Consider the following 57,671-nt stretch of genomic DNA (forward strand, 5'->3'; position numbering starts at 1 on the left):
ATGGGTGATCCACTACAACATGCCTAAAAATCTTGAAGGATATTATCAAGAAATAGGTCGTGCTGGACGTGATGGCTTACCTGCTCACACCTTACTTTTTTATAGTTATGCAGACACCCTACAGCTAAGACAGTTTATAGACGGAGCAAAAAATGCCGACTACCAAATGGCAAAGCTCGATCGTATGCAACAGTATGCAGAAGCGCTGAGTTGTAGACGTAAAGTGCTTATCAACTACTTTGGCGAGTTTCTCTCTGAGGATTGCGGAAACTGTGACATTTGTAACAGTCCGCCGGCATATTTTGACGGTACTGTACTTGCTCAAAAAGTACTTTCGGGCGTTGCTCGTATGCAACAAAAAGAAGCGATGGGTACCGTGATTGACGTTTTAAGAGGTTCGCAAAACGCTCAAGTATATGACAAAGGCTATCAAGAAATAAAAACTTACGGAGCCGCAAAAGATGTTCCCTGGAGAGACCTTCAGCAATATATTGTGCAGCTTATCAATCAGGGATTGTTAGAAATACGCTTTCGCGAAAGCGGAAGATTATTACTCACCCCACTTGCTAAAGAAGTTTTATACGACGGAAAAAACATACAACTGGCTAAACTCACCAAGGTTAAAACCGAACCTGTTACGAAAGAACGCAAACCTAAAAAACCAAAAGGAACGCTCTTTGAAAAGCTGCGCGAACTACGCTCAGAACTTGCTAGAGATGCAAATGTGGCTGCATATATTGTATTTTCTGATACTTCCCTTAAGGATATGGAAGATCAAGAACCTGTAACTCAAAAGCAGTTTTTAGACATTCAAGGTGTAGGACAAGCAAAGATGGAAAAATATGGCGCAGATTTTATAAAGGTCATTAAAGAGCATGTCCAAAAACCAAAACCTAAAAGCGGTAGCAAAACGTATCTAGAGACTAAAAAACTCATCCAGCAAGGCCTTTCTCTAGAAGAAATTGCAGAGACCCGTAAACTCACTATAGGCTCTGTGTACAATCACTTGATGAAGTTACATGATGAAGGTATGGAGGTAGATTTTTACCAATTTATACAGCCCGTAGAAGTAAAGCAAGTACACGACGCCATTTTAAAGGTAGAAGACGCAGATAAGCTCAAATCTTTCTACGAATACTTTAAGGAAGAGATGCCATATTGGAAAATAAGACTTGCCTTATATTTAAAAGGTAAGTAGTTTTCTTTTTTGCCTATTTTTAAGGCTATGAAGGAATTTACGCTTTCGCGAAAAATAGGCTTTATCATCGGCCCTTTGCTATATATTTTATTACTCGCAGCACCCGTTGAGCTCATAAATCCAGCGATAGACAAGGTGATTGCTGTCGCTTTGTGGATGATTATCTGGTGGGTTACAGAAGCTGTTTCCATCTCTGTTACGGCACTTATTCCGCTTGCTCTATTTCCCTTACTCGGTATTGGAGACATAAAGGAAGTCGCCAGTAACTATGCAAATCCTATTGTGTATCTATTTTTTGGAGGATTTGTAATCGCGCTAGCGCTAGAAAAAGTTAACCTGCACAAACGGATAGCCCTCTCTATTCTTAAAATTACGGGCACAAAGGCAAACGGAATCATACTAGGCTTTATGATTGCCACTGGTTTAATGAGCATGTGGATTTCAAACACAGCAAGTACGGTCGTGATGCTCCCAATCGCCGTGTCTGTCATTCAACTTCTTATAGATGACGAAGATGGTTTTACAAAAAACGACCGCAACTTTGCTCTAAGCATTATGCTAGGTATCGCTTTTGGCGCAAATATAGGAGGAATGGCAACCTTAATAGGTACACCGCCTAACTCTGTAATGCTTGCATTCCTTAATGAGAGTTATAATATAGACATAGGCTTTTTCCAGTGGATGAAAATGGGAGTTCCATTCTCCATCATACTGATGATCATCACATATTTTATGATTACAAGAGTCTTCTACAAGAATAACCTAGGCACCATTGGAAAGTCTGGAAATATCATACAGACCGAGTTAGATAAGCTTGGTCCAGTTTCAAAAGGAGAGAAAGTGGTCTTAGCCATATTTCTCATTACAGCAATCTCGTGGATGCTACGCTCCTATCTCAACCAACTACTACCAGAAATCACACTTACAGATACAACCATCTCTGTGATTGCGGCGCTGCTGATGTTTATAGTACCTATCGATTATAAAAAAGGTTCTTTTCCGCTCAATTGGGAAGATACTTCTCGATTACCTTGGGGAATTTTAATCCTCTTTGGCGGCGGTCTCGCACTTGCCTCTGGACTGGCACAATCTGGATTTATAGATATGATAGGTTCCTACATATCACAGCAGGAAGACTGGAGTATGTGGGTGGTGACTGCCGTGCTTATTTTCTTAATGCTCTTTATGACAGAATTAATGAGCAACGTTGCACTTGTCACTATCCTTGTTCCATTAGTAGTAGGTATTGCCATAGGAATGGATGTGCCTATGCTACAAATGGTCATCCCCGTAACACTTGCTTCTAGTTGTGCATTTATGCTGCCTATGGCAACACCGCCTAACGCGATAGTCTTTGCAAGTGGTCACGTGCGTGTAAATCAGATGGCGCGCGTGGGTGTGTTTTTAAATTTAATTTCGGTGGGATTATTATTTGCGCTGGCTTACTATGTGGTTCCGGTATTGTTTTGATATTACGCTTTCGCGAAAGCACACTCATATCATAGCTCTGTAGGTTGAATACCACTTACACTAATGCCCAGATCTGTGAGTGTTTTGGTTTTCTTTTCATTACCCGTGATCATTGTGATAGAATTCACTTCTAGATGTTTTAAGATTTTTGCTGCAACGCTAAAATCACGATTATCCTTATGAAAACCTACAGCCTCGTACGCATCTGCTTGAGGCATACCTTGTTTTTTGAGCGGTAAAGTATTGAGGAGTGCATAATGACCATTTCCTTTTCCTTCTTGCTCTAGCCAGATTACAATACCCTTTCCTGCTCGTTCTATAAGTTGCTGTGATATTTCCATTTGCTCACGGCAATCACACTCTATACTATTAAAATGGTGAGCAAAAATGCACGAGGAATGTACCCTGCAAAGCACATCTTCTGCTCCGCTCACATCTCCCATCACTAGCGCGTGACACTCCTTGATACCGTCATAAAAAAGAATCTCTTTATAAGTTCCATATTTAGTTTTGATGGTTCCTTCTGCTAGTTGTACAATCATTGTGTTGTGATATTAATTAGTTTGCTTTTTTACCATTTTGACAAACAACTCTTTATCTGCACGAGCAGCTACTGAGTTATAGGAAGTTTCCATTTTTTGAATATCAAAATGTTTTGAGAACAAGTTTTCATATTCCGCTACACTTCCTCCGTATGGTGGTCCTTTTTCGGTGAGTGGGAAGTTAAAAAGTAAGCCTACAAGTTTGCCTTTAGGTTTAAACAATGTACGCATATGTGCGACGTAAGCAGGTCTCAAATCTGGTTGTAATGCGCAGAAAAATGTTTGTTCTATGATTACATCAAACTGCCCGTCAAACTTGAAAAAATCTTCTTGTATAAGTTGCGAGCTAGGAAAATCTGGTACTCTCTGTTTCAAATTTTCTAATGCAAGTTGAGAAAAGTCTACTACATACACATTTTTAAATCCCTCCTCCCAGCAGTACTGCGCTTCATGACTATAACCGCCACCAGGAATTAAAATTTTAAGGTCCTTATTTTCTAATTGATCGAGGTAGGCTTTAATAGGTGGAGAGACCTCTTTTAAGTCCCAACCTGTACTTCCCTCTGCATAACAATTATTCCAATAGGTTGACGTGAGTTCCATGAATGTAGGTTAGTTTTAAAACAACATCTAGTGCATAGCAATTTAAGTAAATTACGTGTAGCGAGTGATAAATGTAGCATGTGTTACTTGTAGTTACGCTTTCGCGAAAACGTAAAAAATCACATTACTCAGCTTCAGGATTCATAGGGATAGTAAAATAAAAAGTGCTCCCTTCATTAATTTTTGAAGTTACCCAAATATTTCCTTTATGTATCCCGACAATCTTTTTACAATGCGCAAGTCCTATTCCGGTGCCTTTATATTGATCTGTTGTATGTAATCGCTGAAAGATAGAAAAAATACGCTCCTGATGATCTTTACGAATACCTATCCCATTGTCTTTAAAAGAGAATTGCCACATCTTCTCATTAGGGTTCTCTAGGTTCGCAGTCTCGCTCACGTCAATATGTAATGTGGGTGATGTATCCTCTGCACAAAACTTTAAAGCGTTTGTGATTAAGTTTTGAAACAACAAGCGCAGCTCAATTTCAGAACCCATAAGGGTAGGAAGATTGGAATATGTAATGGTTGCATTTTTTCTTTTTATGAGTGCATAAATATCTTTCTCTAAGTCTTGTACCAACTTGTTACAATCTACCTCCGTAAAACTTCTAGTCTTACCTATGCGTGAGTATTCTAGCAACACATTTATAAGCTTAGCCATCCTCTCACTTGCCTCTTCTATAAATTCAAGACTCTGATTGCCTAAATCGTCAAACTGTGCACTATAATCACTCCTTATAAGCCCAATGAAGCTTGATATGGTATTGAGAGGTTCTTGTAGATCATGGCTTGCGATATAGGCAAACTGCTCGAGGTCTTCATTTTTCTGACTGAGTTCTTCTGCCTGGGCTAGTATTTTTGCATTTTGCAATACAAGCTGTTTTGCAAGTTTGCTTTTACTTTGGTAATTCTTATAAATTATAAATCCTGCCACCAGAAATAAGAAGGCGATGATTCCTAAAAGCCAGTTGATGTTCTCTCTAAGAGATAGCTCTACAGACTGCTCGTCAAGCACTTTTTTCTGGACACTGAGATTTAAGTTTTGATTATCTATACTATCTTGATTGCGCTCTATTTCTTCTGCATTTTGAACTAAAATACGCTGTCTTCTTTCAAGTTCTTCTAGTTGAGATTCATTTTCTATTTCCAGTTCTTTTGCAATTTCTTGCTTTTCCTCTATGGTCTGTTTTTGAATCTCGTCCTCATCGAGCAAATCTTGAATGGAGTTATTTTTTAGTTTTACAATCTCTTGAATCGTATCTATAATCTCGTTTTTACTATTAATCTCTCTTTGGTGAGCTATAATTAAAGAGTCCTTTCTCTTTGCAATTTGCTTAGCTAGATTAAGTGAGTCTTGTGCTTCTATAAAAAGTGATTGCCACTTTTGTGAAGTTTTAATGGCATAAAATTTTAAGGAAGGAGCAATAACAAAATCATTAATGCGCAGTAGTTCCTCATTGATTTGATGTCTAAATGTATTTCCAACTCTAACAATATTTATCATCGAGGCATTAAATGCATATCCCTCAGACATTACTAATATGCCCTTTCCTTCTGAAGACTGAAGAATATATGGCATTTGGAAATTATATTTTTTGTTAACGTATAATATATCTACATCTGCTATATCTTTTACAGAAAGAAAATTGATGATTTCAACCGGTTTAGATTGTATTTGTCGTTTTTGAGCTATTGACTTAAAGTCGATAATGGTTCTATCAGGACCCAAAACTCCTATCTTAAAAGTATCTCCAGATTGAGGTGACCAGTTTACTTGTTGAGCAATATTAAAAACATAAATAGCTCGTTGCACTCTAGCGACTTGTTCAACATTAGTCTGCGCTTGAATTTGAGCAGAAGACCCAAAGATTATTAAAGCGACCACAATCTTAAGTGCCGATAATAGTTTGAAATCTTTCATGAATAACCCATCCTTATTATAAGCTTAGAGATAAACTTACAAAGTAGTTTCTACCTTGTACTCCAAACTGGCCTACTCGTCTACTATAGGTAAAATTACCGTTGCTCGTATTTGATGAATGCGTGTGCTTATCTGGATACACATTAAAAATATTATTACCCCCTATAGCCGCACTCACTCGTGAGTGAAACTGATAATGAATAGAGAAATCTGTAAGAACCTTTGCCGAAAACTTTTGATCTCGGGACTCTATATTTCCTGTAAAGTCATTTACAACCCAGTTATCGCTATTTCCATCATCTGGGTGAAAATATTCCACAGGTCCAAACAATGTATTATTGAAGTGAATTTTAAACTTATCAATATCATAAAAACTTCTCCAGCTCAATTTATATGCAGGCTGTCCTTTCTCTAGTCTACCTATTTCTTCTCTACTAATGATGACTTCTTCTGCTTCCTCAAAAGCAATGGGTACCCTTATATCTCTACCTACAGTCGTACTATTGATATTAAAACCTAAAGAACTTTCTAGATTACCATCACCTACGTTATTCTTATAAACTAATGCTAGATCTACACCTTGGGTATTCGTATCTATTGCATTTGTAAAGAACTGAGCTGCTCCAACCCCAAATGGTGCTAAAATGTCTTCATAACCATCAGATATGAGTCCTGAGAGTACTATTCTGTCTTTTATTGCTATGTAGTAATAGTCAAGTGCAAGCGAAAAATTTGAACTAATCTTACTACTTAAACCTATGCTATAGTGATTTGATAATTCTGGACTTAGTCTATCTACATTAAATGCTTGAGCAGTGAGTGCGCTTTCATTATTAAATGTACCTACCTGCAAAATATTACCATCAATAAACTGTGTGCTTATATTTTGAAAAAACACTTGGTGTAGGGATGGCGCCCTAAACCCTGTAGCAATACCACCTCTCATACTTGTATTGTTAGTTAGCTTATAACGAGAAGCCACTTTCCAAATCACTTGACTCCCAAAGTCATTATAAAGCTCATTTCTGGCGGCGAGTTGTATGAGCCACTTATCATTAACATTTGCCTCAATATCTACGTAAAACGAGCTGTTTGTTCTAAATTTATTTAGTTCATTTTCTGGTTGAATTCCAGGAAAAACTTGTGCTCCTGCTATTCTTGGTTCCTCAAGCCCTTCACTATTGGTAAAGACACTACCGCCATTTATATATGACGCTTCTTCTCCTGCACCTATCTGATAATTTTCTACTCTTAACTCTGCTCCGAAAGAGAAATTAAGACCTGACCTCCAATCAAAAGACTTTGAAAGATCTAAGTTTGATGTATTCTGACTATACAAAAATCCTCCGGCGTAAAAAGTAGTAGGTGACGCAATTCCTAATGACGCATTGTTAGAATTGTTAATAGTATAATCAAGAGAATTCATCCCTATAGTATGACTAAAATCAATATCCCAATTATGCTTACTTCCTCTCAAACCTAATGTAACGGCATCATCTTGAATATCTGTTAAGATTTCTGGAGAAAATCCATTAGGAAATAAATCTGTAATGACACGGTCTTCATCTATAGGAAACCTATAAAAGCCAGCAGATTTTCCTTCTCTATAATTTCGTCCACCGTGAAGATATACCTGAGCACTGTCTGATACTTTTATTACTCCATTAAAATGAATGGCTAGATTCTGAGTTTCGGAATTGCCTATTTGCATTACTTGCCTATCTGAATAACCCGTTTGATCAAAGAAATTATTCTGAGCTATAAGTGCATTATCCTCTTCTTCATTATCTACATAAACACGTCCCGTATAGTTACCCGCTCTATTGGTAGCCTCTCTTTTTCTATATTCACCTGTAATATTTAAAAATCCTTCCTTGCCTAACTTCATACCAAAATTTGCTCCGGCAAATTGTGTGAGACCATCTCCTTCTTTATTAACTTTTAATAAATTATTTAAAGAAACAGCATTCGTTTGGTTTTTGAGGATGATGTTGATAACCCCTGCAATAGCATCAGATCCATATTGAGAAGTCGCTCCATCTCTTAGTATCTCAATACGTTCTATAGCACTTATGGGGATAGCATTAAAATCTGTACCCACGGCACCTCGACCTATGGTACCATTCACATTGAGCAAAGAACTATTATGTCTTCTTTTTCCATTGATAAGTACAAGAACTTGATCTGTACCTAGCCCTCGTAGTGTAGCTGGATCAATATGATCTGTACCATCTGAAATGGTTTGTCTGGTCGAATAAAATGAGGGTGAGAGGTAATGTAATATTTGGCTCAACTCTATTTGAGAAGAGTTTGTGATTTGTTGTGGCGATATGATATCTACAGAAGCTGTGTTCTGAAATGAGGAAACAGGATCAGACCTTGTACCTAGAGAGATAGGCTCATCTACAGAGAAGCCTGTCTCTAATTTAAAATTTACTTTTTGTGTTTCACCAGCTTTTACTACAACTGTTTTATAAAGTACATTATACATTACAAAACTTGCAGATAATACATACTCTCCTTCATCAACTTGAAAAGAAAATGCTCCATTAATATCTGTCTGGGTGCTCTTATTATAACCTTCTATACTAATAGTAGTACCTGGTAATATCCCAAAATTATCTGTAACCACTCCTTCTATCGTAGCTCTAGATTGAGCGAAACTAAGAGAAGATACTATGCACGCAATAAATAATGTAATCTTTGATAAAAAAGACATTAACTAGGGGTAATTTATGATCTTAACTCTACAGCTAAGGTATTATTGATTATTTCTGTAAGTACTGTATTAGAAAGCATCTTCTCTCTAACTCCTTTAATGCAATCATAGGAATTCAATCTATCTTGATTCTCCTGTGACGGCATAGTTCCCAAAAGCATGATTATTTGACTATTCCTAGCTTTTCTCTGGTGGTATGTATCTAAAAACTCCCACCCATTCATAACAGGCATATTAAGATCCAAAAAGATAATATCAGGATTAAATTCTGTGTCTAATATCTTTAACGCCTCTTCTCCATTTACAGCTACCAAAATTTCAGAAAAACGCGAGGACCTCTCTAAAATTATTTTATTGAAGAAAGTTATTGGTTTGCTATCATCTACTATTAAGGCTTTATAAGTCAAACTAGTGGATTATTTTGAGTACTCGTAGACAATACGTTGTTGTAAACCTTCAACACATTATCAAGTATATCAAATGATAGTGGCTTATTTATAAAGTCAATAACCTTATAGTTTTGAATTGTCTTGTTTACATGTTCTGGATTTGAAGAACTAGAAAGAATGATTACTTTAATATCTTTTCTAAAATCTGGGCACATCTTTTCATATTCGTCTAAGAATTCCCAGCCATTCATTGCAGGCATATTTATGTCTAAAAAAATAAGATCTGGCTTTGTGGCTTCTCCTAATTCTACTTTAGACAGAAAAGTAAGGCCTTCTTGTCCGCTTTGAACAGTTTTGATATGTTCAAAGGAGTTGTGCTTAATAACGACGTGTTGATTGAAAAAATTTACGGCTTTATCGTCGTCTATAAGGAGGACTTTCATCATGCTATTGCTAGGGGATATTTGAATCCCTCACAAATAACAAAAAGTTCGGGACTCATTGTAGCCAATTAGCAAAAAAGAATAAATATTCGACAAAAGCTCGAATTAAAACGACAAATCACTTATTAAAACACAAATGTTTGAATAAAGTATTAATAAAAGTTAATAACACAAGATTGTATAAGGGTCTTTCTTATAAAAGTGCCTTCTCATTTTTTTCATCTATCCAGTCTTGACCCTTTCGTCGTCTCATGAAATTATCATAATGCCTCATGTAAAAAACGTTATACAATGCCTTTCTAAGGTTAGAAAATTTTCGCGGAAGCGATCTCAAACTCATACTAAATCCAGGTGTTTCATACTTCATATAATGCCAGTATCCTTCTGGCATATATAAGGTCTCGCCGTGATTGAGATGGCATATAAACCCTTTTGCGTTTTTTAACTTAGGAAATTTAGTATAGTCTGGATCATCAAAGTTAATATCCTCCCTCGTAATTAAAGAATAAGGTACCTTGTAAAGGTTAGGTGTTTCACTAGGAGGGAACAATACACATTGCTTTCTTCCTTCAAAATGAAAATGCAAAATATTTGCCCAGTCTATATCATGGTGCATAAACACCTTACTTCCTTCGCCTCCAAAAAAGAGCATAGGTATCTGCTTGAGTAACCTCAAACCTATTTTAGGAAATTTAAAATCATTTTTAAGAGAAGGTACCTCCTTCATGAGGTTATACAAAAAGATGCGATAATTAGTAGGTCCTTTTTTAAGTAGATCTATGTAATCACTCATACTCATAGTAGCATGAGCTTGATTAAAACCTTCATCATGCTTTACTGGCCTATCATCATAAAGAGGTACTTCTTTGTCTCCCGCTACTTCTTTGATGTAAGATAGACGCCACTTGTCATAAGCATCCCAGTCATCTACAAGATGCTCAATAACGACAGGTTTTTGGGGCTTTACGTAATCTCTTACGAACTCCTTCTTAGTTATAGAATCTACTCTGGGAATGGCTTGTAACTGCATGTGTAATAGAATTAATTAACCTCGATATTTAAATACCTAAAAGCACTAACTCCCTGATGGGAGTTAGTGCTAAGAATGTAACTATAGTATATACCTACGATGTTTACAAAATAACAGTTTTCTTTATTTCAAAGATTTCCCTGCAAGCTTTGCTTCTTCGTTTCTGTCAATTTTGTGTCCTGGCCTTGACCATTTAGGTTTCTCTCCTAACGACTCATACTTTGAGTCTACCGCCTCTACAGATGCTGGCTGAGCTTTCTTTACAAATGGTTTTTGAGGTGTAAGACCTAGTAGGTCAAACATCTTCATATCTTCATTTACATCCGGATTAGGTGTAGTAAGTAATTTATCTCCTGCAAAAATAGAATTTGCTCCTGCAAAGAAGCACATAGCTTGCCCTTCTCTACTCATCTCAGTTCTACCTGCAGATAGTCTCACTTGTGTTTGTGGCAATACAATTCTCGTAGTTGCTACCATACGTATCATCTCCCAGATTGAGATAGGATCTATATCTTCCATTGGAGTTCCAGGTACAGCTACAAGTGCATTTATAGGCGTAGATTCTGGCTGCGGATCAAGTTTTGCAAGCGCTACAAGCATTCCGGCTCTATCCTCTACAGCTTCTCCCATACCTATAATTCCACCAGAACATACCGTAACATTTGTTTTGCGTACGTTTGAGATAGTATCAAGACGATCCTCAAAAGCTCTTGTAGAGATTACATCTTTATAGTAATCTTCTGAGGTATCTAAGTTATGATTGTATGCATATAATCCTGCTTCTGCAAGACGTTCTGCTTGATTCTCGGTTACCATACCTAGCGTACAGCACACTTCCATATCAAGCTTATTAATCGTGCGCACCATTTCTAGCACGTTGTCAAATTCTGGTCCATCTTTTACATTACGCCACGCTGCACCCATGCATACACGAGAACTTCCAGACGATTTTGCTCTTAACGCCTGTGCTTTCACTTGCTGTACAGACATTAAATCATTTCCCTCTATGTCTGTGTGATATCTTGCTGCTTGCGGGCAATACCCACAATCTTCTGGACATCCACCAGTTTTTATAGAAAGTAATGTAGAAACTTGTACTGTATTAGGATCGTGATGCTCGCGATGTGTTGTTGCAGCTTCATATAAAAGCGACATCATCGGTTTATTATAAATAGCGAGTATTTCCTCTTTGGTCCAGTTGTGTCTTATTTCTGTCATAACGTAAAAATATGAAATAGTCTTAAGCAAGTAAACGGCTATCGCTTGATTTTTTTGAGATTTTAATAACCCTTGCTTGTGTAATATAAGATATGGTGGTTCTAATTACGCTTTCGCGAAAAAGTGCACACCATTCGCCTAAGCTTTCTCAACAATAATACTTACCGCGTTTCCTCCGAAACCAACAGCATTCACAAGTATCTTTTTTAGTTCGCTATCCTTAGATTTATCTTTAAGATAAGGCACTCCTATAAAACGTTGTTCTTGTAGCATTTTTATAGCAAGCTCTAGGCTTAACAAGCCACTTGCACCAAAAGTGTGTCCTATTTTCCATTTATTAGTAGTAAGCATTGGTACGTCTTCTCCAAAAACTTTCTTTATAGCTGCCATCTCAGAGGTATCTCCTTTAATAGTCCCAGGAGCATGCATTACAATAGCATCTATTTCTGATAGATCAATACCATCAAGTGCCATAGCTATAGACTTCTGAAAACACTCACCTTCACTTGAAATAGAAACTGCATGTTCTAGCTTTTCTGTAGCATATCCTACACTTGTAATATATGCAAGTGCATTTTTCTTTTTACCAAGTTCTAGACAGGCCATTGCTGCGCCTTCACCTAGTACCATTGTATTATTTTTCTTAAAAAGATTGAGCGCCATACTAGGGTATGCACTCGTCCCCTCTTCTGTAGGTGTAAGTTTCATTGCTCTTATTTGAGCAATTGTAAATGGCGTAAGTGCTGCCTCAGAACCTCCTACTAGAAACTTTTTGGCCATTCCTGATTGTAACCATGCTACTCCATTTAGTAATGAGTGTAACGCTGTACTACAAGTAATAGAATGAGAGATATCTGGACCGTTAGATTTTAAATCATTTGCTAGCCATGAAGATATATTACCTAGTGTGGTAGACGGAGATGCTTGGGTAGGTACAATATTACGTTCTTTATACGTCTCAAAAAACTTTTCAAAAAGCTGTGTTGCTCCTCTTGATGAACCTACATTAATTCCAAAATCACCATCTTTCCATCCTGCTTGCGTTACTGCAATTCTTCCTGCATATATAGCATAAAGAACAGATGGATCTATACGTAAATAGTTTTTATCTTCTCGTCGTATAGCTTGGATGGCTTTTTGCCCTTCTGAAGTTAACCTTGCCGTAAACGCTTCTAAATCTTCTTCCCAAGTAATTTTTGTAGTTGTTTCTTGGTATGCGTTCCACTGCTCTTCAGCATTTGAACCTAATGGAGAGATAGAACCTAGACCGGTAATGGCTATGGGAGTTTTCAAAGTATAATTGAATTTTGGTTTGCGTCTACAAAAGTACAATTTCGCGTAAGCGTACCCCATCTATTTCTAAGTTTTCTTGAAAAGTTCTGTAACTTTTGCAGCCAAAACGGTACCTATCTAAAAATCAATCACAATGGATAATCAAAACGAACTTATAGAACGCCCTAGCTGGTGGAAACGCAATTGGAAGTGGGCAGTACCTGTAGGAGGATGCCTTACCGTAATCATTATCGCTGTCGTTTTGATAGTAGGTGGCGCCTTTGCTTTTGCAAATAAAATTAAAACAGCCTCTGGAAGTGAGGAAGCGCTCATTCAAGTTCAATCCAATCAAGAAGTGATTGCTGTGCTAGGCGAACCTATAGAAAGTGATGGTTTTGGGAGTTTTAATATCTCTTTTAATAATGGAGAAAAAAGAACTAATGCCACAACACCCATTAAAGGCCCTAACGGGACTGGCGTGATACATCTTATCACGAGCGGTGAAGATGATAAGAAAGTGTACGAAGTTTATAATGTAACTATAGACGGCAGCGACCAGGTAATTGAGCTAGATCCAAAAGCGATAGAGTAGTCTTTAAAAATGATCTAAAGCCTCTTGTATTGCTGTATAAACCTGAGTAAGCTCACTATCTGCTATCACATACGGAGGTAGTACATAAACCGTATTTCCTAGCGGTCTAAGTGCCACGCCACGTTTCATAAAAAATTGGTATAGCTCATCTCGTAAATTCCCATAGCGTTCCATTTCTATGTTGAGATCTATGGCTATGATTACACCTTTTGTGCGTACATCTCGCACTTTAGGGTGTGTTGCTACTTGCTGTGCAAATATTTGATGCGCCTTTTCTATACGCTTTCTACTGTCTGTAATTTCTGAGCTTTGCAATACTTCGATCCCTGCAATTGCAGCGGCGCAGCCTACAGGGTGCGCACTAAATGTATGTGCATGAAAAAAACCTTTGTGCACCTCGTCGCTCAAAAAGCTATCAAAAACTGCCTGCGTACAACTTGTAATACTTAGCGGAAACATCCCTGCAGTAAGTGCTTTACTCAGGCACATTATATCTGGCTTGTTACCCAACTGGTCACAAGCAAAAATGGTTCCCGTTTTCCCAAAACCAGTCATGATTTCATCTGCAATGGTGAGCACATTTGCCTCACGACATTGTTTGACTAACGCATCAAGACCATTTACAGAGTGAAATTTCATTCCAGCAGCTCCTTGGACTAGTGGCTCAAAAATAAAAGCGGCGCACTTATTTGATGTGAGTATCACATCTAGCTTAGCCATCACTTCCTCAAGATTATCTTCTTGAGGCGTAGGAATTCTAACAACTTTAAGTAAAAAATCTTCAAAAGGTCCGTTATACGAACTCAATCCCGAGGCGCTCATCGCCCCAAAGGTATCTCCATGGAAACCGTCTTCAAAAGCGATAAGCGTATCTCTCTTATCTCCTTTATTGTGATACAACTGGATGGCCATTTTTATAGCTGCCTCAACTGCTGTAGAGCCGTTGTCATTAAAGAAAATCTTCTCTTGATTTTCTGGCAGTATCTCCATTAGTTTTTCGGCAAGGGTGATTGCTGGAGGATGTGTAAAGCCACTGAACATTACAAAATCCAGCGCCTGCATCTGCTTATGCATTGCCGTTGTAATATGCTCATTGCCGTGACCATACATGGCTGTATACCATGAGGCAATCCCATCTATATATTCCTTACCCTGCTCATCATACATTACCGCTCCTTTTGCTCTCGTAATTACAACAGGATCCTGCGCAGTCTTATGTTGCGTGAGCGGATGCCAGAGATGTTTTTTATCTTTTTCTTGAGTAGTCACAGTAATAATTTTTGCGTAAAGTTAGCTAAGGAGTTGATTATCTAAAATCCCTAGTTAATAAAGATTTATAGGGCTTGTAAGCTTTCGCGAAAACGTTCTGCATATTCTGCTATTACATTTTCATCAAAATAAGGTTCTTCATCAATGCGACCTATAATGGTAACACCAGTCATATTCTCAATGATTGCCTCCGTTGTAGGATGTTCTTCTCCAGAAAAAATAATCCCCGCCACAGCTAGTCCTCTTGCTTTGAGCAGCTCGATAGTCAATAAGGTGTGATTTATACTTCCTAGATAATGACGAGACACAACAATCACCTTATCTGTAGGCACTATTAAATCGGCTATGGTTTCTGTTTCATTTATAGGCACGAGTATACCACCAGCTCCTTCTATTACTAGAGGTCTAGTCGATTCAGGACGTTTTATAGAGGCGGCAGTAACTGTAATGCCATCAATCTCTGCAGCAGCGTGCGGACTCATAGGTGTCTTGAGCGAATAACTATTATCGTGATATTGCGATATTTCATTATTAACTAAATGCTTTACTTTATGTGTATCACTATTATCAAGATCTCCAGCCTGTATTGGCTTCCAGTAATCTGCCTCTAGTGACTGTGTCACTATTGCTGCAGCTACCGTCTTTCCAACATCTGTAGAGATTCCTGTTATAAAATATGTCTTATTTGATTTCATTAAATTTTGTTTTACAGTTATCACAGCGATACTCGTATTTTGTGTAAAATGGAAGCGCGCCAAAAACAAAACCTAGGAGAAAAGCTCCCAGAGATCTAATATCTGAAACGGTTGTAAAAAGTGCAACTTCCTCACTATTGCAATTGGGACAATGTACAGGCGAACCATCTTCGGTAACAGAATACTCTGAGATTTCACTTAAGATTTCTTTCGCTCTTGATTCTTGATCTGCAGGCACTCGTAGTTTTACACCACCAATGGCATTACTCACTAGCGGATCTGTATCTATTGTATAATTATCTGCTAGAAAAGCCTGAATACCTTCTGCAAGTAATCGACCTTTAAAAATTTGAGCTCCACTTGAGTATTGAAACTGAGCAATGGTTACAAATGTGTTTGACATAGCACAAATATAATCTTCACATTACATATTAGTAAGCTATAACTGTGCTTTTAAAATAGCCAGCAATGCTGTTATTTCATCTTTCGTATTATATGTGTGTAGACATATCCGCAAGCGCTCTTGACCTTCTGGAACTGTGGGAGATAAAATAGGTTTCACTTCAAAATTTTCTTGTTCAAGCTTTCGCGAAAGCGTTCTAACCTTTTCATTACCCATCACCACAGCACAGTGTATGGCTGAATTACTTTCTATGAATAAGCTATCAAGTTCGTGCTTTTGAATCAAACTGTTGAAATAAATTATAAGCTCTTGTAAATTTCCCACTGCTGGTAACTGTGCATCACTCCGCACATCTAATTGCTCGTAAGCGGCCATTATTGTAGCAATGGCATGCGGTGGAAGTCCCGTGGTGTAAATAAATGATCTCGCAAAATTAATAAGGTAGGTGCACAATGGCTCGCTGCATAAAATAGCTGCCCCATGTGCTCCCATGCCTTTACCAAAAGTAATAATACGAGCAAAAGTCTCGTTTTCTAACGCCAACTCCTGCACTAAACCAAGTCCCTTTGTACCTATAACACCCGTTGCATGAGCTTCATCTACTATTAGGTAGATGTTATGTTTTTTACAAAGCTGAGTAATAGCCATGAGATCTGGCGTATCACCATCCATCGAAAAAACTGACTCCGTAACGAGGTATATCGCCGTTGTAGTTTCTTGATCATCTAGGTGATGCATCGCTTTAAGACGAGTGACTACAGTTTCTATATCTGCAATATCATTGTGTTTAAACTTATAACCTCTAGCAAGGCTCATCTGGATACCATCACGTATGCTAGCGTGTATAAACTCGTCGTAAAGAATGAGATCACCGCGCTGTGGCACGCTTTGAAAAAAACCAATATTTGCATCATAACCGCTATTAAATATAAGAGCAGTCTCACTATTATGAACACCAGCAATTAAGGTCTCTGCCTGACTATAAAGGGTATGATTACCAGATAACAGTCGACTGCCGGTGGCACCATTTGCAATAATTTGATGTTCGTCTAAGATCTCTTGTGTTCGCTCTGCAATATTTCTAGCAATAGGAAGGCTACTAGAAAAACCCAAATAATCGTTAGATGAAAAATCCACCAGACCTAACGAAGTATTAAGTGTTCGCAAAGAATCACTGTCTCTGCGTATGCTAAGTTTTTTCTGTAGTTTTTCTGGTAACATATGGTAAAGATACTTCACGTGTTTGACATATATAACCCACGGAAGTGATCTTAGTTTCTTACTTTTAAATTCTAAATATTCTACTATGAGATTTTTATGTTTCGCCCTTTTACTCACTAGCCTTTGTTATGGACAAACTAATGTGTACGAGATATCTTTTGATAACGCACACCACCATGAAGCGCAGATAGCTATCACTTTTCCTGAACTCAAGAAAAAGACCGTAGTGGTGCGCATGAGTAGATCCTCACCAGGACGCTACGCAATACATGAGTTTGCAAAAAACGTTTTTAATTTTAAGGCTACAAACAGTAAGGGAGAAGCGCTAGAAGCAACACGTCCAGATGCATACTCTTGGAAGATTAAAGATCATGATGGAGAGGTAAACGTGTCATACACACTATTTGCAAATAGAGCAGATGGTACCTACTCACAAGTAGATGAGTCGCACGCACATCTCAATATGCCAGCAACGTTCATGTTTATGGAAGGAGAAGACCACCGTCCAATTGAGATAAATTTTAAACTAAGGAAAGATTTGAATTGGAAGGTAGCGAGCCAACTCAAAAAAATAGACGATGCACGTTACAGCGCACCAAACTTGCAGTACTTTTTAGACAGCCCTACAGAGGTAAGCGATTACAAGCTTAGGGAATTTAAAGTAGATGGTCAGAACATACGTTTTGCATTACATAGTGATGACACCTCAGAAGATTTTGACACCTATTGGGACAAGGTAAAAGCTATTGTACTGGCGCAAAAAGAGGTTTTTGGAACGTTGCCTACCTATGATTTTGGCGAGTACACTTTTCTTGCTTGTTATGCTCCTCACGTATCTGGAGATGGGATGGAACATCGCAACAGCACGATTCTTACAGACAGAGAGTCACTAGCAGCTGGAGGAATGGATGGAAATATAGGTACTGTATCTCACGAGTTTTTCCACTCTTGGAATGTAGAGCGCATACGCCCTGCAGATTTAGAGCCTTTTGACTTTACAGCGGCCAATATGAGTGGCTCACTTTGGTTTGCCGAAGGTTTTACAAGCTATTACACAAATCTTATACTTGCCCGCGCCGGTGTTATCACTAGTGAAGACTATGTAAAAAGTCTCAACGGGACGTTTAACTATGTATGGAACTCACCTGCACGTGACTATTTTAACCCGATTGAGATGAGCTACCAGGCGCCCTTTGTAGATGCCGCGACCTCTGTAGATCCCGTAAATAGAAACAATACCTTTATCTCATATTACTCGTATGGAAGTGTACTCGGGCTTGCGCTTGACCTCTCACTACGCCAGCAAGGACTTAATCTTGACGACTATTTCAAAGTGGTGTGGAATCAGTTTGGAAAAAAGGAAATCTCTTATTCCATACAAGATCTTGAGAATGTACTAGCTGAGTATGCGGGTGACGCTTTCGCGAAAACGTTCTTCTCTCAATATATTTATGATAGTCAAATGCCAGATTATCAAAACCTATTAACAAATGCGGGACTCACAATCACACAAGACGAAACAAAGCCGTACCTAGGAATACGAGTAAACGCCACCGAAACTGGTTTAAGAATTGCACGAGCTACCTCAAAAGGAACACCAGCCTATACAGCAGGCCTTAACGAAGGGGATCTTATTACTGCATTAGATGGCACGGAGTTAAGAACTAGTGAAGCTTATGAAGCCTATTTGAATTCGCTGTCCGTAGGACAGACTGTAGTTGCCAACTATGAGCGATTTGGTAGAAAGCTTACAACTAAACTAACTGTAAGAGCAGATCCTACCTACGCAATAGCAATGGATCCAAAGCCAAGCAAAAAACCTAGCAAGCTCAGAAAATACTGGCTTCAAGAAAAATAAAAAGGTAGCTTTTACAACTTATATCCCCAGTACTAAAACTAGTGTCGGGGATTTTTTATGTGTGATTTTTAAATAAAATTATTGTTTTTCAATAATTTTTATATATTTGTTATTGTAAAACGATAATAAAATGAAAAATTTAGCAATTCTCAGAAAACTGATTTCCATTTACTACTACCTAATGGTAATACTATTTGCGATAGGACTTATTACCATTCCATTGCTTCTATATCTAGGAAAGAAAACTGAGGTTTCTTTTTTTGGCGATCAAATAAACATACACTCGCTTTCCTCCACAAAAACTGCTATCGTTCTCTTTCTTATAGGCTCGCTATACTTGCTATACTTTCTATCCATTAGGTTGATTAAAAATACAGTGGATACCTTAGCTACTGGTGTATATTTTACACAAAAGGTTATCTCTAATTTTAAAAAAGCAGGCAACTACTTTATAGCGATTGGAATTGGAGCAACTATTGTCAAGATTATCGTAGACCTTCTTGTCCTGAGTGAATTAAAAATAAACATCGATGGAGGGATGCTTGTGTTTATTCTTTTTGGGCTTTTCTTTATGTTTTTGAGTGAAGCATTTGCAAAAGCACGGACTATCAATGAAGAAAACAATTTAACTATATAAACACATCAGATGAAAAAAATTAAAATACTTTACGTAGCTACCATTATTATGGCGGTTATGTATATAATAGGTTACTTAACCACATTTGTTGTACTAAGTAGAGCTTCGGCCAATAATGTTTATACAGGGAAAGATCTAGTATTTGGAAGCTATAATATGTACATAAGTGACGCGCAATCTCTACTAATTTTTATTGGCTTAATTGTCAGTATACTTAGTCTAAAAAGCATAATTAAAGAGGGCTACTTTTCAATAAACGCCAAAAAATTAATGAGTATAGCAGGATACATCTTTTTCTTCTCAGGCGTCTTGATGACCGTTTTAGATATTATAAGAGTTCAAAGTGGAGGCGACCCAAACATAATGATGGGAATTATTTTGATGGATTTTATGTTTGCATTACTTGGCTTTATAGTTCTAATTATTGCAGATATGGCACAAACTGGATATCAACTCAAATCTGAAAATGATCTAACTATATAACCTATGCCTATAACTATTAACTTAGACAAAGTACTGGCAGATCGTGAGATGAGGAGTAAGGAGCTTGCAGAGATTGTAGGTATTACAGAAGCAAACCTCTCTATCCTTAAATCTGGTAAGGCAAAGGCAGTGCGTTTCTCTACGCTTGAGGCGATCTGTAAGGCCTTGGATTGTCAACCTGGAGATATACTAGAATATACCACAAAAGACACATAATACATTTTAAAACTTTTTCTAAAACAAAAAAAGCCCAAATTCTAAGAAGAATTTGGGCTTTTAAACTTATTTCACTGCGCTTTAATCTGCTAGCACAATCACTTTATTGTTGTTCATCTCTACAGTGCCACTTGCAATTACAAGTGACCATTTACCGTCTGATGTTTTGGTAAATTTACCTTCCTGACCTGCAGCAATTGTAGGATTTCCTTCAAATTTTACAGTTCCTGCTCCTAGTAAAGAAACAGTTGCTGCGTGATTATCTAACATTTGGTATTCACCATTTACACCTGGTACAGTAACCGATGATACTTCACCGCTTACTAGAGATGCCTCTGGAGTTACAATTTCTAAATGCATAGTTTATAATTTATAGTACGCTTTCGCGAAAGCGTAATTAAAAATCTCTTAAGCCTCTTGAAGCATTTTTTCTCCTGCTTCGATTGCTTCTTCGATAGTTCCTTTAAGGTTAAATGCTGCTTCTGGAAGATGATCTAACTCTCCGTCCATAATCATATTAAATCCTTTAATAGTTTCTTTAATATCTACTAGACATCCTGGGATACCTGTAAACTGCTCTGCTACGTGGAATGGCTGAGAAAGGAAACGTTGTACACGACGTGCACGTCCTACTGCCATTTTATCTTCTTCAGATAATTCTTCCATACCTAAGATGGCGATAATATCTTGAAGCTCCTTATAACGTTGTAACAACTCTTTTACGCGTTGTGCAGTGTTATAGTGTTCGCTTCCTAATATCTCAGCAGTAAGTATACGTGATGTAGAGTCTAGAGGATCTACCGCTGGGTAAATACCAAGCTCTGCAATCTTACGTGAAAGTACTGTTGTTGCATCAAGGTGAGCAAATGTTGTTGCTGGTGCTGGATCTGTTAAATCATCTGCAGGTACATAAACCGCCTGTACAGATGTAATTGACCCTCTTTTTGTTGAAGTAATACGCTCTTGCATCGCTCCCATCTCTGTTGCAAGAGTAGGCTGGTAACCTACGGCAGATGGCATACGTCCAAGTAGTGCAGAAACCTCAGAACCTGCTTGTGTAAAACGGAAGATGTTATCTACGAAGAAAAGTACGTCTTTTCCTTGTCCTTCTCCTGCTCCATCACGGAAGTACTCAGCTATAGTAAGTCCTGAAAGTGCAACACGTGCACGTGCTCCAGGCGGCTCATTCATTTGACCGAAAACGAAAGTAGCTTTAGAGTCTCTCATCCCTATTTTATCTACTTTAGAAAGATCCCATCCTCCTTCTTCCATAGAGTGCATAAAGTCATCTCCGTATTTGATAATACCAGACTCAAGCATCTCTCTCAAAAGATCATTTCCTTCACGTGTGCGCTCTCCTACTCCTGCGAATACAGAAAGACCACCGTGACCTTTTGCAATATTGTTAATCAACTCTTGAATAAGTACAGTTTTACCTACTCCTGCTCCACCGAATAAACCAATCTTACCTCCTTTTGCGTAAGGTTCAATAAGGTCAATTACTTTAATACCTGTAAAAAGTACTTCTGTAGATGTTGATAAATCTTCAAATTTTGGTGCGCTACGGTGTATTGATAAACCAGCATCACCTGCCTTAGGCAAGTTATCCATTCCATCAATAGCATCACCTATAACATTAAAAAGGCGTCCATAAATATCTGGACCCACAGGCATTTGAATAGGCGCTCCAGTCGCAACTGCATCTACCCCACGGCTTAATCCATCTGTAGAGTCCATAGAGATTGTACGTACTGTATTTTCCCCAATGTGTGACTGTACTTCAAGAACAAGTAGTGCTCCGTTTGAATTTGTAACTTCTAGTGAATCGTAGATTTTTGGTAACTCAGATCCGCTCTCGAAAGCGACGTCTACTACCGGGCCTATAATCTGTGCAACTTTACCTGTAACTTTTGACATTAGTATCTATTTAATGTTTAGCGAAATAAAAGCGAAAAAATTATCGTTTTTCGTGGTGCAAAGATACTGTTTAATATTTTATACAAAAATGCAAAATGTAAGTTTTTATAAGCCTTTTCATGATATTCATAATTCAGCGATTAAAGAATATACACGGCGGCTGTAATAATTTGATTTTCTTTAAAATAGATGCAAAAGAAAAGGACTTATCCAGCTTCTAGCGAATAAGTCCTTTTGTAAAAAAATAAATAATCTAGTTAGCCAGCATTCTAAAATGCCCTAAGCAAAACAGTAGATTATTAAAATATTACTCCACCGTAACCGATTTTGCCAAATTACGTGGTTGATCTACATTTTTACCAAGCATCAATGCTATGTGGTAAGATAATAACTGTAACGGTATAGTAGCCAAAATTGGAGTAAGTGGTTCTAGCGTTTCTGGAATCTCAATTACATGATCCGCAAGCCTCTTAACCTCCGTGTCACCTTCTGTAACAATACCGATAATCTTACCGCTACGTGCTTTAATTTCTTCTATATTACTTACTACCTTTTCGTAATGTCCTTTTTTCATTGCAATAACAAAAACTGGCATCATTTCATCTATAAGTGCAATAGGTCCGTGCTTCATTTCTGCCGCCGGATAACCCTCTGCGTGGATGTAAGATATCTCCTTAAGCTTAAGAGCTCCTTCAAGTGCTACTGGAAAATTATAACCACGCCCTAAATAAAGAGCGTTAGGTGCATCCTTATATTGCGCTGCAACAATCTCTGCTTGATCATTACATTTTAATGCTTTCTCAACTTTTTCAGGGATACGCTCTAATTCTTGTAGATAACTTCTAAACTCAGAATCGGCCATTTTACCTGTTGCTTGAGCAAGTCTTAAGGCGATTAAAGTAAGTATTGTTATCTGAGTAGTAAAAGCCTTTGTAGATGCAACACCAATCTCTGGACCTGCATGTGTATATGCTCCTGCATCTGTTATTCTAGAAATAGAAGAACCTACAACATTACAAACACCAAAAACAAACGCTCCTTGCTCTTTAGCAAGTTTAATTGCCGCCATTGTATCTGCAGTTTCTCCACTTTGAGAAATTGCTATGATAACATCATCCTTAAAGACTACTGGGTTACGATATCTAAACTCTGAAGCATACTCCACCTCTACTGGTACACGAGCAAACTCTTCAAAAATATACTCAGCTACAAGTCCTGCGTGCCATGACGTACCACAAGCTATAATAATAATACGTCGAGCATTTTTAAACTTCTCTATATTATCATCAATACCTGCCATTTTGATAATACCCTCCTTAACAAGCATACGCCCACGAAAAGTATCCTTAATTGCCTGAGGCTGCTCGTAAATCTCCTTAAGCATAAAGTGATTATAACCACCTTTTTCTATTTGCTCAAGATTAAGCTTTAACTCCTCTATATACGGATCAACTAAAGAATCATCTTTAATTTTACGTACTTTTAATTTCTTATGATTGCGTATTACCGCCATCTCACCATCTTTAAGATAGATGGTCTTATTTGTGTACTCAATAAATGGCGTAGCATCTGAAGCAATGAAGAATTCATCTTCTCCCACTCCAATAGCAAGAGGACTACCTAAACGGGCAACCACAATTTCGTCAGGTTTTGTTTTATCAAAAACCGCAATTGCATAAGCGCCTATGGTTTGGTTAAGTGCAATTTGCACCGCCTTCCCTAGCTTAACTCCTTCATTTTTCTTTACATCTTCAATTAAGTTTACCAATACTTCTGTATCAGTATCTGATTGAAAAGTGTAACCACGTTTTATAAGCTCTTGACGCAAAGCGTCATAGTTTTCTATAATTCCATTATGAATGATTACCAACTCTCCAGAATTGGACAAATGCGGATGGCTATTCACATCATTAGGAACGCCATGTGTTGCCCACCTTGTGTGCCCAATACCTATACCACCAGTCGTAGAAATTTCTGACTCTAGCTTAGTACGCAAATCAGCAACTTTACCTTTTGTTTTAGAGAACTTTAAATCAGTACCATCATATAATGCAATTCCCGCACTATCATAACCCCTGTATTCTAGTCTCTCTAAACCCTGAACAACTACTGGATAGGCATCTCTATGCCCTATATAACCAACTATTCCACACATACTTTAAATTATTACAATCCTAAAGCTAAACCACAAGGGCTGTTAGGATCAATTTCTTCTGTTATTGTATAATACAATCTTAATCTTAATTTCTTCTCTTCATCAGAACTCGCAGTTCCATGTAGTATAGTTCCCTCTGGTGAGATTACTCCAGAAAACGGAACTCTCTGCCCATCTTGAATACCTCCCGTCCCACCTATCAAGGCAGTATTATCAATAGTGACATTCTGAGAGACAGATAAAGCTAATCTCACATTTGTAGAATCATTTTTAATGATATTATTTATGTGCTGGGTAAGACGTATTCTATAGCTAACTCCGTTACTTGAAAGATCACCGTCAACTTCTCTGGAAAGTCTTCCCAAGTGGTTTGTTCTCGTATTAACAGCTCCACCTTCGCCAGTTGTATTATCAATAAGTGCATCTAGCAAGGTAGCATTATTATCATAATCATATATAAATACTCTCTCTGGCTCTAATTCTCCATTACTACCAGCACTTAATTCATCTTGTTGAACGTAAAATTGCAAGTTTGCTTCATTTACAATTATATTACAAGCTCTTAGAGCCTCTAGCTGATCTGCAACACCATTATCGTCCTCATCTGCACCAAATAAATCAATTAAAGCAATACTACCATCACCTCCTTTTAGATATAAATTTTCTTCACCATCAATTACATTTTGAGAATCATTAAAACTAGTAGATCCTATAGGGCTCTGACTAAAATCGTTGTCGTAAGCGATTGCGCGAACACCAGAAGACCTTAAAGAAATATTCCCAGTTCCTGTTGAGACTGTTTCTCCAGAGTCATCTGTTGTAGAATCTTCATTAGTAAAAGAATAATATATAGTGACGTTCAAGTTTGCTACATCAAATAAAATAGCACTCCCCTTATCATCTATAGCTTCTGCTTTAAGATATAACCCTCTAAAATAATCATTGAATGTATTTTGATTTAACAAAGTACCTTGACCTTCTTGGTCAATAATTGCCTGTTTCCAATAATCCAAAACAGCGGCATCGGCAGCATTGCCATTTGTGTACGAAAGTCTAATTCTAGGACTTAATCTATCCACATCATTAGTTCCATCTGGATTACCAGCATCGTCAAGATTTGGCGTAGTTAATATGATTTCGCTAGCATCTAGCACAAAACCCTCTTCTTGCATACCACCAGTACCCTCATCGCGAACCTCAAATAACAAGTCTCCTTCTACTCCTTGAAATTCAGAAATTTCATTAGAATAATATATTGCTGAGCTTTCAAAGTCTTCTGCAGGGTCTAGACTATTTAAAAAGAAATTTGATCTGTAAACAGATAATTTCATTTGACCTGGAGTGTTACCAAAAATAGAGTCTAAAGTATACGTTGAATTTCCATCTGTATCTGTTTCTTCTAATGAAGAATAATACGGAAGTGAAAAAACTACAGAATCAATTTCAGTTTCATCACCAAAATCAGGATTATTACTCGATAAAGAAACTTGAGTTAGTAATGAGCTAGTAGTTGATCCATAAGTTGGGTCTTTATAAAAACCAACAACTCCAACGGACGTACCGCTAGTTTGAACCCCATTAAAGCCTGAAGCATCGGCATAATTACGACTGTAAGCCGCTATTTTTAAATCTTGAGCAAGCTCTGTATCAAAATTGACCTCTCCCACAATACTAGTTCCAATAGAACCAAACTCGTCCTCACAGGAAATAATCAACAGCGCAAGTGCCAAAACCATGGCTGCTTGCTTAAGCATTTTATTCAATCTCATAATTAGTCTATTCTTCTAAAACTTGAGTAGTGTAAAAATCTTCGTAAGCCTGAGGAAATTCCTCTTTCTTCTTATACGGCAAAACAGGAATTTTAGTCGTATTAAGGATTTTCATTAAGTTTTCATTTAATTCTTGAGAACCTACGATTGCAGCATCACTATTCTTGATAGTAACCTTCATTAGATTTTCATAAGTAGGATCTTCTAGTTCTTTGATAGTCTCTGGATCAATTCCATCAAAAGCAACTTTATTAAGAAGCTCTTCATTGAGAGCCCCTTCAAATCCTTGATTATATATAGAAGTTACTATTTTACTTTGTGCAAATAATGGTTCACTTGCATAGTAATGCTTAAGGTATAATGGCAGTAAAGATGCTAGCCATCCCTGAACATGAATAATATCTGGCGCCCAGTTCAGTTTTTTTACCGTCTCCACAACACCTTTTGCAAAGAATATAGCACGCTCGTCGTTATCAGGAAAAAGATTTCCATCTTCATCTGTAAACGTAGCTTTACGCTTAAAATACTCTTCGTTATCTATAAAATATACCTGAATACGCTCCTTAGGTATAGAAGCAACCTTGATAATAAGTGGCATATCAAAATCATTGATAACCAAGTTCATTCCAGATAATCTAATTACTTCGTGTAGTTGATGTCTACGCTCATTAATATTACCGTAACGCGGCATAAATATGCGTATTTGCCCACCCTTGGAATTAACCATTTGAGGAGCTTCAAACGACATAGAGGCAATCTCGGTCTCTGGGAGGTATGGAATCACTTCAGATGACACGTACAATATCCTCTTATCTTTCATATATGTAAAAATTAGGTTGTTAATCTATTCAAAAAACACGCAAAAGTACAAATTTTTACGCACTTAGTCTTAATATTAGTAAGTTTGCATCCCGTTAAAATTATAATAAAGTGCAAGCAATAACAGCTCATAAACAGATTTCTAAAATCGTTCATCAAGCAAAAAGCAATGGCAAATCCGTAGGTTTTGTCCCTACAATGGGCGCCCTACATCATGGACATGCATCACTTATTGATTATGCATTCAAAGATTGTGCCCTAATCATAGTAAGCATTTTTGTTAATCCTACACAATTCAATAACGCCTCAGACTTAGACAAGTATCCTCGCACTCTCGATAAAGATCTAGACTTTCTAGCCCATTATGGAGATAAGGTAATAGTATACGCACCAACGGCTACAGAAGTCTATGGGAATGAAGTTTCATCTACCCCTTATAACTTTGGAACCATAGAGAAGGTTATGGAGGGAGAGCACAGACCAGGACATTTTGATGGTGTAGGCACTGTTTTAAATCTTCTTTTTAGACAAGTAAATCCGGATAAAGCGTATTTTGGAGAGAAAGATTATCAACAGCTTGCCATTGTGCGTAAGCTTGTAGAAAAAGAAAAGCTACCTATAGAAATTATAGGCTGCCCTATACATAGACAAGAAGACGGCCTTGCCATGAGCAGTCGCAACGCACGACTTACTGAGAATCAACTTGCTATCGCGCCTTTTATTTATGAAGTGCTGCGGTATGTGAAGAGTAATTTTGACAGACACTCTGCGATACAATTGAGAAGGTATGTTTCAGCGGCTTTTGAGAAAAAGGAAGGTCTCGAGCTTGAATACTTTGAGATTGCAAATATTAAAAATTTAAGTACGCTTTCGCGAAAGCGTAAAAACCAACAATACCGAGCTTTTCTTGCCGTTTATGCTGGTGAGATTAGACTTATAGATAATATAGCCCTAAATTAAACTTATTATTACCTTTGCCCTATGCTAGTAAATGTTGTAAAATCAAAAATACACCGCGTTAAAGTAACGGGTGCCGAGTTACATTATATAGGAAGTATTACCATTGATGAAGACTTGATGGACGCTTCAAATATAATTGAAGGAGAACGCGTACAAATTGTAAATGTTACAAACGGAGAACGTCTTGAGACGTATGCAATCCCTGGACCAAGAAAGAGTGGAGAAATCACCTTAAACGGCGCGGCTGCTCGTAAAGTTGCAAAAGGTGACACGCTTATCTTAATTGTATACGCCTTTATGGAAGTAGAAGAAGCAAAAAAGTTTAAACCTACTTTATGCTTTCCTAATGAAGAAACAAACTTGCTCAACTAACGTTGATAAGTAATAAACATAAAAGTCTCGCACTTAAAATTATACTCCCACTTGTGGGAGTTTTTTTGGTTTGGTACCAACTCAGTAAAATGACTGCGATAGAGCGCAGCGATATGTGGGAAGCAATAAAAATGGTTAATCCATTATGGATTCTTATCTCGCTGCTATTTGGTTTGTTAAGTCATTTTTCAAGAGCCTACCGTTGGAAGTTTCTCTTAGAACCGCTAGGATACAAGCCTAAGTTTACTACCAGTTTTATGGCTATTATGATTGGCTATTTTGCAAATACCTTCATCATTAGATCTGGCGAAGTTTTACGAGGCGTAAGCCTTTCTAAAACAGACAACATTCCTTTTGAAAAAGCCTTCGGAACTATTGTAGCAGAGCGTATTGCAGATCTTATCGTACTGCTTCTCATTATGACTACAGCCGTAGTTTTACAATCTACAGCGCTCATAGCTTACTTTAAAGACAATGCGAACCCCACTGGATTCATTATACTAATTGCTGTAGGTCTTACTGCTGGAATTTTTGGTTTGCGATTACTTAAAAAGTCGTCACATCCTTTTATTCAGAAAATCAGAAACTTTGGACTCGGACTTCTTGATGGAGTAAAAAGTATTTTAAACATGCAGCATAACATTGCATTTATACTACATACTGTTTTTATATGGGGAATGTATGTAGGCATGTTTTGGATCATGAAATTTACGGTGCCTGGAACCGCTGAAGCGCCATTAGGAGTTATTCTTGCTTCCTTTGTAATAGGTGCATTTGCAATGAGTGCTACAAATGCAGGAATGGGATTATACCCCATAGCTATGGCGGCAATATTCACTTTTTTTGGATTTGAGGATGGTGCAACATTTGGCTGGCTCCTCTGGGGAACTCAAACTATTTTTAATGTAATTATAGGAGGCATTTGCGCACTTATCTTGCTACTCATTAAAAGACGGTGATTTTTTATATTTTAGGACTATCCTAATAACTAAAAAGTTATTCCCACATGAAAACAAACCTACTTACCCTAATACTCTGTATTTACAGTGTACTAGCTTCTTCTCAAATTGATTATGAAGAGATTCAATCAGAAATTCTAGGCACAGCCAGACAGCTTAAAATACAGTTACCTCGCAATTATGACGAGAATATAGAAAAATCATATCCTGTAATTGTAGTTATGGATGGTGACTACCTATTTGAACCCGTGGCTGGTAATGTAGATTATTATAGCTACTGGGAAGAAATGCCACAAGTAATTGTAGTAGGCATTAATCAAGTAGACAGTAGAGATGATGACACCTTTTATGATGATGTAAGCAACCTCCCATCTGATACTGGAGCTTCATTCTTTGAATTTTTAGGCTTAGAAGTAATGCCTTATCTCGATGAAAATTACAGAACTAGTACGTTTAGAATCGCAGTAGGTCATGATATGACAGCAAATTTTATGAATTACTATTTAATGAAAGATCCCGCACTTTTTCAAGGATACATTTCTTTAAGTCCAGATCTAGCACCACAAATGGAAGAGCGCCTTGTTGCTAGATTAGGGCAGGCACAGCAAAAAATATTCTATTACCTCGCAACAGCAAGTGACGACATAAGTGTACTACGCGACCCTATTATCCAACTAGACGTTCAGATTAAACAAGTACAAAATGAGAATGTTCAATATACTTTTGACAATTTTGACGGAGCAACGCACTACTCACTCGTGGGTCGCGCTATACCAAAGGCACTAGAAAACATGTTTTCTATTTATCGCCCTATTAGTAAAAAAGAGTACAAAGAGAAGATACTACCTAGCGAGTCTCCTTTTAATTATCTCATAGATAAGTATGCAACGGTAAAAACGCTTTTTGGCCTAGATGACCCTATACGTGTTAATGATTACGTTGCAACAGCCACAGCTTTAGAAAAAAAAGCCGACTGGGAAGGTCTGGCTAGTTTAGGACAGCTAGCTCGTAAGCAATACCCAGAGACTATGCTAGGTAATTACTACCTAGCTCTATCTCTAGAAAAGGCTGGGGAACCTAAGAAAGCGATGCGCACTTATCAAAATGCATTTCTTTTAGAAGAAGTATCATTTCTTACTAAAGATTTAATGCTTGATCGAGCAAATAAAATTAAAGAGGATTTTGGGTATTAATTACCCTACGGATTTATGTATTGTAGAAGAAAAACTCAAGAAATCATTTACTTACTAAAATAGCTTTCCATACCTCAATCCACACTGTAATGTGCAAAGCATAAAAATCTCAATTATGAGATGCAAAACACCTATACTCTTGGTATAGGTTTTACCTAAACCACCGCTTTTGGTGCAAATAATAGGGATTACACTAAAAATGTACCCAAAGTATCATATCCTGAGACATTGAGAAATACGGCTTATATATTATTACTATCAATTCTTTTCTTAAGCCATTTTTTTGCACACAGTCAAGAAATAGATAAAGCACTAACAATCTCTTCATTTTCTTACGTAAGAGACATAGATCATATAATCACAAAATCTACAGTAGACTCAAAAGAATTTGAGCCAGTTAATGAAAAAGATCTCAACTGGGGAAGTGAGAACGGATGGTACTGGTTTAAAATATCTGTTAATGTTAGTTCGGGTAACGAGGGGTTATATCATTTTAAAATACCCTCAATCCATGTTAAAAGTTTTTCGTTATTTATGGCCAATTATAATAACATAATTCACCTAGGCACTTCTGGAAATGACATACCAATTCACAAGAAACCAGAGCTAGAAAGGCTAACAAGCGTTCCTACCTATATGAGAGAAGGTATTAATACTTTTTATATCCAAACCTTCTTTTGGCATGAAGCCTACTTCCCACTTACCATTATTAACGACAACACTTATCTACGCAGCAACATCAATTCAGTTGGATTCTCTGGAGCATACTTTGGTTTTGCATCATTAGTTATTATCCTTAACATATTTATGTTCTTTACTTTTAAGGAACGGGTTTATATCTACTATGTACTTTTTCTGTTTGTTACCTCTGCATCTATTTTTTACGATGATGGATTCTTTTCCTACTTCTTTCCTGATCTTATCACACACTATGATTTCATTGAGATGCTTTTACATTGGTTATGCGGTTTAATGGCCACCCTTTTTAGTTTTACTTTTTTGAGAATAGGCACCATACTTCCACGCATAAAAATCTGGTTCTATCTCGCATTAATTATCTCGGCAGGACTTTACATAAGCAGTCTCATATTTGAAAATTTTTACTTGTTTAGTATTGCCGGTTACGTGCTTTCTTCTCTACTTATAGGATGCTGGGTGCTCTGCTGGTACGTTGCTACAAAATATACCTATGCCTATATAATAGTAGTTGCATATCTCATTCTACTTTTTTCATCTATTGCTCATTTTGCTCTTCCTGTAACCGGGTTCCAGTTTATTAACATCACTTCAAATGAAGTAAAATTAGGAGGGATTACAGAAATGCTTGTCCTAAGCGCAGCACTTTTATATCGATTCAAATATTTGAAAAAAGAGAATCATGACATCAGAAAAAAGCTAGAGCATTATGTAAAAGAACTACAGGCTACAGCAGACACAAAAGAAAGAACTTTACAAGAAAGTGTCGCTCAACTAAGCACAACACACAATTTATCAAAGCGCGAGACCGAAGTACTTCTTGAACTATCTAAGGGCTACACAAATAAACAGATAGGTGAAGAACTTCATATATCAATTGCCACTGTAAAGTTCCATACTAGTAATATTTATGCGAAACTTGACGTCTCAAATCGATCAGAAGTGATTGAAAAAATAAGTTAAAGGAAAAACGCTTTCGCGAAAGCGTAAAAAACACCTCTACTTCATACTCCTTCATCAACACTGATTTTAATCAAATATTCCATATCAAAACAAGGGATGATTTGCTAAATTAGCCTAAAGTTTAACTCTCAATGGCCAAAATAAAAACTACCTTTTTCTGTCAAAACTGTGGCACACAGCATGCCAAATGGCAAGGCCAGTGTAATGCTTGTAAGCAGTGGAATACCATTGTTGAGGAGGTTGTACAAAAAGCAGATAAAAAGGACTGGAAGTCTGAAACCGCCAAGGTTTCTGGACTTACACGCACCAGCAAACCCCTTAAGATTGCCGATATTTCTACCGCTTCTGAGGCTAGAATGAATACTAAAAACGGCGAACTTAACCGTGTTCTAGGTGGTGGCTTAGTTCCTGGATCGCTTACTCTTCTGGGTGGAGAACCTGGAATAGGAAAAAGTACTTTGCTACTACAGATATCCCTAGCGCTACCTTACAAAACACTCTACGTTTCTGGAGAGGAAAGTCAGCAGCAAATAAAAATGCGTGCAGAGCGTATTAATCCAGAAAGCGACCAGTGTTATATCCTTACAGAGACAAAAACTCAAAATATCTTTAGGCACATAGAAGAGATGCAGCCAGATATTGTGATTGTAGACTCCATACAAACACTGCATTCTGACCATATAGAAAGTACCGCTGGAAGTATCTCACAAATACGTGAGACTACTTCAGAGCTGATACGATTTGCTAAGGAAACTGCAACACCTGTAATTCTTATAGGTCACATCACAAAAGATGGAAACATCGCTGGTCCAAAAATTCTTGAGCATATGGTCGATACCGTTCTCCAGTTTGAAGGAGATCGTAACCATGTTTATAGAATTTTAAGGGCGCATAAAAACCGTTTTGGAAGTACTAGCGAACTAGGCATCTATGAGATGCAGGGCTCAGGATTAAGAGAGGTGAGTAATCCAAGCGAGATTCTCATTTCAAAAAATGACGAAGACTTGAGCGGTACAGCAATCGCAACCACAATGGAAGGTATGCGACCGCTCATGATAGAAATTCAAGCACTTGTGAGTACCGCAGTATATGGAACACCACAACGTAGCTCGACAGGATATAATGTTAAGCGACTCAATATGCTTCTTGCTGTATTAGAAAAACGCGCAGGCTTTAAACTAGGTGCAAAAGATGTTTTTCTCAACGTGACGGGAGGGATCACTGTAGATGATCCTGCTATAGATCTGGCAGTGGTAGCGGCTGTTTTATCAAGCAATGTAGATATCCCAGTAGATAAATCCATGTGTTTTGCGGCAGAGATAGGTCTTGCTGGAGAAGTACGCCCTGTAAACCGTATTGAACAACGCATTGTCGAGGCAGAAAAACTAGGTTTTACAAGCATCGTGATTTCAAAATATTGCAAAATACCTGATACTAATTATCACATCAATGTGATTAAAGTAGCCAAAGTTCATGATGTCGTGAGACACCTTTTTGGATAAGCTACTAGATAAACGAGCATCATTTTACAGCAGTCTTTAAAAACGTTCACATATAATCAATTGCGTCAACATCTGACTGACGCTTACATGCACATGGCATCTTTTCTGCATAGTGACTGCTATGTTTAAAAAGATACTATACACCTTATTACTTCTTGCCATAATAAGCTGTAATCAAATTCAAAAAGCCACAGACGCCATCACGCAACCCTCGGCTCGCGAAGTTTACGCTCGGGGCTTCAAGAAAGATGATAGTATTTATAAATCATGGGATTCCGCTTTCGCGAAAGCGTATCAAAAAAATTTACTGCCTAAAGACCAAAACGTACTCTCGGGTCTTCCGTATACCACTGTAGGGACTTATTCTTCCAACAATTTGATTCCCTACCGCTATACATTCACACTCGCTGCAGGTGAGATTTTTCATGCAGAAATTGACAACAATGTAGACTCAACCGCCATATTTCTTGATCTTTTCACATGGAAGAAGGATTCTATAATGAATTCAACGCCTAGATTATCCAATGCTTCTAATGAGAAAAAAATTACTACCGAAATTAAGGCTTCAGGATTATACACACTACTTATACAGCCTGAAATAAGCACAAACTCGTCCTTTGCATTAAAAATTTATACAGCACCACAATACAGCTTTCCAGTAAGTGGAAAAAGCAACAAGGCCGTTCAAAGCTTTTGGGGTGCTTCTAGAAGTGGTGGAAAGCGTAGCCATGAGGGTGTAGATATTTTTGCATCTCGAGGGACTCCGGTTATAGCGATTACCGATGGTATTGTCTCATCCACAGGTAATCGCGGTCTAGGAGGTAAACAGGTGTGGTTACGTGACGGTATTTTTGGTCAGTCGCTATATTATGCGCACCTAGATAGCATCATCGCTACTACTGGACAGCGCGTGAAAATAGGAGATACGCTCGGATTAGTAGGCAATACTGGGAATGCCAAAACGACACCTCCACATTTACATTTTGGCATTTATAATCGTACGGGAGCTATTAACCCATATCCATATATTAAAAAAACGGAAATACCCGCAATTTTAGATTCGCTATCTAGCAAATTAGGAGTTCTTATAAACAATGGTACGATGCGATTATCACCAACTTCAACTTCAGAAAAAATTGGCACATTAAAGAGAAAGGATACTGTCTTGTTGCTAGAAAAAACAGGCAATTGGTTTCATGTACGTGCTCATGATAGTTTACAAGGATATCTATATAAAACGGCTATAAAGTCCATTCCATCTACATGATTTTATGTAGATAATTACGCTTTCGCGAAAGCGTGAAAAGAAAAAGGCACGCTTTACAGCGCACCTTTTTTACATACTCCAATTTTCTTTTATCATGGTGCAGGATTCGGTATTGCTGTGTGCACCTCGTCTATGGCTTTTAAAACCTCTTCAGAGAGTGTCACATCTGCACTACCGATGTTTTCTTTAAGTTGCTCCATACTTGTAGCCCCTATAATATTACCAGTTACAAAAGGTCTATCTGTCACAAATGCAAGTGCCATTTGTGTAAGACTTAATCCATGCTCATCTGCAATATTTTTATAACGACGTGTTGCTTCAAAAGCATTATCGTTGTGATAGCGATTGTAGTTAGGGAACAGAGTCACACGCGCATCTTCTGGATACCCGTCTAGATATTTTCCTGTAAGTTGCCCAAAACCAAGAGGAGAATACGGCAGTAAACCTACATCCTCGCGATGTAAGCCTTCTGTAAGACCTATCTCATCCTTTCTATTAAGAAGGTTATAAGGATTTTGAACGGTTACAACCTTTGGCGCACCTTTTCTAGCTTCTTCTACAAAACGCATCAAGCCAAAAGGAGACTCGTTAGACAGCCCTATATTTCTAATTTTTCCTTGTTTTACATAGGTGTCTAGAGATTCAAGAATCTCTGCAATATTATCATTCCACTGCTCATCACCATTATGAACATATCCTAATTTTCCAAAGAAATTTGTGTTACGTTCTGGCCAGTGCAGTTGGTATAAATCAAGATAATCGGTTTGGAGGCGTTTTAAACTCTTATGCAATGCATCATCAATAGCTTCTTTAGAAAACCCAAGATTATCTCTTACAGAAGCAAATGTTGGGCTAGGTCCAGTAATCTTTGAAGCAAGAACAATCTGATCTCGGTTCTTATTTTTGGCTAGCCAGTTTCCTATCACCTTTTCTGTAGCACCGTACGTTTTCTCTTGAAAAGGCACGCTATACATCTCTGCCGTATCAATAAAGTTTACGCCTTGTGTAAGTGCATAATCCATTTGCTCATGACCTTCAGCTTCCGTGTTCTGGCGACCCCAAGTCATTGACCCCAAACAAATTTTTGAGACTTTTATATCTGTATTTGGTATTGTTGTGTATTTCATAAGTATTGGATTTGACGCAAATCATTGCGTCTTTATACAACTATAGAACTCTCGTTTTATCTAATCAATATCATTAAGCAAAGCCGTCACCTCATCAAGTTTAGGTGTTAAGATTACTTCTATACGTCTATTTTTTGCTTTATTCTCTGCTGTATCATTTTCGGCTACGGGAGCATATTCTCCACGGCCCGCTGCTGTTAGATTCTTAGGGTCTATATCTCTGTTTGTGCGTAAAATTTCAACAATAGCTGTTGCTCTTTTTGCAGAGAGGTCCCAGTTTCCAGCTAGATTTCCGCTGCCTCCGTAAGGCACATTATCTGTGTGTCCCTCGATAAGCACAGCGATGTCGGGATTATCTGCTAGCACGCTACCTAATTGCTTTACCGCCTTTGTTCCGTTTGCGCCTACTGTCCAGCTACCAGAATCAAATAAAAGCTTGTTTTCTAGCGACACATATACCTTACCATCACGTTGCTCTACGGTAAGTCCTTTTCCTTCAAAGTCTGTAAGTGCTTTTGAGATAGATTCTTTAAGCACTCTCATTGTAGCATCTTTTGCTGCAATGACACCTTCTAGCTCATCTACTCTCGCAGAGCGTTCTGCTAGATCCTTTTGTAACTTTTCAAGACGAGTACGTTCTGCTTCAAGAGCAGCAGTTTTTTCGGCAAGATCGTTTTGTTTTGTTTCTAGTTCGGCTAGAAGTTGTCTGTTTTTCTGAGAATTTTCGGCTATAGTCGCACTACTATTAGATTCTAGTGCATTATAACTTGCTTGTAGTTGCTCTAGATTAGCTTTCGCGGAAGCGTTCTCACCTTCTAACTCCTCTACCCTAGTCATACTTGTGGCTAAGTCTTTTGAGACCTTATCATAAATCTCGTTCCTTTTATCGAGCTCAGCTTTCAGGTCCTTAACATTATCTTCAAGGCTACGATTATCCTTGCGCAACCTGCTATAGCTTGCTTCAAGATCTTTAAACTTTTTTGCAGGAACACAAGAAGTAAGTGCGCTTATCGCAAGTATTATAAGAAGGGATTTTTTAAACATTGTATTCATTTGTTTTAAGATAATTTTAGTTCTACCATATGCGGGCAGTGGTCACTGTGCACAGCATCAGAGAGAATAACAGCACGTTCTATATTATTTTTAAGAGGCTCGCTTACCATGTTATAATCAATGCGCCATCCTTTGTTATTTGCTCGCGCATTTGCACGATAACTCCACCATGTGTAGTTGTCTGGCTCTTTGTTAAGATGACGGAAAGAATCTATAAAACCACTATCCATAAAGTTACTTATCCATTCACGCTCTACGGGTAAAAATCCGCTCACGTTTTTATTACGTACGGGATCGTGAATATCTATAGCTTCGTGACAAATATTATAATCTCCACCTATCACAAGATTTGGAACATCCTGCTTAATCTTGTTTACATAATCTTGTAATAACGACATGTATTCCAGTTTATGCTCTAAACGGGCAATATTTGTTCCTGATGGCAAGTACATGCTCATCACAGAAACATCGTCAAAGTCAACTCTTATATTTCTACCTTCAAAATCCATGGATTCGATTCCCGTTCCATAAACTACATTTTTAGGTGTTTTCTTTGTGAGAATAGCCACACCACTGTATCCTTTCTTTTGTGCGCTAAACCAGTAATGCTCATATCCTAGACTTTCAAAAACTGCTGTATCTACTTGGTCTGGCGTTGCTTTTGTCTCTTGCAACAGCACCACATCTGGATCTGTATGTTGCAACCAGGTGGCAAAATCTTTGCGTAAAGCTGCACGGATACCGTTTACATTATAAGAGATAATTTTCATAGTATGCTGTATTGGACTGCTAAGTTATAAATTAGGTTTTTCCACACCTCGTAAAAAACTTATAAAGTTTACCTTTGAGTCATTGTAATATTTACCTCAGCCTAGAGTTTTACTATTGATGCGCGTATTTTACACAGTTCTTTTACTATTATGCACCAGTGCTGTTCTAGCACAACAAACGCGTACCAAAAGAATTGTAGTAAGAGACTCTGTACTTTTAGATTCTGTAAGTATTAATCCATCCTTATTTAAAATTACCACGCTACAAGGCACAAGGATAGACAGTACAGCTTATAGTGTTGATTATGGAAAAAGTATCATTACGCTTAGCGCGAAAAATGGAGCACTTCCAGATTCTCTCATTGTAACGTATAAAGTTTATCCAGATTTTCTCACGCGTGCTTACTCTCAGTATGACCCTAGCCAGATTGTGACGAGTACTGGGAGCCTTAATAAGGTGATAAGCCTAGGTGAGGACAGGAGAACAAATACTGTCACTCCATTTTCTGGCCTTAACGTGAGCGGAAGTATACTGAGAGGAGTCGCTGTAGGCAATAGTCAAAACAGCACCTTAAACTCAGAGCTTGACTTACAAATAAGTGGAAAGCTAAGTGAGCGCGTTACCTTACGCGCTTCTATACAAGATGCAAATATACCTAGCCAGCAAGGCGGATACTCTCAAAATCTAGATGAGTTTGACCAGGTTTTTATCGAGCTATTTTCTGATAATTGGAATATAAGAGCTGGTGATATTAATCTAGAAAACAAGGACACCTATTTTGGTAGGTTTACAAAGAAAATTCAAGGCTTATCCTTAGGTGGAACCTTGAATCACTCAGATGATAAACAAACAGACTTACATGCTTCTGGAGCTTTAGTGCGAGGTGTTTTTACACAAAGCACTTTTACAGGGCAAGAAGGCAATCAAGGTCCTTATAAACTCACTGGACCTAATGGTGAGTTGTTTGTTTTGGTCGTTTCGGGTAGTGAGACTGTTTATGTAAACGGCATTCCGCTCACACGTGGAGAAAGCGAAGACTATATTATCGATTATAATGCTGGAGAGATTCGATTTAATGCGACTTATCCCATCACTAGTGAAATGCGCATTAATGTTGCCTATCAATTTTCTGAACGTCGTTACACTCGCTTTCTGGCGTATGGAGGAGGAAGCTTTCGCGAAAGCGATAAACTCAAAATATCTGCTCACGTATACTCAGAAAGTGATGCTAAGAATCAACCACTACAACAAAATCTCACCTCCGAACAGGTTGCTATTTTACAAGGTGCTGGTGATGATATGCAAGAAATGATTGCCCCTAGCGCAATCTCAGACACCTTTGATGAAAATAAGATTCTCTACAGACAGATTGTTGTAAATGGCGTCGAAGCTTTTGAATTTAGCGCTGATCCTGAAGAAGATTTGTTTCAAGTACGTTTTACTAATGTAGGAGAAAACCAAGGAGATTACATTTTAAGCACGACAAATACTTTACAGCGTACATTTCAATATGTTGCCCCTATTAATGGTATTTCGCAAGGTTCTTTTGCTCCTCAAGTACAACTTTTTGCTCCTACCGTATTACAATTAGGCGTAGTAAATGGAAGCTATACGCCCTCAGAAAAAACTACGATAAACTTTGAAGCTGCGGGAAGTAACAATGACACCAACACATTCTCTACGCTAGATGATGATGACAATAATGGTTATGCTGTACATGTAGACGTAAATCAGCTGCTATATAAAACGGATAGTTTATCCAGCTTTCGTACTTTTGGGAGTTGGGATTTTATACAAGAAGATTTTAGAAGTATTGAAGGGCTCTACAATATAGAATTTAACCGAGATTGGAATGTCGAGAACTCACTAGCACAAGCGGGTGGAACCTTATTAGGAACTCAACATTTTACTACGGTAGGACTCAATTATGCTCATGCAAAACATGGTGCAATTACCTATCAATTTCAACATCTAAATTTTCAAGATGCTTATAATGGTTTCAGACACAGCTTAAATGCCAACTGGGAACTAGGCAAATTGAGAACTGCGATTAATGCAAGTACGCTTAGTACAGATGATGTACAACTCAATACAGACTTTACACGAGCAGACGTAAATGCAATTTATGGTTTCAAAAAATCATGGATAGGCGCTTCATTTAATATGGAGGACAACGTTAGAGTCACAAAGAGGAATGACTCTATAACGGCAAATAGTCAGCGATTTAGTGCTTACAAAGCTTTTGCTGGCGTGGGAGACAGCACAAACGTCTATATGGAAGCTGGATATAAATATCGTGTAAATGATAGTGTGCGACTTAATCGCATAGCACGTGTAAATACATCCAATACATATTACTTAAAATCTCAATTAATAAAGAATGAGAAAACCAACGTTTCGCTCTTTTTGAATTATCGTAATCTCAGCTATGAGGATCAACGAGAAGATGAGAATTCGCTCAACTCAAGATTGCTGTATAATCAACGATTTGCAAATGATATCATCCGTCTCAATACTGTTTTTGAAACCAATAGTGGTACTCAACCTCAGCAAGAATTTACTTTTATTCAAGTAGACGAAGGTCAAGGAACACATACATGGAATGATTACAACGGAGATGGCATACAAGAGCTAGATGAGTTTGAGATAGCCCAGTTTCAAGATCAAGCAGATTATGTGAGAATATTACTGCCCAACCAAGTATTTGTAAGAACTCACCAAAACAGATTAAGCCAGCAACTCACATTACAACCTGGACAATGGTCTGGACTTAAGGGAATAAAAAAGTTCCTCTCTCACTTCTACAATCAATCTAGCTACATCTTAGATAAACGAGTGTTGCGCACTGATAACGATTTTAGTCTCAACCCATTTAATGAGGATGAGAATGAAATAGGAGCCACGGTTAACTTTAGAAATACGCTATTCTATAATAGAGGAAAGCAACGTTACACGACCTCCTATTCATATCTATCAAATACATCAAAAATTCTTCTTTCTACGGGGTTGCAGGAAAGTATGATACAAAGTCATCAACTTAACTTTTTACACAAAGTAAAGGAGAGTTGGCTTTTTAATGTTCAAGGAGATCTAGGTGCAACAGAAAGTAATACAGAAAACTTTGTCTCTCGTAATTTTAACATCGATAATATCGGCATTAATCCTAAGCTCTCATATCTTTTTGGCAAACAGTCGAGAGTTTCGCTATTTTATGAATATCAAAATAAGAATAACACATCAGGAGAGCAGGAACAGCTTGACCAGCAGAATCTTGGCATCTCCTTTGCATTAGCAGATTTAGAAAAAGTATCTTTAACTGGGGAGTTTACGTATATCAATAACGATTTTCGCGGAAGCGCATTTAGTCCAGTTGCATATCAGATATTAGAAGGATTACAACCAGGAACAAATTTTACTTGGAATGCTATTGCACAAAAAAGGATCACCAAATTTTTAGATTTGAATGTATCATATTTTGGGCGTAAAAGTGAAGAAACACGAACGATTCACACAGGTAATATCCAGATTAAGGCTTTCTTCTAAATTTTGACGACCTTTAAGGAAACGAAAACTACCTAATTATGAGAACAAGATTATACATTACAGGTATGTCACTTGTGGCAATCATAGCTTTTTCTTGCCGTGGTCAAGAAGCAGTTGCTACAGAGGATACCAAAACAGCACTTATGGATTTTGACACAACTGGATATACTTCTGGAACAATCGTACAATCTAAGGCAGAAGGCGATTGCGAGTGGACTATTAAACTTGAGGATGGACGTCATTTTGACCCCATGACGATAGACAAAGATTTTATGAAGGATGGAGCCAGCGTTTGGTTCAAGTATACTCCACAACGCCGTATGAATAGATGTGACAAAGCTAGCCCTATAGGGATTACGGAAATGAAGATGAATATGTAGACTAGGACGACATTTATTTATTTTCATAAAAAAAGCTCAACAAGTAATTACTTGTTGAGCTTTTTTTCAATTATTGTATATAGCTTATAAACTAACTGCAACAGATATTTATCTAACTACTATCTTCTCAACTAATTTAGATCCACCATCTATATCAGTAAACTGAACGATATAAACACCAGCTGTAACGTATGACATGTCTAAATCATATTTATAACTGTTGCCCTCCTTATTGAGGTTGTTGTGGGCAAGTCTTTGTCCAAGGGTATTGAAAACAGAAATAGCCGCTCTTCCTTCGAAAGGTGTATTTACATTGATGTCAAAATATTTATTATCTGTACTTGTAATATTTAAAGAGGTTTCTAAAAATACATTATTCTCTATTGCTAACACCTCTGGAGTAAAGGTTGCTGTATAATCGTTTGTTCTTCCATACTGAAGATCATCACAAGGGTCATTGACATCGCCAGCACCACTTTCATCTTCCCCCCTTACACGCATAGTCAATGGACCCGCAGTAAGCTGTGCCATATCAAAGCCTGTAACATCAATTGAAAATTCAAAATCAGTATTTTCTGCCGCTACCTGCCCCGAAGATACAAGCTCATCCTCACTAAATGTTGCATCGTCATTTATGTCAATCCAAATTGCAAATGCAGAGTCATCAAAGCCCACTTGGAGAATTCCAGATAATGACTCTGGACTATCGAATGCAAATTCAATACTTGAATCATCACTATAACCCGAAGCTGTACAATTTGTAACTAGGTCATTTTGATTAGCTAATGTAATGGTAGTTACACCGTCACCAAAACCTGCACAATCTCCGTCAGGCTGACATGCAAGTCCCACAGTATTTGTTGCGACACATACCAATGAATCATTTTCTACATTACTATCATTACTTAGCATAGTCGACACATTTAATGTATAATCACCTGGCTCAGATAGATCTGCACCTTGAGCAAATGTAAACTCAGCACTTAGTCCTGGCTCAATAGTCCCAGTGAAAGTTTCAACTACTACTGTGCCATCATTTATGCTGTACTGGACTGTTGGGTTTGCTATTGCATTTGAACCATAATTTCTAATGGTAACAATAATATCCTCATCATCTGTATACTCTCCATCTCCTACAGGAGTCACAATACTAAAAACACTGAGATCATCTGGTTGAGCCGCATCCAATGTGAAATTAGCAACTACATCTCTACGAGATGGATCAAATTGCTCTGTTATAAACCAAAAAGATTCATTTTCTGGATCAAGCGTTAAATGCACATAATCTGCAAACCTATCTGTAGGAGAGGCTACTGTACTTTTGAAGAGTTCTTGCTCAAATACTGTCATTACACCTAATGGATCACCATCAAAACGCCCAGTATAATTCATTGCAATACGATCTTCATCTGATGATGATATATAACCCATAGCAATATTTCCCTGTGAATCCATCGCCATACTTCCTTGATATGCGTTACGCTTTCCTGGAGTTACATAAGTACCTTCTTGATAGATAGTCCATGGTTGACCATCACCATCTTGTCTTAATTCATACCATCTTATTCCCGCCTTTTCACCTGGGTCTAAAACATCTACAACAAAGTTCATAATCACAGTATTGTAGGTAGGAAAACGCCTATATTGTACTTGATTCATCATTGTGGCTTGCAGTGCATCTACATCTGGCCCACCTCCACCTTGTGGTATATTTGAGAACGAACCACCATCAAAAACGCTTACAAAATCTGCCGTTGTAATCTCTTGAGCAAGTTCTATACTTGCATTTGCAGCATCTGACCAATCTATAGTAGCCTCCCAAACTTTTAAATGATCGTCATCAACTCCGCCCCAAGCATCGTCTTGTAAATAAACAACTGGTACTGGTGTTCCAGCAGGCACACTCTCATCTCCTGTGGTATGAAAACCTTGAGGACTGTAAAATCCGTTCCTTTGTATACCTGGTAGCCCAAAGGTTACAAATTGTGCAGCTTCATCGTTTAACATCTTATTACGTTCAAGTAAAAATACCTGCTCCGTAGTTGAACTTATATTTGCAGTAACGACATAAGATTCTCCAAATACAGAGAATTTTGTATAATCAGGAAAAGCTCCCGCATTGAATTGAGCCTCATAAACATACCAAGGGTCATTAACTGGATCTGGACCTGCAGATATAGCTACATCAAACCCATTGCCTCCAGGGGCACCTCCATTACGAAATTCCGTTATTACATATCTCCCTCTCGGTTTGCCTGCACCATTATCGACATTTGCATCAAAGAAAACAATTGGATCTCCCGTTGAATTTCCTGGAAACAGTGTACTTAAGTTCATTTCTGGAGTAGCATCGGTCCCATCTTTATTAAATATTTTAAATCCTACATTCCAAGCAGCTATGTAATGGTTTGGCCCAGCCGCACCGGTTGGGTCTGATGGTGTAGAAGTAGATATATCTGCAACAAAGGTAGTAAGCGGTGCTTTTGTGTGTGTCATACTGATTTCTTGACTACGCTGAGCATTCACAAGTGGATCATTGCCTGTTGATCCTTTTCCTGGAACAACATTTGGAGTACCGATACCCTTGGCACGGCCAAGTTTTGGAGTTTCATCTGCATATATAAGTGTCCCTGCTTTAATTTGATCTGCGATACTCGGTATTACAACAGGAGCAGAAAGTAACCCACTTTTACTGGCTTTATTAGTTTGCTGTGCAGATACTCCTAAGCTAAACGCTAAGAGACCTGCAACCAACATTGAGTAAATTTGTTTCATAATGTAGTTTTTTAGTGGTTTGCTTGTTAAAAAGATATTAAAAATACAAAAATCTGAATCCAAAGCATAAAAAAACACCCATGAAATGAGTGTTTTTGGTATATATCAATAATTAGATTTAGGCTGTCCAATGTCTAAAATTCACTTTCTTATTAAGGATGTCTGGTAAATCTGTGATTAACACACGTTGTTGCTCCATCGTGTCTCTGTCTCTTACAGTTACCATATTGTCTTCTAGCGTATCATGATCTACGGTAATACAAAGTGGTGTTCCTGCCGCATCTTGACGTCTATAACGACGACCTACTGCATCTTTTTCATCGTAAGCTACGCGATAATCGTATTTCAAATCATCTATAATTTTTTGTGCCACTTCTGGTAGTCCATCTTTCTTTACTAATGGTAAAATAGCTGCTTTTACGGGCGCTAAGATTGCAGGTAGTTTTAACACCACTCTTGACGTTCCGTTTTCTAATTCTTCATCCTGAAGTGAAGCAGAGAATACTGCCAAAAACATTCTATCAAGCCCTATAGATGTTTCTACCACATAAGGCACATAACTCTCATTGAGCTCTGGATCAAAAAATTGTAATTTCTTTCCAGAATGCTCTTCATGTGCTTTAAGATCAAAGTCTGTTCTAGAGTGTATTCCTTCAAGCTCTTTAAACCCAAATGGAAAGTTGAATTCTATGTCTGTTGCTGCATTTGCATAATGCGCAAGTTTCTCATGATCGTGAAAACGATAATTCTCTTCTCCAAGGCCTAATGATTTATGCCATTTTAAACGTGTCTCTTTCCAGTGCTCGTACCACTTCATTTCTTCTCCTGGGCGTACAAAAAATTGCATTTCCATTTGTTCAAATTCTCGCATACGAAAGATAAACTGACGCGCAACAATCTCGTTTCTAAATGCTTTTCCTGTTTGAGCAATTCCGAAAGGAATTTTCATACGCCCTGTTTTTTGGACGTTTAAGAAATTTACAAAGATACCTTGAGCCGTTTCTGGACGTAAGTACAAATCTGTCGCTGTCTCTGCAGATGCTCCTAGTTTTGTGCCAAACATCAAATTGAACTGGCGTACATCTGTCCAGTTTTTTGATCCAGACTCTGGACATCCTATTTCCAGTTCTTCTATAAGTGCTTTTACTGCTGGTAGATCTTCTGCATCTAGATATTGCGCAAGTCGTGCGGTTGCACTTTTTTGCTTCTCGCGATATCCCATAACTCTAGGATTTGTCGCTTCATATTGCACTCTATCAAAGCTTTCTCCAAAACGTTTTGCAGCCTTAGCAATTTCTTTCTCTGCTTTCTGATTGAGCTTTTCTGCATAATCTTCAACGAGTACATCTGCACGGTAGCGCTTCTTTGAATCCTTATTATCAATAAGTGGATCAGAAAATGCGTCTACGTGACCAGAAGCTTTCCATGTAGTAGGGTGCATAAATATTGCGGCATCTAGACCTACAATATTTTGGTTCATTTGCACCATACTCTTCCACCAGTACTCGCGTATGTTTTTCTTAAGTTCAACACCGTTTTGACCGTAGTCATACACAGCACTTAGGCCATCATAAATCTCACTACTACCAAAGATGTAGCCGTATTCTTTTGCGTGAGATATTACTTTTTTAAAATGATCGTCCTGTTGAGCCATAGTTTGTAGATTAATTATGCAATCTATTAATATTGATGAGGTATAAGGTTACGCTTTCGCGAAAGCGTAAAAACCTCTCAAACCAATAAAATAAAGTTATTTGTTTCTGTTTGTAACAAGCTGTAAAAATAGCAATCCCTCCGAAATAACGGAAATTGCGATTGCCCTATTTTAAAGAAAGTATGGTAGAGAGTAGCATGGAGCCTTCGTGGTAGACATTTATAGTGTAATCACCACCTTCCATCTGCTGCACAGGTAGAACAAGCTCGCAGATGGTATATGCGGTTTTATTAAATGCAATCGTAGTTTTTGTATTGTAGCGCACCACAGATCCGTCTTCAAACTTTTCATTACGTTCTACACCAATCATGCGACCTTGGCCATTTAATACTTGTACGTAAAAAGATTTATTCTCTGCCTCTGCAAGTTGATTGTCGTTTACGGTAAAACACACCTGTATCATCTCAACGCGACTTGCTCTAGAAGTCATAAAAAACTTACCGCTATTGCGCTGGATCACTCCTCTTGCTGCGAGATTACTTACTGTAAGACGTGCTCCTTGTGTAAGTCTCTCTGCTAGATCTCTATTAGATTTCTGTATGCTGTCTTGAGATTTTGTCGCTAGGTCTAGCGCTTTTTGTGTTTCTTGCTGTAGTGCAACAAGACGTTTTGTTTCTAATTGTAAGCTATCATTTGCACTTATAAAAAACTCTCGCTCTCGACGCAGTCTTTGTATTTCCATTTGAAACTGCTGCATTTTTGATCTACTCAAGTCGTCGTCTCTTAGTGTTTCCTTGAGTTGTAGGAGTCTTGATTGCGCTTGTTTAAGCGCTCCTTTTAACGCATCTCTCTCTTTTATAAGGGTGCTGTATTTTGACAACTCTTCATCCAGCTGTGCTGTAACTCTTTCTTTATCATTCACTAGCTGTGCCTCACGTTGCTGCACTTCATTTTGAAAATTATAGGTATGAAATCCTAGGCCCGCTACAACTAAGCAGAGTAAGATTACAAGGAGTAATAAGGTGTTATTGGTACTTTTAGTACGCATAGATGTTCTATTATTCACATAAAGGGGTTAATTTAGAAAAAAAAAGTATAAGCCATTGCTACAATCGCTCCGTTCTCTATTTTTTCCAGAAACCTGTAAATCTTGTGACAGCGAACTCATCGCTGCCGAAAATATGATATGTACACATTGTAGGCATACATTACCTCTCACAGATTTTCATAGGTACAACGACCCTGCAATTAAAAAAGTATTTTATGGACGCCTCAATATAGAAAATGCAACAGCATTATTTTATTTTGAAAAGAAAGGTCCTGTGCAAGAACTCATGCATAATCTCAAATACAGAGGACAGCATGAGATAAGCGGCTTTCTAGGAGCATGGCTAGGTGAAGATCTTAAAATTCTTGAAGAATATAGTCGTATAGATGCAGTAGTTCCAGTACCTATACACCCAAAGAAGAAAAGAAAAAGAGGGTACAATCAAGTGGAAGGCTTTGGTAAATCACTAGCTAAAGCATTAGATGCTCATTATGTAGATGATGTGCTTGTCAAATCAAAAAACACAAAAACGCAAGTATTTAAAGGTCGTTTTACACGTAGTGATGAAGTACTTGATGCTTTTTCAATTGTAATGAATAGCAATCTTGAAGGTAAACATATCATACTATGTGATGATATCTTAACGACTGGAGCAACTTTAGAATCATGTGCATTACAACTTCTTAAAATACCTAATATTAAATTAAGTATTGCTGTGATGGCAATAGCACAATAGGTATTTCGTTTTGGTTAAAATAATTGTTTCTTTGTAGTCGCATGACAGATAATCCTTGGTATCATTTTAATAGAAGACGCGTAGCTACATTTATAGTAGTTATGGTGAGTATGGCACTTACTCTCGTAAACTGTGCAAAACGCGGATCTCCTACAGGTGGACCTATGGATAGTTTGCCTCCAGTTTTTGTAAAGTCTACACCTCCTAACTTTACTACAAACTTTGAAGGAGACGAAATACGTATTTATTTTGATGAGTATGTAAAACTCAAAGATCTTAGGAAACAACTTATTATCTCGCCTCCTATTATCAATAGAGTAATCTCTCCACAGGGGTCTGCATCAAAATACATAGAGATTAAAATCCAAGATACACTTGCTCCTAATACGACCTATGTTTTCAATTTTGGGCTTAGCATTGTGGATAATAATGAAGGAAACCCTTTTCCTTCGTTTAAGTATGTGATGTCTACAGGAGACTATATAGATAGCCTTACTGTGTCTGGAACAATTGTAGATGCGATCTTAGACAAGCCTGATAATTTTGTAACCGTGATGCTTTATGAAGCAGATAGCACGTATACAGATTCTACTATTTACAATAAGCCTCCATTATATGTTACAAACACTTTAGATAGCCTCAACACGTTTAAACTAGACTATCTAAAACCTGGAACGTATGCGCTTGTAGCTTTAAAAGATGAAGACGCAAATTATACTTTTCAACCTAAAAAAGATAAGGTTGCTTTTATAGAAGATTTTGTAACGGTCCCAACTGACTCGTCTTATACACTAAAGTTATTTTCAGAAACACCCTCTTATAAAGCCTCCCGCCCTAAACATGCTGCCGAGGGTAAAATAGCTTTTGGTATTAGTGGTTATACAGATAGCATCGCTATAAACCTCTTAACGGATGTGGGAAATAATCACGAAACCACCATCACAAAAAAAGGAGAGGACACTTTATATTACTGGTACAAGCCACGAGTATCACTTGACTCGCTCGTCTTTAATGTAACTGCACCAGGTTATAGTGACACCCTGCAGGCTAGAATACGTAAGCCAAAATTAGACTCTCTAGCCTTTTCTTCAAAATATCGCAATGCTGTGTTGTTAGACAAACCGTATCGCATACTCAGCAATATTCCAATAGACACCATTAATGAGTCTTTAATAACCGTTGTAAAAGACTCTATCGAGATTCCTTTTACATATTCTTTACAAGATAACAGGACCTCTCTAGATATTGATTTTGAGAAAGAGGAAAAAGCTAGTTATAGTATCAAAGCACTACCCAATGCGATTACAGATTTTTTTGGACAACAAAATGATACTCTTTTCTACAAAGCAAATACTAAGGAGTTCTCAGATTATGGAGATATAGAGCTCACCCTAAAAAACGCAAATAACTTTCCTTACATCATCCAGTTAATGGATAAAAGTGATGAGGTTATAGAGACGCAATATTCCCTTCAAGAAACCGTTTTTAACTTCAAACTCCTCAAACCAGGCTCGTATAAAATACGCCTAATAGAGGATGCCAATAATAACCGTCTTTTTGACTCAGGAAATTATTTGCAGAAAAAACAACCAGAAGTAATTATCAATTTCCCTGGAGAAATTGATGTACGTCCCAGTTGGTTTGCCAAAGAAACATTTGAGCTACTTCCTAAGAAGACAAAGGTTAAGGATACTATTCAAGAGTAAATCTGTCTTTGTCTTCTAGAAAAGGCAGTTTACTTCTCGTATTCTTAATATGCGTTTTAGTTAATGTCGTAGTCACTACACCTTCTTGAGTATGAGCTGTGACTATCTCTTCTCCTAAGACATTATATACAGCAGAGTGCCCTATATATTCAAGGTTATTACCGTCTACTCCCACGCGATTTACCCCAATGCAATAAGACATGTTTTCTATAGCTCTAGCTTTAAGTAGCGTATCCCAAGCAGCTATTCTAGTTTTTGGCCAATTTGCAACGTAAATAATGAGATCATAATCAAATGTATTACGCGCATACACCGGAAAACGCAAGTCATAACAAATCTGTGGAAAAATCTTCCAGCCTTTATAATCGATAAGTACCTGTTCATTACCTGCTTTATACTGCTCTCCCTCGCCAGCCATATTAAATGTATGGCGTTTATTATAGCTCGTTATTTCACCTTCTGGAGTGACAAATAAAAACCGATTGTAATAGAGACCTTCTTCACTTATTATTAAACTTCCGCAGATGGCTGCTTGTGACTTTAAGGCCTGGCGCTTCATCCACTGGACAGTATCTCCATCCATAGTTTCGGCTAGGGATTGCGGACTCATAGAAAACCCAGTGGTAAACATCTCTGGTAGTACAATAAGGTGAGTTCCTTCAGGCACCTTTGCCATCAATGTTCCTTGATGTGCTCTATTACGATTTGCGTCTTCCCAATAAAGCGAAGTTTGTATAAGACTTACTTGTAATGTTTCTGATTTCATAGTATAAAGATACATTTATGGTAGAACTTTCCATCTGTACTATCTTTACAATGAATACGTACACGCTATGCAAAACACAATTGCTCAAAGAATCTATGATTTTTTAAAACAGTTTCCACCATTTCAATTTATGGCCGAAGGTGATTTGCTGGATATTTGTAGCCAAGCTTCTGTACTTTACTTGGATAAGGATGAAGTCATTTTTAATCGTGATCAAGCTTATAATGATCGTTTTTATATCGTTCAGCAAGGGGCTATAAAACTCACTAGACCATCCAAGGATGTGATTAAGGTGGTAGACATTTGCGATGAAGGAGACCTTTTTGGTCTTAAAGTAACCTCTACAGATACTTATAGAACGACTGCTACGGCAAAGGAAGAGACGATACTCTATACATTACCTATGGAGGAGTTTTCCGCTTTCGCGAAAGCGAACAAAGCCATTTCAAACTACCTTATCGCTAGCTTTGCATCAAACATAAAAGATCCATATACCTTACAGCAAAGTGGCTCTTTACTGAACACCTATGAGCCCGAACGTAGCGCACATTTATTAGGGTTAGAACAAGCACGATATAGCACATCTATCATCACTTGCTCTCCAGAAACTTCCATACAAGAAGCAGCAAGATTGATGCAACAACATCGTATAGGATGTTTAGTAATTACAGTCAATGCAGTTCCAGTAGGTGTTCTCACAAATCGAGAATTGCGCAATGCTATTGCAAATAATATTATCTCTAGTGATCACGTAGTAGGTGATGCAATGATTACTCAGGTTGTCTGTGCCGTTACAAAAGTAACCGTAGCTCAAGCGCAACTTATACTCCTCAAAAATGGAATAAGTCATCTCATAATTACCGAGGACGGTACAGCTAGCACAAAGGTAGTAGGTCTGTTAAGTAAACATGATATTGTGGTAGCTTACGGTAACAGTCCCGCCGAACTCGTAAAGGAAATAAAACGAGCAAAAAAAACCAAAATGCTACGATTTACTTGGGAAAAAGCAACACTTCTTCTTGGGCGCTACCTAGACCAAAACTTACCTATATCACATATTCTTAATATTTTTTCTGAGCTTAAAGATGCTCTCATGCAACGCACTATGGAGCTCTCATTAAGTAAGATGGCACATAATCCTCCAGTATCATTTACATGGCTTGCATTAGGAAGTCAAGGTCGAGAGGAGCAATTACTCTATACAGATCAAGATAACGCTCTTATTTATGAGGATGTGTCACCAGAAACTAATGAGGCGACTAAAAATTACTTTCTGCATCTAGCAAATAGGATGAATAAACGCCTTCATAAAATAGGTTATGATTACTGCCCTGCAGATATGATGGGAAGTAATCCGCTATACTGTTTATCACTTTCTGAATGGAAAGCGCAGTTTTCTACATGGGTTAAAGATCCATCTCCAGAAAGCATGTTGCTATCGGGAATATTCTTTGACTATAGAATGGTCTATGGAACTCAGGAATTAGTAGGAGAACTTACCGCCTCTATTTATGACCAGCTATCTACATCTTCTGTCTTTTTTAGATTTATGGCAAAGGATGCACTTAAAAACCCGCCGCCGGTGAGTTTCTTTCGCAACTTTCTTGTGGAGTCAGATGGTGCACATAAAGATGAATTTGATATAAAAAACCGAGCTATGGCTCCATTAATAAGTGGCGCCAGAGTGCTTTCTCTTTACCATAACCTACGCAACATAAATCATACCTCAGAACGTTTTGAAAAGCTTGCAGAGCTAGAACCTCAAAACAAAGAACTCTTTGAAAGCTGCGCATACGCATTTAAAGCACTTCTTAAATTTAGAGTCAAACAAGGGTTGCGCAACGATGATAGCGGCCGCTTCATTAAACTAGCAGATTTATCTAAAGAGGAACGTCTCAAACTAAAACGATGCTTTAAGCCACTGCGCGATTTACAAGAAGTGGTACGTGTACGCTTTCAAACTCAAAATTTGAGCTAGATGGGATTATTTACTACATCACCTCAAAGAGATTATCCTTCCTTCTGGACACAGTATCTTGCTGCTTTTGCTCAGGAGAGAAGTCAGGCAGGCTTTTTAGGTAGTACTCTAGATGGAAAAAAGCTTCATACCACTCGTTTTGTAGTATTTGACACCGAAACTACGGGTTTACATTATAAAGAAGATCGTATTCTATCTATAGGAGCGGTAACCGTGATTAATAATGAGATTTCTATAGCACAGAGCTTAGAGCTATACCTCAAACAAGATATATACAAGCCTGAAAGTGCAAAAATACACGGCATCCTCCGCAATGGAAGTTATGAGCAAGTAAATGAACAAGAGGCCATAGAAAAGTGCTTAGAGTTTATAGGAACAGATATTCTCATAGGGCACCACATAGGTTTTGACGTTGCAGTAATTAATTCAGCCCTCAAACGTGCTCAGCTGGGAAAATTAAAAAACAGAGTACTCGATACAGAAACGTTGTACAAAAGACTTGTGCATCCTATAAACAGACCTTTACAAGAAAAAAGGTACACGCTAGATGAACTTGCCGAGGCTCTCAAAATCCCTTTGCACGATAGACATACCTCTGCCGGAGATGCGCTTATTACAGCCATTGCTTTCATAAAAATCGTAAAGCGATTAAACAGCGATGGGTCACTTACCGTTAAACAATTATTCAGAAAAAACTAAATGATTACAAAAGACACACTTTTCGTTTTTGATATTGATGGAACACTTACAGATAGTATCCCAACATATCTCCCTGTTATAACCAAAGTTCTAGCAGATATAGGACTTCAAGATATAGACACCGATTATGACAACTATCTACACCATACAGATCTGTATGCGCTAGAATATAATTACGAGCGTACTTTTAACAAGAAAGCTCCAGCCAACTTAAGATATGAGCTAGATCATTTATTAGGCGAAGAATTATCTAAATGTAACCCTGTGAGTGAAATCCCAGGGGCGCGTTCGTTATTATTAAAATTGCAAGAAATGCATATTCCATTTGCTTATGGAACGGGTGCTTTTCCAAAAGCTACTGCTATAAAAATGGAGGGCTCTCAAGTTCCTTTTATTCCTGAAGTGCTTGCAACTTCGTTACATAATATTTCTCGAGTGGGGTTTGTAAAAGAAGCAATACAGAAGTCTGAAGAATATTACAATAGAACGTCCTTTGATAATATCATTGCTGTAGGTGATGGGCTTTGGGATTTAAAAGCCGCACAAGAACTCGATATTTCGTTTTTGGGTATAGGCACAAAAAATCGTGAAGCGATGCTAGATAATGGCTGTAAGAATTGGGTAGAAGATTATAGAAAATTTGACCTAAACTCACTAAAGTAAGATGTGAAAACTATTTATGCTTGAGACTGTTTTTGACGGGTCACATTTTCGCGAAAGCGGCATAGCAGCAACAAATCTATTTTTCCTCTAAGATTTCCATCAGGTTTGTAGATCCTTGCATTTTTGCATGATCAAAAGCGGTGTTACCTTTTTCATCTTTATGAGACAAGTTGGCACCATTTTCAATAAGCATTTGTGCTATTTCTGACTGCGCAAAAGTAGCTGCATAAATGAGGGCTGTAGCATGATTAAGATTAACAGCATTTACATCTGCCCCACTCTCGATAAGTAGTTTTGCAATTACTGGGTATCCTTTAAAACAAACACCCATAAGCGCAGTGTTACCAGAACTATCCTTTGCATTAAGATCTGGCTTTTGCTTTAAAATAGCCTCGCTTATGTCCTGATTTCCGTAGTAAGTGGCAAGTAATAAAGGGGTAGAACCGCGTTGATCTTTAATATTTACAAGTTCTGGATGAGCAGTAATAATTGCTTGCACCATCTCTAGATCTCCGTTGCGTATTGCGTCAAATAATTTGTCATTCATAACTTACAGTCTATACTTTGTGAAGCACCTTACCTACTTGCTCCGAAAACATAAAGATAAAAACAAAAATGATATACTCAGTTTTATTTAACGTCTCTTGATAGAATTGATATTTATATGTTGCTATAGCTGTTTAATTAATTGTTAATTATAATTATCTTAAGACCTCTACTAGGCCTTAAAAAGTACTTTAGGGTCATAAAACACTAACTACTATGAGTAATACTGCACTTTCTAACTGGCTTGAAAAAGATAATATAGCATCTACCGCTACTCGCGGAGTGATTGCTGGAGTATTAGGTGGTCTAGCAGGTACCATTGTTAAAAGCGCTATAGAACGAGTATTACCAGTAAGACAACCCAATACTGAGAGTGCACAACTTAAGCTAGTAGATAACATCTCTGAGAAGCTTACCGGAGAACCTGTGAGCACATCAAATCGTGATCTCGCAGAACAATTAGTTAATATCCCTATTGGCCTTACATTAGGAGCTAGTTTAGGCTATGCAAAGCGTGATAGACCAGAAACCAACCTTGTAGAGGGAGCGCTCTTTGGAACTACGGCATATCTAGCAACACATGAAACCTCACTACCATTAATGGGTCTAGAAGACGAGCCTAAAGATATACCAGTAAAATTACAAGCAAATGAATTTCTTGCACATGTAGCCTTTGGGGTTACAGCAGAGCTTATACGTGGATGGGTTGCTCGTAAACTAGACGACTAGATACTAGTTAAAATTTCGGCAGCTTTTTTGAGTGTTTCGTCATCTTTGGCAACACAAAATCGTAGCATTTTAAAATCTTCTTGATCCACATTAAATACCGACGTTGGTATAGACGCTAGTTTATAGTCTATGGTTAACGCTTTCGCGAAAGCGGTATCACTCTCATTAGTAATAGCAGAATAATCCAGCATCTGAAAGTAGGTGCCTGCGGCAGGCTTTGCTGTAAATCGCGAACCTTCAATTAGGTTTAAAAACAAATCTCTTTTCTGCTGATAAAAATCGTTGAGTTCTAGATAATGACTAGGCTCCTTGAGGTACTGAGCAAAGGCTTTTTGTGATGGATGGTGTACAGAAAACACATTAAACTGATGTACTTTTTGAAACTCTGCCATCAACTCTTTTGGAGCAACTGTATATCCCATTTTCCATCCTGTGTTATGAAAAGTCTTCCCAAAGGATGCCGTAATAAAACTGCGTGCTCTTAATGCTGGGTAACGAGCCACACTCTCATGACGCTTGCCATCAAAGACTATATGCTCATACACCTCATCACTCAATAATATTATATCTGTACCTTCAAGAATGCGCTCTAACTCCAGCATATCTTCTTTATCAAGAATAGTACCCGTAGGATTGTGCGGAGTATTAATGAATATCATTTTAGTCTTAGGCGTGATAGCATCTTCCACCGATTTCCAGTTTACTTTATAATCTGGTGCTTTGAGTTGGATAGGGACTACTTTACCGCCATTTACAATTACTGCAGGCTCATAACAATCATAAGCTGGCTTTAATATAATTACTTCATCATCTGTACGTATAAAAGCAGATACGATTGTGTAAATAGCTTGGGTAGCTCCAGCAGTTACTGTAACTTCTGTCTCAGGATGATAATCACTTCCATATAAGGTATTGAGCTTTTGAGTGATTTGTTCTCGCAAGCTGTAAACACCTTGCATAGGAGCATACTGATTATACCCATCACTCATTGCTTTCGTAACTAGCTGTTGCAGTTTTGGATCACTATCAAAGCCCGGAAATCCTTGTGCAAGATTAATGGCTTGATGTTCGTGAGCCATCTTACTCATCACCGTAAAAATGGTAGTACTAACGTCAGGAAGTTTTGAATGAAAGTGCATGTATTATCTTTGGATTAAAGATAAGGCATCTCAAAAGATTACATACAAATTTTGTAGTATAGGACTCTTAAGTCCGCACAAGGCACTACATTATTTACCCATTTCTTGAGCGGTCTTCTCTAGTTCTGTATACCACTCTTCTCCAAATTTACGTATCAATGCATCTTTAGTAAATTTATAAACAGGCACAGATAGTTCTTTCCCTAGAGAACAAGCATCACTACAGATAGGCCAGCGATGATAATTTACTGCCGAAAATGAGCTGTATTTTTGCACACGAATAGGGTACAAATGGCAAGAAATAGGTTTGCGCCACGACACTTCACCAGCATTGTAAGCATCCTCTATACCGCAGCTTGCCCATCCTTTATCATTGAAGGTCACATAAGCACACTCGGCTCCATTTACCAGTGGTGTCTCTAGCTCACCGTCACGCACAATACTCGTTCCTTGCTCCTCAATTGCCGCAATTCCTTCTGGACGTAGAAAAGGCTTTACTTTATCGTAAATATCTGCCATGATGGTAACCTCATCTTCTTCAAGTGGCGCGCCAGCTTCACCTGCGATGCAGCACTCTCCTTTACAAGCATTAAGATTACAGACAAAATCTTTTTCGATAATGTCTTCAGAAACGATGGTTTTTTTGAGTTGGAACATAGTTGGGCAAAGATACTTGGAAAGTATGAAGTAAGAATGTGTGAGTAGCGAGATTATTAATGGTTATATAAAATTACGCTTTCGCGAAAGCGTAGCATCTCACATTAACTACTCTGCATACATCTTATCAATAAGTGCTTTGTATTTTTTCTGAACTATTTTTCTTTTAATTTTTAAGGTAGGCGTTATTTCCCCTTCTTCTATACTGAACTCACGAGGAAGCAGCGTAAACTTTTTTATCTTCTCAAAAGCTGAGAATTCTTGCTGTAGCTCGTCAAAACGTTTTTCAAAAAGTGCTACAACCTTATTGTCCTTAATGAGCTCTTCCATACTCTCAAATGAGATATTGTGCTCATTTGCATACTTCTTCAAATTCTCAAAATTAGGAACCGCAAGTGCTGTTACATATTTTTGCTGATCTCCAATTACTGCAAGTTGCTCAATAAGCGAATCACTGATAAGCGCTGTTTCTAATTTTTGAGGAGCTATATATTTACCTCCAGATGTTTTCATTAAATCCTTGATTCTATCTGTGATGTATAGATTTCCATGCTCATCTAGTCTTCCTGCATCACCTGTACAAAACCATCCGTCCTTAAAAACCTGAGCTGTTGCTTCTGGCTTTTTATAGTAGCCTTGCATGACTCCAGGGCCTTTTACAAGGATTTCATCATTATCTCCTATTTTAATCTCAGTACCTTCTATGCTTTTTCCAGCAGAGTTGAATTCAAAATTTGTGTATCCAAATAAAGATACTGTTGCGGTCGTTTCTGTGAGTCCGTAGCCACATTTTACATCAAGACCAAAGGAGTGAAAAAATGAAACCATATCTGCCGCAAGTGGCGCTCCACCACAAGGCATAAATTTAATACGCCCTCCAAAGAGTGCACGCAACTTGCTCAATACAATCTTATCGGCAATTTTATATTTTAGATTTAGTCCTAGTG

51 protein-coding genes (2 of these 51 running past the window's edge) are annotated in these 57,671 nt (G+C 37.9%); 22 read left to right on the top strand and 29 right to left on the bottom strand.

What is annotated here, in order from left to right; translation table 11 throughout:
- Nucleotides 1-1,198 carry the 3' portion of a DNA helicase RecQ gene (recQ, locus tag KRODI_RS04530; RefSeq protein ID WP_013750398.1) on the top strand. It extends 893 nt beyond the left edge of the window, so only the last 1,198 of its 2,091 coding nucleotides appear in the window; its start codon lies beyond the left edge, outside the window; the stop codon is at nt 1,196-1,198.
- Between the two features lie 27 nt (nt 1,199-1,225).
- Nucleotides 1,226-2,668: an SLC13 family permease gene (locus KRODI_RS04535; RefSeq protein WP_013750399.1), complete on the top strand. Its 1,443-nt coding sequence runs from the start codon at nt 1,226-1,228 to the stop codon at nt 2,666-2,668.
- 29 nt (nt 2,669-2,697) lie between these two features.
- On the opposite strand, the gene KRODI_RS04540 is transcribed toward KRODI_RS04535, so the two are convergent.
- The 9 genes from KRODI_RS04540 to KRODI_RS04580 all read right to left on the bottom strand — a co-directional run bounded on the left by KRODI_RS04540 (nt 2,698) and on the right by KRODI_RS04580 (nt 12,829).
- Entirely contained in the window at nt 2,698-3,210 is a 513-nt protein-coding gene (locus tag KRODI_RS04540) for a GTP cyclohydrolase (RefSeq protein ID WP_013750400.1), read from the bottom strand.
- A gap of 12 nt (nt 3,211-3,222) precedes the next feature.
- Nucleotides 3,223-3,813, bottom strand: a complete 591-nt coding sequence (locus KRODI_RS04545; RefSeq protein WP_013750401.1) for a methyltransferase domain-containing protein — start codon at nt 3,811-3,813, stop codon at nt 3,223-3,225.
- A gap of 124 nt (nt 3,814-3,937) precedes the next feature.
- A complete protein-coding gene (locus tag KRODI_RS15070; RefSeq protein ID WP_013750402.1) occupies nt 3,938-5,737 on the bottom strand; it encodes a YfiR/HmsC family protein in 1,800 nt (599 codons plus the stop codon).
- A gap of 16 nt (nt 5,738-5,753) precedes the next feature.
- A complete protein-coding gene (locus tag KRODI_RS04555; RefSeq protein ID WP_013750403.1) occupies nt 5,754-8,456 on the bottom strand; it encodes a TonB-dependent receptor domain-containing protein in 2,703 nt (900 codons plus the stop codon).
- 14 nt (nt 8,457-8,470) lie between these two features.
- Entirely contained in the window at nt 8,471-8,863 is a 393-nt protein-coding gene (locus KRODI_RS04560; RefSeq protein ID WP_013750404.1) for a response regulator, read from the bottom strand.
- Nucleotides 8,860-9,291, bottom strand: a complete 432-nt coding sequence (locus KRODI_RS04565) for a response regulator (RefSeq protein ID WP_041295618.1) — start codon at nt 9,289-9,291, stop codon at nt 8,860-8,862. Before KRODI_RS04565 ends, KRODI_RS04560 begins: the two co-directional genes overlap by 4 nt.
- 190 nt (nt 9,292-9,481) lie before the next feature.
- Entirely contained in the window at nt 9,482-10,318 is an 837-nt protein-coding gene (locus tag KRODI_RS04570; RefSeq protein WP_013750406.1) for a cupin-like domain-containing protein, read from the bottom strand.
- Between the two features lie 123 nt (nt 10,319-10,441).
- On the bottom strand, nt 10,442-11,536 hold the full coding sequence (bioB, locus tag KRODI_RS04575) for a biotin synthase BioB (protein WP_013750407.1): 1,095 nt from the start codon (nt 11,534-11,536) through the stop codon (nt 10,442-10,444).
- Nucleotides 11,537-11,674: 138 nt separating this feature from the next.
- On the bottom strand, nt 11,675-12,829 hold the full coding sequence (locus KRODI_RS04580) for a beta-ketoacyl synthase N-terminal-like domain-containing protein (RefSeq protein WP_041295619.1): 1,155 nt from the start codon (nt 12,827-12,829) through the stop codon (nt 11,675-11,677).
- A gap of 133 nt (nt 12,830-12,962) precedes the next feature.
- On the opposite strand from KRODI_RS04580, the gene KRODI_RS04585 reads away from it, so the two are divergent.
- Complete coding sequence (locus tag KRODI_RS04585) at nt 12,963-13,400, top strand: cytochrome c oxidase assembly factor Coa1 family protein (RefSeq protein WP_013750409.1); 438 nt, start codon at nt 12,963-12,965, stop codon at nt 13,398-13,400.
- Between the two features lie 3 nt (nt 13,401-13,403).
- Here the strand turns inward: KRODI_RS04585 and bioA are convergent, their stop codons facing one another.
- The 4 genes from bioA to KRODI_RS04605 all read right to left on the bottom strand — a co-directional run bounded on the left by bioA (nt 13,404) and on the right by KRODI_RS04605 (nt 16,988).
- Nucleotides 13,404-14,669 (bottom strand): adenosylmethionine--8-amino-7-oxononanoate transaminase, encoded by a 1,266-nt coding sequence (gene bioA, locus KRODI_RS04590; protein ID WP_013750410.1) that lies wholly within the window; start codon nt 14,667-14,669, stop codon nt 13,404-13,406.
- A 65-nt stretch (nt 14,670-14,734) separates the two neighbouring features.
- On the bottom strand, nt 14,735-15,364 hold the full coding sequence (gene bioD / locus KRODI_RS04595; protein ID WP_013750411.1) for a dethiobiotin synthase: 630 nt from the start codon (nt 15,362-15,364) through the stop codon (nt 14,735-14,737).
- Nucleotides 15,351-15,767 carry a DUF2007 domain-containing protein gene (locus tag KRODI_RS04600; RefSeq protein WP_013750412.1) on the bottom strand — a complete coding sequence of 139 codons (417 nt, stop codon included), beginning with the start codon at nt 15,765-15,767 and terminating at the stop codon, nt 15,351-15,353. The genes bioD and KRODI_RS04600 overlap by 14 nt, the downstream gene beginning before the upstream one ends.
- A 36-nt stretch (nt 15,768-15,803) precedes the next feature.
- Complete coding sequence (locus KRODI_RS04605) at nt 15,804-16,988, bottom strand: aminotransferase class I/II-fold pyridoxal phosphate-dependent enzyme (RefSeq protein ID WP_013750413.1); 1,185 nt, start codon at nt 16,986-16,988, stop codon at nt 15,804-15,806.
- An 85-nt stretch (nt 16,989-17,073) separates the two neighbouring features.
- Between KRODI_RS04605 and KRODI_RS04610 the strand changes: the two genes are divergently transcribed.
- The 4 genes from KRODI_RS04610 (at nt 17,074) to KRODI_RS04625 (ending at nt 20,182) form a co-directional block, all read left to right on the top strand.
- The gene (locus KRODI_RS04610; RefSeq protein WP_013750414.1) at nt 17,074-18,846 is read left to right on the top strand and encodes a M61 family metallopeptidase; all 1,773 of its coding nucleotides are present in this window, start codon (nt 17,074-17,076) and stop codon (nt 18,844-18,846) included.
- A gap of 130 nt (nt 18,847-18,976) precedes the next feature.
- Nucleotides 18,977-19,483, top strand: a complete 507-nt coding sequence (locus KRODI_RS04615) for a hypothetical protein (protein WP_013750415.1) — start codon at nt 18,977-18,979, stop codon at nt 19,481-19,483.
- 9 nt (nt 19,484-19,492) lie between these two features.
- Nucleotides 19,493-19,966, top strand: coding sequence for a DUF2975 domain-containing protein (locus KRODI_RS04620; RefSeq protein ID WP_013750416.1), 474 nt, complete (start codon nt 19,493-19,495; stop codon nt 19,964-19,966).
- Between the two features lie 3 nt (nt 19,967-19,969).
- Nucleotides 19,970-20,182: a helix-turn-helix domain-containing protein gene (locus KRODI_RS04625; RefSeq protein WP_013750417.1), complete on the top strand. Its 213-nt coding sequence runs from the start codon at nt 19,970-19,972 to the stop codon at nt 20,180-20,182.
- Between the two features lie 81 nt (nt 20,183-20,263).
- Here the strand turns inward: KRODI_RS04625 and KRODI_RS04630 are convergent, their stop codons facing one another.
- The 5 genes from KRODI_RS04630 to KRODI_RS04650 all read right to left on the bottom strand — a co-directional run bounded on the left by KRODI_RS04630 (nt 20,264) and on the right by KRODI_RS04650 (nt 26,843).
- Nucleotides 20,264-20,542 carry a F0F1 ATP synthase subunit epsilon gene (locus KRODI_RS04630; RefSeq protein WP_013750418.1) on the bottom strand — a complete coding sequence of 93 codons (279 nt, stop codon included), beginning with the start codon at nt 20,540-20,542 and terminating at the stop codon, nt 20,264-20,266.
- 48 nt (nt 20,543-20,590) lie between these two features.
- Complete coding sequence (gene atpD / locus KRODI_RS04635; RefSeq protein WP_013750419.1) at nt 20,591-22,099, bottom strand: F0F1 ATP synthase subunit beta; 1,509 nt, start codon at nt 22,097-22,099, stop codon at nt 20,591-20,593.
- A 307-nt stretch (nt 22,100-22,406) separates the two neighbouring features.
- Nucleotides 22,407-24,254, bottom strand: coding sequence for a glutamine--fructose-6-phosphate transaminase (isomerizing) (gene glmS, locus KRODI_RS04640; protein ID WP_013750420.1), 1,848 nt, complete (start codon nt 24,252-24,254; stop codon nt 22,407-22,409).
- 11 nt (nt 24,255-24,265) lie between these two features.
- On the bottom strand, nt 24,266-26,023 hold the full coding sequence (locus tag KRODI_RS04645; protein WP_083811790.1) for a DUF4270 domain-containing protein: 1,758 nt from the start codon (nt 26,021-26,023) through the stop codon (nt 24,266-24,268).
- Between the two features lie 7 nt (nt 26,024-26,030).
- Nucleotides 26,031-26,843, bottom strand: a complete 813-nt coding sequence (locus tag KRODI_RS04650) for a glycogen/starch synthase (protein ID WP_013750422.1) — start codon at nt 26,841-26,843, stop codon at nt 26,031-26,033.
- Nucleotides 26,844-26,953: 110 nt separating this feature from the next.
- Here KRODI_RS04650 and panC point away from each other — a divergent pair, with 110 nt between their 5' ends.
- The 7 genes from panC to KRODI_RS04685 all read left to right on the top strand — a co-directional run bounded on the left by panC (nt 26,954) and on the right by KRODI_RS04685 (nt 34,754).
- Nucleotides 26,954-27,802 carry a pantoate--beta-alanine ligase gene (gene panC / locus KRODI_RS04655; protein ID WP_013750423.1) on the top strand — a complete coding sequence of 283 codons (849 nt, stop codon included), beginning with the start codon at nt 26,954-26,956 and terminating at the stop codon, nt 27,800-27,802.
- Nucleotides 27,803-27,823: 21 nt separating this feature from the next.
- Entirely contained in the window at nt 27,824-28,174 is a 351-nt protein-coding gene (gene panD / locus KRODI_RS04660; RefSeq protein ID WP_013750424.1) for an aspartate 1-decarboxylase, read from the top strand.
- A gap of 53 nt (nt 28,175-28,227) precedes the next feature.
- Nucleotides 28,228-29,133 (top strand): YbhN family protein, encoded by a 906-nt coding sequence (locus KRODI_RS04665; protein WP_013750425.1) that lies wholly within the window; start codon nt 28,228-28,230, stop codon nt 29,131-29,133.
- A 47-nt stretch (nt 29,134-29,180) separates the two neighbouring features.
- The gene (locus tag KRODI_RS04670) at nt 29,181-30,326 is read left to right on the top strand and encodes an alpha/beta hydrolase (RefSeq protein WP_013750426.1); all 1,146 of its coding nucleotides are present in this window, start codon (nt 29,181-29,183) and stop codon (nt 30,324-30,326) included.
- Nucleotides 30,327-30,554: 228 nt separating this feature from the next.
- Nucleotides 30,555-31,985: a LuxR C-terminal-related transcriptional regulator gene (locus KRODI_RS04675; protein WP_013750427.1), complete on the top strand. Its 1,431-nt coding sequence runs from the start codon at nt 30,555-30,557 to the stop codon at nt 31,983-31,985.
- A 131-nt stretch (nt 31,986-32,116) separates the two neighbouring features.
- Complete coding sequence (radA, locus tag KRODI_RS04680; RefSeq protein WP_013750428.1) at nt 32,117-33,487, top strand: DNA repair protein RadA; 1,371 nt, start codon at nt 32,117-32,119, stop codon at nt 33,485-33,487.
- Nucleotides 33,488-33,608: 121 nt separating this feature from the next.
- Entirely contained in the window at nt 33,609-34,754 is a 1,146-nt protein-coding gene (locus tag KRODI_RS04685; protein ID WP_013750429.1) for a M23 family metallopeptidase, read from the top strand.
- A 92-nt stretch (nt 34,755-34,846) separates the two neighbouring features.
- Here the strand turns inward: KRODI_RS04685 and KRODI_RS04690 are convergent, their stop codons facing one another.
- The 3 genes from KRODI_RS04690 to KRODI_RS04700 are packed head-to-tail and all read right to left on the bottom strand — an operon-like array spanning nt 34,847 to nt 37,704.
- A complete protein-coding gene (locus KRODI_RS04690; protein ID WP_013750430.1) occupies nt 34,847-35,881 on the bottom strand; it encodes an aldo/keto reductase in 1,035 nt (344 codons plus the stop codon).
- Between the two features lie 60 nt (nt 35,882-35,941).
- Entirely contained in the window at nt 35,942-36,925 is a 984-nt protein-coding gene (locus KRODI_RS04695) for a flagellar motor protein MotB (protein ID WP_013750431.1), read from the bottom strand.
- A gap of 14 nt (nt 36,926-36,939) precedes the next feature.
- Nucleotides 36,940-37,704, bottom strand: a complete 765-nt coding sequence (locus KRODI_RS04700) for an exodeoxyribonuclease III (protein ID WP_013750432.1) — start codon at nt 37,702-37,704, stop codon at nt 36,940-36,942.
- Nucleotides 37,705-37,822: 118 nt separating this feature from the next.
- On the opposite strand from KRODI_RS04700, the gene KRODI_RS04705 reads away from it, so the two are divergent.
- Complete coding sequence (locus tag KRODI_RS04705; protein ID WP_013750433.1) at nt 37,823-41,248, top strand: hypothetical protein; 3,426 nt, start codon at nt 37,823-37,825, stop codon at nt 41,246-41,248.
- A gap of 38 nt (nt 41,249-41,286) precedes the next feature.
- On the top strand, nt 41,287-41,628 hold the full coding sequence (locus KRODI_RS04710) for a hypothetical protein (protein WP_013750434.1): 342 nt from the start codon (nt 41,287-41,289) through the stop codon (nt 41,626-41,628).
- A gap of 108 nt (nt 41,629-41,736) precedes the next feature.
- On the opposite strand, the gene KRODI_RS15075 is transcribed toward KRODI_RS04710, so the two are convergent.
- The 3 genes from KRODI_RS15075 to KRODI_RS04725 all read right to left on the bottom strand — a co-directional run bounded on the left by KRODI_RS15075 (nt 41,737) and on the right by KRODI_RS04725 (nt 47,123).
- A complete protein-coding gene (locus tag KRODI_RS15075; RefSeq protein ID WP_013750435.1) occupies nt 41,737-44,403 on the bottom strand; it encodes a GEVED domain-containing protein in 2,667 nt (888 codons plus the stop codon).
- A gap of 118 nt (nt 44,404-44,521) precedes the next feature.
- The gene (locus KRODI_RS04720; RefSeq protein WP_013750436.1) at nt 44,522-46,057 is read right to left on the bottom strand and encodes a glycine--tRNA ligase; all 1,536 of its coding nucleotides are present in this window, start codon (nt 46,055-46,057) and stop codon (nt 44,522-44,524) included.
- A 166-nt stretch (nt 46,058-46,223) separates the two neighbouring features.
- Entirely contained in the window at nt 46,224-47,123 is a 900-nt protein-coding gene (locus tag KRODI_RS04725; protein WP_144782818.1) for a hypothetical protein, read from the bottom strand.
- Between the two features lie 37 nt (nt 47,124-47,160).
- Here KRODI_RS04725 and KRODI_RS04730 point away from each other — a divergent pair, with 37 nt between their 5' ends.
- Both KRODI_RS04730 and KRODI_RS04735 read left to right on the top strand, forming a co-directional pair.
- On the top strand, nt 47,161-47,841 hold the full coding sequence (locus KRODI_RS04730; protein WP_013750438.1) for a ComF family protein: 681 nt from the start codon (nt 47,161-47,163) through the stop codon (nt 47,839-47,841).
- A gap of 41 nt (nt 47,842-47,882) precedes the next feature.
- Nucleotides 47,883-49,547, top strand: coding sequence for an Ig-like domain-containing protein (locus KRODI_RS04735; RefSeq protein ID WP_013750439.1), 1,665 nt, complete (start codon nt 47,883-47,885; stop codon nt 49,545-49,547).
- Here KRODI_RS04735 and KRODI_RS04740 read toward each other — a convergent pair.
- Nucleotides 49,534-50,313: an amidohydrolase gene (locus KRODI_RS04740; protein ID WP_041295805.1), complete on the bottom strand. Its 780-nt coding sequence runs from the start codon at nt 50,311-50,313 to the stop codon at nt 49,534-49,536. The genes KRODI_RS04735 and KRODI_RS04740 overlap by 14 nt on opposite strands.
- Before the next feature lie 67 nt (nt 50,314-50,380).
- Here KRODI_RS04740 and KRODI_RS04745 point away from each other — a divergent pair, with 67 nt between their 5' ends.
- From KRODI_RS04745 to KRODI_RS04755, 3 genes are read left to right on the top strand one after another with little or no spacing between them, the layout of a single operon-like run.
- On the top strand, nt 50,381-52,291 hold the full coding sequence (locus KRODI_RS04745) for a DUF294 nucleotidyltransferase-like domain-containing protein (RefSeq protein ID WP_013750441.1): 1,911 nt from the start codon (nt 50,381-50,383) through the stop codon (nt 52,289-52,291).
- Nucleotides 52,292-52,990, top strand: a complete 699-nt coding sequence (locus KRODI_RS04750; RefSeq protein ID WP_013750442.1) for a PolC-type DNA polymerase III — start codon at nt 52,292-52,294, stop codon at nt 52,988-52,990.
- Nucleotides 52,991-53,653 (top strand): HAD family hydrolase, encoded by a 663-nt coding sequence (locus tag KRODI_RS04755; RefSeq protein WP_013750443.1) that lies wholly within the window; start codon nt 52,991-52,993, stop codon nt 53,651-53,653.
- 76 nt (nt 53,654-53,729) lie between these two features.
- On the opposite strand, the gene KRODI_RS04760 is transcribed toward KRODI_RS04755, so the two are convergent.
- Nucleotides 53,730-54,200, bottom strand: a complete 471-nt coding sequence (locus KRODI_RS04760; RefSeq protein WP_013750444.1) for an ankyrin repeat domain-containing protein — start codon at nt 54,198-54,200, stop codon at nt 53,730-53,732.
- 215 nt (nt 54,201-54,415) lie between these two features.
- Here KRODI_RS04760 and KRODI_RS04765 point away from each other — a divergent pair, with 215 nt between their 5' ends.
- Nucleotides 54,416-54,928, top strand: a complete 513-nt coding sequence (locus KRODI_RS04765) for a DUF1440 domain-containing protein (RefSeq protein WP_013750445.1) — start codon at nt 54,416-54,418, stop codon at nt 54,926-54,928.
- Here KRODI_RS04765 and KRODI_RS04770 read toward each other — a convergent pair.
- The 3 genes from KRODI_RS04770 to KRODI_RS04780 form a co-directional block, all read right to left on the bottom strand.
- Nucleotides 54,925-56,067: a methionine aminotransferase gene (locus tag KRODI_RS04770; RefSeq protein ID WP_013750446.1), complete on the bottom strand. Its 1,143-nt coding sequence runs from the start codon at nt 56,065-56,067 to the stop codon at nt 54,925-54,927. The genes KRODI_RS04765 and KRODI_RS04770 overlap by 4 nt on opposite strands.
- Nucleotides 56,068-56,157: 90 nt before the next feature.
- Nucleotides 56,158-56,724: a DUF3109 family protein gene (locus KRODI_RS04775; protein WP_013750447.1), complete on the bottom strand. Its 567-nt coding sequence runs from the start codon at nt 56,722-56,724 to the stop codon at nt 56,158-56,160.
- A 108-nt stretch (nt 56,725-56,832) separates the two neighbouring features.
- On the bottom strand, nt 56,833-57,671 hold the 3' end of the coding sequence (locus tag KRODI_RS04780; RefSeq protein ID WP_013750448.1) for an AMP-dependent synthetase/ligase. Its footprint extends 958 nt past the window's final position; 839 of the gene's 1,797 nt are visible here — the last part of the coding sequence; its start codon lies off the right edge, out of view — the gene reads right to left on this strand; the stop codon is at nt 56,833-56,835.

The organism is Dokdonia sp. 4H-3-7-5 (assembly GCF_000212355.1).
GTDB lineage: Bacteria > Bacteroidota > Bacteroidia > Flavobacteriales > Flavobacteriaceae > Dokdonia.

Coding starts and splice junctions, on each gene's coding strand:
- KRODI_RS04735 (WP_013750439.1), top strand. CDS start 47,883: ATGACAGATAATCCTTGGTATCATTTTAATAGAAGACGCGTAGCTACA.
- KRODI_RS04615 (WP_013750415.1), top strand. CDS start 18,977: ATGAAAAATTTAGCAATTCTCAGAAAACTGATTTCCATTTACTACTAC.
- KRODI_RS04765 (WP_013750445.1), top strand. CDS start 54,416: ATGAGTAATACTGCACTTTCTAACTGGCTTGAAAAAGATAATATAGCA.
- panD (WP_013750424.1), top strand. CDS start 27,824: ATGCTAGTAAATGTTGTAAAATCAAAAATACACCGCGTTAAAGTAACG.
- KRODI_RS04605 (WP_013750413.1), bottom strand. CDS start 16,988: ATGTTACCAGAAAAACTACAGAAAAAACTTAGCATACGCAGAGACAGT.
- KRODI_RS04610 (WP_013750414.1), top strand. CDS start 17,074: ATGAGATTTTTATGTTTCGCCCTTTTACTCACTAGCCTTTGTTATGGA.
- KRODI_RS04570 (WP_013750406.1), bottom strand. CDS start 10,318: ATGCAGTTACAAGCCATTCCCAGAGTAGATTCTATAACTAAGAAGGAG.
- KRODI_RS04690 (WP_013750430.1), bottom strand. CDS start 35,881: ATGAAATACACAACAATACCAAATACAGATATAAAAGTCTCAAAAATT.
- KRODI_RS04630 (WP_013750418.1), bottom strand. CDS start 20,542: ATGCATTTAGAAATTGTAACTCCAGAGGCATCTCTAGTAAGCGGTGAA.
- KRODI_RS04740 (WP_041295805.1), bottom strand. CDS start 50,313: ATGAAATCAGAAACATTACAAGTAAGTCTTATACAAACTTCGCTTTAT.
- KRODI_RS04650 (WP_013750422.1), bottom strand. CDS start 26,843: ATGAAAGATAAGAGGATATTGTACGTGTCATCTGAAGTGATTCCATAC.
- KRODI_RS04755 (WP_013750443.1), top strand. CDS start 52,991: ATGATTACAAAAGACACACTTTTCGTTTTTGATATTGATGGAACACTT.
- KRODI_RS04600 (WP_013750412.1), bottom strand. CDS start 15,767: ATGTCAAACACATTTGTAACCATTGCTCAGTTTCAATACTCAAGTGGA.
- KRODI_RS04705 (WP_013750433.1), top strand. CDS start 37,823: ATGCGCGTATTTTACACAGTTCTTTTACTATTATGCACCAGTGCTGTT.
- KRODI_RS04720 (WP_013750436.1), bottom strand. CDS start 46,057: ATGGCTCAACAGGACGATCATTTTAAAAAAGTAATATCTCACGCAAAA.
- KRODI_RS04620 (WP_013750416.1), top strand. CDS start 19,493: ATGAAAAAAATTAAAATACTTTACGTAGCTACCATTATTATGGCGGTT.
- KRODI_RS15070 (WP_013750402.1), bottom strand. CDS start 5,737: ATGAAAGATTTCAAACTATTATCGGCACTTAAGATTGTGGTCGCTTTA.
- KRODI_RS04750 (WP_013750442.1), top strand. CDS start 52,292: ATGGGATTATTTACTACATCACCTCAAAGAGATTATCCTTCCTTCTGG.
- KRODI_RS04670 (WP_013750426.1), top strand. CDS start 29,181: ATGAAAACAAACCTACTTACCCTAATACTCTGTATTTACAGTGTACTA.
- KRODI_RS04555 (WP_013750403.1), bottom strand. CDS start 8,456: ATGTCTTTTTTATCAAAGATTACATTATTTATTGCGTGCATAGTATCT.
- KRODI_RS04695 (WP_013750431.1), bottom strand. CDS start 36,925: ATGTTTAAAAAATCCCTTCTTATAATACTTGCGATAAGCGCACTTACT.
- KRODI_RS04685 (WP_013750429.1), top strand. CDS start 33,609: ATGTTTAAAAAGATACTATACACCTTATTACTTCTTGCCATAATAAGC.
- bioB (WP_013750407.1), bottom strand. CDS start 11,536: ATGACAGAAATAAGACACAACTGGACCAAAGAGGAAATACTCGCTATT.
- KRODI_RS04535 (WP_013750399.1), top strand. CDS start 1,226: ATGAAGGAATTTACGCTTTCGCGAAAAATAGGCTTTATCATCGGCCCT.
- KRODI_RS04565 (WP_041295618.1), bottom strand. CDS start 9,291: ATGATGAAAGTCCTCCTTATAGACGACGATAAAGCCGTAAATTTTTTC.
- KRODI_RS04540 (WP_013750400.1), bottom strand. CDS start 3,210: ATGATTGTACAACTAGCAGAAGGAACCATCAAAACTAAATATGGAACT.
- KRODI_RS04770 (WP_013750446.1), bottom strand. CDS start 56,067: ATGCACTTTCATTCAAAACTTCCTGACGTTAGTACTACCATTTTTACG.
- KRODI_RS04625 (WP_013750417.1), top strand. CDS start 19,970: ATGCCTATAACTATTAACTTAGACAAAGTACTGGCAGATCGTGAGATG.
- KRODI_RS15075 (WP_013750435.1), bottom strand. CDS start 44,403: ATGAAACAAATTTACTCAATGTTGGTTGCAGGTCTCTTAGCGTTTAGC.
- bioD (WP_013750411.1), bottom strand. CDS start 15,364: ATGAAATCAAATAAGACATATTTTATAACAGGAATCTCTACAGATGTT.
- radA (WP_013750428.1), top strand. CDS start 32,117: ATGGCCAAAATAAAAACTACCTTTTTCTGTCAAAACTGTGGCACACAG.
- KRODI_RS04585 (WP_013750409.1), top strand. CDS start 12,963: ATGGATAATCAAAACGAACTTATAGAACGCCCTAGCTGGTGGAAACGC.
- KRODI_RS04745 (WP_013750441.1), top strand. CDS start 50,381: ATGCAAAACACAATTGCTCAAAGAATCTATGATTTTTTAAAACAGTTT.
- atpD (WP_013750419.1), bottom strand. CDS start 22,099: ATGTCAAAAGTTACAGGTAAAGTTGCACAGATTATAGGCCCGGTAGTA.
- KRODI_RS04760 (WP_013750444.1), bottom strand. CDS start 54,200: ATGAATGACAAATTATTTGACGCAATACGCAACGGAGATCTAGAGATG.
- KRODI_RS04545 (WP_013750401.1), bottom strand. CDS start 3,813: ATGGAACTCACGTCAACCTATTGGAATAATTGTTATGCAGAGGGAAGT.
- KRODI_RS04700 (WP_013750432.1), bottom strand. CDS start 37,704: ATGAAAATTATCTCTTATAATGTAAACGGTATCCGTGCAGCTTTACGC.
- KRODI_RS04710 (WP_013750434.1), top strand. CDS start 41,287: ATGAGAACAAGATTATACATTACAGGTATGTCACTTGTGGCAATCATA.
- KRODI_RS04645 (WP_083811790.1), bottom strand. CDS start 26,023: ATGAGATTGAATAAAATGCTTAAGCAAGCAGCCATGGTTTTGGCACTT.
- KRODI_RS04775 (WP_013750447.1), bottom strand. CDS start 56,724: ATGTTCCAACTCAAAAAAACCATCGTTTCTGAAGACATTATCGAAAAA.
- glmS (WP_013750420.1), bottom strand. CDS start 24,254: ATGTGTGGAATAGTTGGTTATATAGGGCATAGAGATGCCTATCCAGTA.